Annotated in this window: 51 protein-coding genes and 1 tRNA gene (1 of these 52 only partly in view); 22 read left to right on the forward strand and 30 right to left on the reverse strand. The window is 37.6% G+C overall.

The features are described from left to right. Nucleotides 1-181: 181 nt before the first annotated feature. On the reverse strand, nucleotides 182-1,582 hold the full coding sequence (locus G9H60_RS02880; protein WP_223142604.1) for a S8 family peptidase: 1,401 nt from the start codon (nucleotides 1,580-1,582) through the stop codon (nucleotides 182-184). Nucleotides 1,583-1,973: 391 nt separating this feature from the next. After that, a complete protein-coding gene (locus G9H60_RS02885; RefSeq protein WP_223142605.1) occupies nucleotides 1,974-3,251 on the reverse strand; it encodes an alpha/beta hydrolase-fold protein in 1,278 nt (425 codons plus the stop codon). Nucleotides 3,252-3,443: 192 nt separating this feature from the next. Between G9H60_RS02885 and G9H60_RS02890 the strand changes: the two genes are divergently transcribed. The 4 genes from G9H60_RS02890 (at nucleotide 3,444) to G9H60_RS02905 (ending at nucleotide 5,494) form a co-directional block, all read left to right on the forward strand. After that, the gene (locus G9H60_RS02890; RefSeq protein WP_223142606.1) at nucleotides 3,444-3,890 is read left to right on the forward strand and encodes a nuclear transport factor 2 family protein; all 447 of its coding nucleotides are present in this window, start codon (nucleotides 3,444-3,446) and stop codon (nucleotides 3,888-3,890) included. A 116-nt stretch (nucleotides 3,891-4,006) separates the two neighbouring features. After that, entirely contained in the window at nucleotides 4,007-4,144 is a 138-nt protein-coding gene (locus tag G9H60_RS02895; protein WP_223142754.1) for a DUF2256 domain-containing protein, read from the forward strand. After that, nucleotides 4,119-4,412 carry a TIGR03643 family protein gene (locus G9H60_RS02900; protein ID WP_317197215.1) on the forward strand — a complete coding sequence of 98 codons (294 nt, stop codon included), beginning with the start codon at nucleotides 4,119-4,121 and terminating at the stop codon, nucleotides 4,410-4,412. The genes G9H60_RS02895 and G9H60_RS02900 overlap by 26 nt, the downstream gene beginning before the upstream one ends. Further along, entirely contained in the window at nucleotides 4,412-5,494 is a 1,083-nt protein-coding gene (locus G9H60_RS02905; protein ID WP_223142607.1) for an FAD-binding domain-containing protein, read from the forward strand. Before G9H60_RS02900 ends, G9H60_RS02905 begins: the two co-directional genes overlap by 1 nt. On the opposite strand, the gene G9H60_RS02910 is transcribed toward G9H60_RS02905, so the two are convergent. The 3 genes from G9H60_RS02910 to G9H60_RS02920 form a co-directional block, all read right to left on the reverse strand. Beyond that, nucleotides 5,469-6,938: a cryptochrome/photolyase family protein gene (locus tag G9H60_RS02910; RefSeq protein ID WP_223142608.1), complete on the reverse strand. Its 1,470-nt coding sequence runs from the start codon at nucleotides 6,936-6,938 to the stop codon at nucleotides 5,469-5,471. The genes G9H60_RS02905 and G9H60_RS02910 overlap by 26 nt on opposite strands. A 161-nt stretch (nucleotides 6,939-7,099) precedes the next feature. Beyond that, on the reverse strand, nucleotides 7,100-7,825 hold the full coding sequence (locus G9H60_RS02915; RefSeq protein WP_223142609.1) for a hypothetical protein: 726 nt from the start codon (nucleotides 7,823-7,825) through the stop codon (nucleotides 7,100-7,102). A gap of 19 nt (nucleotides 7,826-7,844) precedes the next feature. After that, on the reverse strand, nucleotides 7,845-8,360 hold the full coding sequence (locus tag G9H60_RS02920) for an ester cyclase (RefSeq protein ID WP_223142610.1): 516 nt from the start codon (nucleotides 8,358-8,360) through the stop codon (nucleotides 7,845-7,847). Nucleotides 8,361-8,500: 140 nt separating this feature from the next. On the opposite strand from G9H60_RS02920, the gene G9H60_RS02925 reads away from it, so the two are divergent. Next, on the forward strand, nucleotides 8,501-9,667 hold the full coding sequence (locus tag G9H60_RS02925) for a helix-turn-helix domain-containing protein (RefSeq protein ID WP_223142611.1): 1,167 nt from the start codon (nucleotides 8,501-8,503) through the stop codon (nucleotides 9,665-9,667). Nucleotides 9,668-9,691: 24 nt separating this feature from the next. Here G9H60_RS02925 and G9H60_RS02930 read toward each other — a convergent pair whose 3' ends face one another. Further along, nucleotides 9,692-9,895, reverse strand: coding sequence for a hypothetical protein (locus G9H60_RS02930; protein ID WP_223142612.1), 204 nt, complete (start codon nucleotides 9,893-9,895; stop codon nucleotides 9,692-9,694). 17 nt (nucleotides 9,896-9,912) lie between these two features. Then, the gene (locus G9H60_RS02935) at nucleotides 9,913-10,950 is read right to left on the reverse strand and encodes an endo-1,4-beta-xylanase (RefSeq protein ID WP_223142613.1); all 1,038 of its coding nucleotides are present in this window, start codon (nucleotides 10,948-10,950) and stop codon (nucleotides 9,913-9,915) included. A gap of 168 nt (nucleotides 10,951-11,118) precedes the next feature. On the opposite strand from G9H60_RS02935, the gene G9H60_RS02940 reads away from it, so the two are divergent. Next, nucleotides 11,119-11,841 (forward strand): DoxX family protein, encoded by a 723-nt coding sequence (locus tag G9H60_RS02940; protein ID WP_223142614.1) that lies wholly within the window; start codon nucleotides 11,119-11,121, stop codon nucleotides 11,839-11,841. Nucleotides 11,842-11,915: 74 nt separating this feature from the next. On the opposite strand, the gene G9H60_RS02945 is transcribed toward G9H60_RS02940, so the two are convergent. Beyond that, the gene (locus G9H60_RS02945; protein WP_223142615.1) at nucleotides 11,916-13,397 is read right to left on the reverse strand and encodes a cryptochrome/deoxyribodipyrimidine photo-lyase family protein; all 1,482 of its coding nucleotides are present in this window, start codon (nucleotides 13,395-13,397) and stop codon (nucleotides 11,916-11,918) included. 217 nt (nucleotides 13,398-13,614) lie between these two features. On the opposite strand from G9H60_RS02945, the gene G9H60_RS02950 reads away from it, so the two are divergent. Both G9H60_RS02950 and G9H60_RS02955 read left to right on the forward strand, forming a co-directional pair. Beyond that, complete coding sequence (locus G9H60_RS02950) at nucleotides 13,615-14,187, forward strand: zeta toxin family protein (protein WP_223142616.1); 573 nt, start codon at nucleotides 13,615-13,617, stop codon at nucleotides 14,185-14,187. A 239-nt stretch (nucleotides 14,188-14,426) separates the two neighbouring features. Next, complete coding sequence (locus tag G9H60_RS02955) at nucleotides 14,427-15,890, forward strand: sulfatase (RefSeq protein ID WP_223142617.1); 1,464 nt, start codon at nucleotides 14,427-14,429, stop codon at nucleotides 15,888-15,890. 77 nt (nucleotides 15,891-15,967) lie between these two features. Here the strand turns inward: G9H60_RS02955 and G9H60_RS02960 are convergent, their stop codons facing one another. From G9H60_RS02960 to G9H60_RS02970, 3 genes are all read right to left on the reverse strand, one after another. Beyond that, complete coding sequence (locus G9H60_RS02960) at nucleotides 15,968-16,861, reverse strand: dioxygenase family protein (protein ID WP_223142618.1); 894 nt, start codon at nucleotides 16,859-16,861, stop codon at nucleotides 15,968-15,970. Between the two features lie 230 nt (nucleotides 16,862-17,091). Beyond that, on the reverse strand, nucleotides 17,092-17,508 hold the full coding sequence (locus G9H60_RS02965) for a hypothetical protein (RefSeq protein ID WP_223142619.1): 417 nt from the start codon (nucleotides 17,506-17,508) through the stop codon (nucleotides 17,092-17,094). A gap of 665 nt (nucleotides 17,509-18,173) precedes the next feature. Next, nucleotides 18,174-19,715 (reverse strand): arylsulfatase, encoded by a 1,542-nt coding sequence (locus tag G9H60_RS02970; RefSeq protein WP_223142620.1) that lies wholly within the window; start codon nucleotides 19,713-19,715, stop codon nucleotides 18,174-18,176. A gap of 391 nt (nucleotides 19,716-20,106) precedes the next feature. Here G9H60_RS02970 and G9H60_RS02975 point away from each other — a divergent pair, with 391 nt between their 5' ends. The 4 genes from G9H60_RS02975 to G9H60_RS02990 all read left to right on the forward strand — a co-directional run bounded on the left by G9H60_RS02975 (nucleotide 20,107) and on the right by G9H60_RS02990 (nucleotide 26,101). Continuing rightward, nucleotides 20,107-22,029: an FAD-dependent oxidoreductase gene (locus tag G9H60_RS02975; protein WP_223142621.1), complete on the forward strand. Its 1,923-nt coding sequence runs from the start codon at nucleotides 20,107-20,109 to the stop codon at nucleotides 22,027-22,029. A 244-nt stretch (nucleotides 22,030-22,273) separates the two neighbouring features. Continuing rightward, complete coding sequence (locus G9H60_RS02980) at nucleotides 22,274-23,803, forward strand: sulfatase family protein (protein ID WP_223142622.1); 1,530 nt, start codon at nucleotides 22,274-22,276, stop codon at nucleotides 23,801-23,803. Nucleotides 23,804-24,254: 451 nt separating this feature from the next. Further along, entirely contained in the window at nucleotides 24,255-25,367 is a 1,113-nt protein-coding gene (locus G9H60_RS02985) for an HNH endonuclease domain-containing protein (RefSeq protein ID WP_223142623.1), read from the forward strand. A gap of 206 nt (nucleotides 25,368-25,573) precedes the next feature. Next, a complete protein-coding gene (locus G9H60_RS02990) occupies nucleotides 25,574-26,101 on the forward strand; it encodes a lipocalin family protein (RefSeq protein ID WP_223142624.1) in 528 nt (175 codons plus the stop codon). A 129-nt stretch (nucleotides 26,102-26,230) separates the two neighbouring features. Here G9H60_RS02990 and G9H60_RS02995 read toward each other — a convergent pair whose 3' ends face one another. Further along, nucleotides 26,231-27,235, reverse strand: coding sequence for a proline iminopeptidase-family hydrolase (locus G9H60_RS02995; RefSeq protein ID WP_223142625.1), 1,005 nt, complete (start codon nucleotides 27,233-27,235; stop codon nucleotides 26,231-26,233). A 214-nt stretch (nucleotides 27,236-27,449) separates the two neighbouring features. Between G9H60_RS02995 and G9H60_RS03000 the strand changes: the two genes are divergently transcribed. Next, the gene (locus G9H60_RS03000; protein ID WP_223142626.1) at nucleotides 27,450-28,151 is read left to right on the forward strand and encodes an SGNH/GDSL hydrolase family protein; all 702 of its coding nucleotides are present in this window, start codon (nucleotides 27,450-27,452) and stop codon (nucleotides 28,149-28,151) included. A gap of 151 nt (nucleotides 28,152-28,302) precedes the next feature. Here the strand turns inward: G9H60_RS03000 and G9H60_RS03005 are convergent. Continuing rightward, a tRNA-Val gene (locus G9H60_RS03005) sits at nucleotides 28,303-28,377 on the reverse strand. 150 nt (nucleotides 28,378-28,527) lie between these two features. Here G9H60_RS03005 and G9H60_RS03010 point away from each other — a divergent pair. After that, a complete protein-coding gene (locus G9H60_RS03010) occupies nucleotides 28,528-29,343 on the forward strand; it encodes a TerC family protein (protein WP_223142627.1) in 816 nt (271 codons plus the stop codon). Between the two features lie 527 nt (nucleotides 29,344-29,870). On the opposite strand, the gene G9H60_RS03015 is transcribed toward G9H60_RS03010, so the two are convergent. The 8 genes from G9H60_RS03015 to G9H60_RS03050 form a co-directional block, all read right to left on the reverse strand. After that, entirely contained in the window at nucleotides 29,871-30,290 is a 420-nt protein-coding gene (locus tag G9H60_RS03015; RefSeq protein ID WP_223142628.1) for a thioredoxin family protein, read from the reverse strand. An 81-nt stretch (nucleotides 30,291-30,371) separates the two neighbouring features. Further along, nucleotides 30,372-31,496: a DNA polymerase III subunit beta gene (gene dnaN, locus G9H60_RS03020; RefSeq protein ID WP_223142629.1), complete on the reverse strand. Its 1,125-nt coding sequence runs from the start codon at nucleotides 31,494-31,496 to the stop codon at nucleotides 30,372-30,374. 94 nt (nucleotides 31,497-31,590) lie between these two features. Next, on the reverse strand, nucleotides 31,591-33,267 hold the full coding sequence (gldG, locus tag G9H60_RS03025) for a gliding motility-associated ABC transporter substrate-binding protein GldG (protein WP_223142630.1): 1,677 nt from the start codon (nucleotides 33,265-33,267) through the stop codon (nucleotides 31,591-31,593). A 73-nt stretch (nucleotides 33,268-33,340) separates the two neighbouring features. Then, on the reverse strand, nucleotides 33,341-35,458 hold the full coding sequence (locus G9H60_RS03030) for a peptidylprolyl isomerase (RefSeq protein WP_223142631.1): 2,118 nt from the start codon (nucleotides 35,456-35,458) through the stop codon (nucleotides 33,341-33,343). Between the two features lie 122 nt (nucleotides 35,459-35,580). Further along, entirely contained in the window at nucleotides 35,581-36,708 is a 1,128-nt protein-coding gene (locus G9H60_RS03035) for an aspartate aminotransferase family protein (protein WP_223142755.1), read from the reverse strand. A 40-nt stretch (nucleotides 36,709-36,748) separates the two neighbouring features. Beyond that, nucleotides 36,749-37,699, reverse strand: coding sequence for an N-acetyl-gamma-glutamyl-phosphate reductase (gene argC, locus G9H60_RS03040; protein ID WP_223142632.1), 951 nt, complete (start codon nucleotides 37,697-37,699; stop codon nucleotides 36,749-36,751). A 1-nt stretch (nucleotide 37,700) separates the two neighbouring features. Beyond that, nucleotides 37,701-38,894 (reverse strand): argininosuccinate synthase, encoded by a 1,194-nt coding sequence (gene argG / locus G9H60_RS03045; protein ID WP_223142633.1) that lies wholly within the window; start codon nucleotides 38,892-38,894, stop codon nucleotides 37,701-37,703. 2 nt (nucleotides 38,895-38,896) lie between these two features. After that, entirely contained in the window at nucleotides 38,897-39,562 is a 666-nt protein-coding gene (locus G9H60_RS03050; protein WP_223142634.1) for a GNAT family N-acetyltransferase, read from the reverse strand. 224 nt (nucleotides 39,563-39,786) lie between these two features. Here G9H60_RS03050 and aat point away from each other — a divergent pair, with 224 nt between their 5' ends. Continuing rightward, a complete protein-coding gene (aat, locus tag G9H60_RS03055; protein WP_223142635.1) occupies nucleotides 39,787-40,398 on the forward strand; it encodes a leucyl/phenylalanyl-tRNA--protein transferase in 612 nt (203 codons plus the stop codon). On the opposite strand, the gene G9H60_RS03060 is transcribed toward aat, so the two are convergent. Next, nucleotides 40,395-40,859 carry a hydrogenase gene (locus G9H60_RS03060; RefSeq protein ID WP_223142636.1) on the reverse strand — a complete coding sequence of 155 codons (465 nt, stop codon included), beginning with the start codon at nucleotides 40,857-40,859 and terminating at the stop codon, nucleotides 40,395-40,397. The genes aat and G9H60_RS03060 overlap by 4 nt on opposite strands. A gap of 202 nt (nucleotides 40,860-41,061) precedes the next feature. Here G9H60_RS03060 and proB point away from each other — a divergent pair, with 202 nt between their 5' ends. Beyond that, nucleotides 41,062-42,090 carry a glutamate 5-kinase gene (gene proB / locus G9H60_RS03065; RefSeq protein ID WP_223142637.1) on the forward strand — a complete coding sequence of 343 codons (1,029 nt, stop codon included), beginning with the start codon at nucleotides 41,062-41,064 and terminating at the stop codon, nucleotides 42,088-42,090. A 5-nt stretch (nucleotides 42,091-42,095) separates the two neighbouring features. Here the strand turns inward: proB and G9H60_RS03070 are convergent, their stop codons facing one another. The 8 genes from G9H60_RS03070 to G9H60_RS03105 form a co-directional block, all read right to left on the reverse strand. Then, nucleotides 42,096-42,713 carry an L-2-amino-thiazoline-4-carboxylic acid hydrolase gene (locus tag G9H60_RS03070; RefSeq protein ID WP_223142638.1) on the reverse strand — a complete coding sequence of 206 codons (618 nt, stop codon included), beginning with the start codon at nucleotides 42,711-42,713 and terminating at the stop codon, nucleotides 42,096-42,098. A 30-nt stretch (nucleotides 42,714-42,743) separates the two neighbouring features. Next, a complete protein-coding gene (locus G9H60_RS03075) occupies nucleotides 42,744-43,043 on the reverse strand; it encodes a PAAR domain-containing protein (protein WP_223142639.1) in 300 nt (99 codons plus the stop codon). Nucleotides 43,044-43,048: 5 nt separating this feature from the next. Further along, nucleotides 43,049-43,444 carry a hypothetical protein gene (locus G9H60_RS03080; protein ID WP_223142640.1) on the reverse strand — a complete coding sequence of 132 codons (396 nt, stop codon included), beginning with the start codon at nucleotides 43,442-43,444 and terminating at the stop codon, nucleotides 43,049-43,051. A 73-nt stretch (nucleotides 43,445-43,517) separates the two neighbouring features. Then, nucleotides 43,518-44,135, reverse strand: a complete 618-nt coding sequence (locus tag G9H60_RS03085) for an HPP family protein (protein ID WP_223142641.1) — start codon at nucleotides 44,133-44,135, stop codon at nucleotides 43,518-43,520. Between the two features lie 90 nt (nucleotides 44,136-44,225). After that, nucleotides 44,226-45,749 (reverse strand): glycosyltransferase family 39 protein, encoded by a 1,524-nt coding sequence (locus tag G9H60_RS03090; RefSeq protein WP_223142642.1) that lies wholly within the window; start codon nucleotides 45,747-45,749, stop codon nucleotides 44,226-44,228. Between the two features lie 239 nt (nucleotides 45,750-45,988). Further along, nucleotides 45,989-46,546, reverse strand: coding sequence for a cupin domain-containing protein (locus G9H60_RS03095; RefSeq protein ID WP_223142643.1), 558 nt, complete (start codon nucleotides 46,544-46,546; stop codon nucleotides 45,989-45,991). 151 nt (nucleotides 46,547-46,697) lie between these two features. Further along, nucleotides 46,698-50,060, reverse strand: a complete 3,363-nt coding sequence (gene secA / locus G9H60_RS03100) for a preprotein translocase subunit SecA (protein ID WP_223142644.1) — start codon at nucleotides 50,058-50,060, stop codon at nucleotides 46,698-46,700. A 132-nt stretch (nucleotides 50,061-50,192) separates the two neighbouring features. Then, nucleotides 50,193-50,672, reverse strand: coding sequence for a hypothetical protein (locus G9H60_RS03105; RefSeq protein WP_223142645.1), 480 nt, complete (start codon nucleotides 50,670-50,672; stop codon nucleotides 50,193-50,195). Between the two features lie 269 nt (nucleotides 50,673-50,941). On the opposite strand from G9H60_RS03105, the gene G9H60_RS03110 reads away from it, so the two are divergent. The 6 genes from G9H60_RS03110 to bamA form a co-directional block, all read left to right on the forward strand. Next, the gene (locus G9H60_RS03110) at nucleotides 50,942-52,321 is read left to right on the forward strand and encodes a DUF1800 domain-containing protein (RefSeq protein WP_262899930.1); all 1,380 of its coding nucleotides are present in this window, start codon (nucleotides 50,942-50,944) and stop codon (nucleotides 52,319-52,321) included. Between the two features lies 1 nt (nucleotide 52,322). Then, nucleotides 52,323-53,852: a DUF1501 domain-containing protein gene (locus tag G9H60_RS03115; protein WP_223142646.1), complete on the forward strand. Its 1,530-nt coding sequence runs from the start codon at nucleotides 52,323-52,325 to the stop codon at nucleotides 53,850-53,852. A 106-nt stretch (nucleotides 53,853-53,958) separates the two neighbouring features. After that, a complete protein-coding gene (locus G9H60_RS03120) occupies nucleotides 53,959-54,918 on the forward strand; it encodes an outer membrane beta-barrel protein (RefSeq protein WP_223142647.1) in 960 nt (319 codons plus the stop codon). A 50-nt stretch (nucleotides 54,919-54,968) separates the two neighbouring features. Then, entirely contained in the window at nucleotides 54,969-55,649 is a 681-nt protein-coding gene (locus G9H60_RS03125) for a DUF6089 family protein (protein ID WP_223142648.1), read from the forward strand. Between the two features lie 80 nt (nucleotides 55,650-55,729). Beyond that, the gene (locus G9H60_RS03130; protein ID WP_223142649.1) at nucleotides 55,730-56,479 is read left to right on the forward strand and encodes an isoprenyl transferase; all 750 of its coding nucleotides are present in this window, start codon (nucleotides 55,730-55,732) and stop codon (nucleotides 56,477-56,479) included. A gap of 26 nt (nucleotides 56,480-56,505) precedes the next feature. After that, nucleotides 56,506-57,671: the start of an outer membrane protein assembly factor BamA gene (gene bamA, locus G9H60_RS03135; RefSeq protein ID WP_262899931.1), read on the forward strand. Its footprint extends 1,495 nt past the window's final position; 1,166 of the gene's 2,661 nt are visible here — the first part of the coding sequence; the start codon lies at nucleotides 56,506-56,508; the stop codon falls past the right edge of the window.

The following is a 57,671-nucleotide window of genomic DNA, read 5'->3' on the forward strand; positions in this document are numbered from 1 at the left end:
TTCGCACTTCGACGATACTCCTAAAGTGGATTTAAGAGGGAATTTAATCAGGGACTTTATACTTTACAAACCACTGGTCATTTTTCCCATGAATATTTTTATGAGTAGTAGATAGAGAAAACAAAAAGCCTCTCTATGAAAAGAGAGGCCTTTAAAACACGGATATGCTTTGTGTAAAATACTAGTAGAAGCCTACAACTCCTACGTTTAATCGGCCACCTGTTATTGTCTTTCCATTCAATGAAGGAGTGGCAATGGTGTTATTGATAATGGCTTTTTTAATGATTTGGGAAGCAGCTTGACTAGTACTAGTTGGATAGTTTTTAGCTGCATAAAGTGCAACTGCTGCAGTAACGTGTGGGGTTGCCATGGATGTACCACTGTAAGCAGCATAGCCTACTCCATTGGGACCTGGAACTGTAGAAATAATGTTGGCACCTGGGGCACCTAATGCTACAGTTTTAACTCCATAGTTTGACCAAGATGTAATTAAACCATTGACATCAATTGCTGAAACAGCAATGATATTGGGTGAAACATAACTTGCAGGATAGGATTTGGTCAAATCAATGTTTGTTCCAGCATTTCCAGCTGCAGCAATGAAAAGTATCCCTGCTTTGTCGGCACGTTGAATAGCAGCCAATAATAATTTAGAATAGCCTCCGCCACCCCATGAGTTATTGCTAGCTACAATATTGATGTTTTTACTTTTCTTCAAATTGGTCAAGTAATCAATTGCTTTGATGGCATTGGCAGTAGAACCACCAGTAGTACCTAAAAATTTAGCGGGGATGATTTTGACATTCCAATTCATTCCGACAATACCGATGGAATTATTTCCTACTCCACCAATTGTTCCTGATACGTGTGTACCATGTGCATCTACGTCATTAGTAGAAACTCCATCATAAACGGAAGCATCGTTGTTGGCAAAATCCCAACCACGAACATCGTCGATGTAGCCGTTTCTATCATTATCCAAACCATCCACTATTTCATTTGGGTTGGTCCACATGTTATTGGCTAAATCTGGGTGGTTAAACATAACGCCCTCATCTAGGATACCTACATATATTGTGGATGAACCCATATTGTTATTGTTCCAAGCCACATTGGCATTACTTCCATAAGTACCATTTAAGCCCCAAAGTTGACCAGTACCATAATATAAATCGTCTGGAGTAACACTTGTTTGTTGATGGGTATATATTTGGTTGGGTTCCGCAACTTCAATTAATGAATTACCAGCAGCACGATTGATGGCTTCGATGGCATTGATATTCGTTTTCACTACATAGAATCCCTCATCGCCACCTTCTTTCATTTCTTGTGTGATGATTTGTTCTTGAATAGTTCCCGAAATAGCCTTAAGCGCATTTAGTTTTCCTGATTCAGAAATTCCACTTTTGAATTTAATTAATACTTCGTTTGAGATAATACTTCCAGAATTTGAATTTTGAGATAAACCTGGAGTAGATGAATTGCCGTTGTTGTTGTTAGGAGATAAGGCTAATTCATCTAGTTGCATCTGGCAAGAAAAGGTAATAGCTGCCAGAAGAACGATTGCAATTTTCGATTTCATTATTCGATTTTTTAAGGTTAGAAAGTTTCATTTTTAATCTAGAACACATCTTAAATAAATTCGAACACGTGGTAAATGTAATAATACATTTGGATTATTTTAAAATACAAATCTATTTTATCTTAATTTTTTACAATTTTTTGACTTAAATGGTGGTAAAATTGACATTTATCATCAAATTAATTCAAACAATCACCTATTTTTTTTCTGTCAGGTACTCGAATTAATTTAGATTTATGCCTAAATATCTAAGCGAATTTGTTCAATGTTTATATGTTTAGCTAAGAATTTATGAGATTTTATTTTGGACTTCGATTCCCAACATGATAATAAAATAAAAGCCCTTCATGATGTTCATGAGGGGCTTCCTTTTTTGGCTTTCGATGATGAATTATTTCCCCTTTTTCTGAGCGGCCATCCACTCCATGATACTCACTGGTTTTCCATTTACTTTTACCAAGGATCCATCAAGGTCTGTTCTTGGTAAATTTTCGTGCAAGTAAACCCATGACCAGTGTCCATTGTATTGAAATCCTTTACCACCATAGAAGTTGGTAATATCATTCACATGCTCATAATAGGTAAAATGAACGTTTTTAGCTCCGGCAGCCACTAATCTTTTGTGAACGGGTACTACCGTTAAGTCAGGGATGGTGGTGGCATCATCTTTGGAATGTACAAACCAAATGGGCACAGCTTTGATTTTTTGAATGTCAGCATCAGCAATGTATTCCGAGCGATAGGCCAAGGCAGAGATGTATCCTGCTGCAAAATAGTCTGGATAAAGTAAAATTAGTTTCAAGGCCATATAGCCTCCATTGGAGCAGCCTCCCACATAGATTCGGTTTGGGTCAATATTGGAGTTAGACTTGACATAATCTTTGATCAAGGCCATTAAACCTTCATTGTAAACATCATTCTCTTTACCTTGAGTACTAACTTTTTGGGCATTGTGCATCCATGCTCCAGGGCACTGTGGAGATAATACATAAGCTCCTTCGAAAATGGATTGAATAGCTTCTGAGGCATAATTGGCTGCTTTATTACCTAACAATGGAATAGTCGGATCAAATCCTCCTTCACCACCTCCATGTAACCAAATGATTAGTGGGGCTTTATCTTTTTTGACAGTCGGACTGAAAGTAGCGTAGGACATGGTTAATTGATCATTGAATTTATATTTTCCCGTCAGGTCAAATTGGTCAATTAAAGGCATGATTTTCCCAGTATTGTTATCCCAAACTTGTTGAGTTTTTGCATGAATGATGGTTAATTGATAGTCGACCCAAACATTTCCTTTGCTTCTAAAATATTGAATGGGTGAACTGATGGCTAATTGGGGCCCAACGGATAATACCAAAGTAATGTTTTTACCCGTTTTCACTCGATTTCCTGTTGCATCGGAGACGTAGGCTCCTACAATTTCTCGTTTACCTGTAGATTGATCATCAGGAATAGGGCCTGCGTAGGATTTCCGAGAGGCAAAAACAGAGAACTCGCTTGCTGAAACAATAGAAGTCGTATCAGATAATGTTAAAATCACCTTATTTACCCCTGCTCCCCAGTCAAATCCTTCCACTACTAGTTTGTAGGATCCAGTGGGTTTAGCATTACTAGTAAATGAAATCATGGCTAATAGGAGCGCAAAAATATACAGGCTTTTCTTCATCTTTTGAGGTGTTTTTTTTGTCAATGTAGCTAATATTTGGAAAAAAATGGGCTTGCAAATCGTATTAAAATATGATTTTATCCATTTTTTTGATTGATTTTGAGGTTCGAAGGGGAGATTACTTAGTCTGTAATCTGATATTCATTTATCTTGAAAACATATTTACATTTGAAATCTTATATTGATTTACATATGAAAAAGCTCATTCAGATTATAGGCTATAGCTTCATTAGTTTACTGCTTGGAAAGTCGGATTTATTGGCACAAGCTCCAGTGGATAGTCTTCATCAACCCATCATTCGGTTTTTTGATGGTTTTTCCCAGTTAAATACTGCTTTATTTCGAGAGAATACAACTCCTGATTTTGTACTCTTAGAAGCGGGTATGATTTGGACGAATGACACCTTGGTTAGTAAGGTTAAACCCAATCCTAATATGCTCTATGAAAGGAAAAATAGCTTTACCTTTTTGACCACAGAACAAAAAGGAGATATGGCATGGGTAAGCTATTGGAACCAAGCAGTAATTCGTCGGGGTGATCAAATCCGCAATGCTCGCTGGCTGGAAAGTGTCGTTTTGGTGAATCAATCCGGTCGTTGGAAAATCCGAATGATGCATTCCACTCCTATGAATAAATGATAAAGGCATTAATCATTGTATTAATGCATTTAATAGATGAAAATTTAAACCTTTTCTCTTGGCTCTAGTTTGGTCTTTGATTCATTTATTATTAGTTCAATTCTCGTGACTAGTTTATGCAAGGAATTAAAAAACAGCATTTACCCTTTAAAACTTGTCCTGTTTGTTCCAGACCATTTTCTTGGCGTAAAAAATGGGAACGAGATTGGGATAAAATCATCTATTGCAGTGAAAAGTGTCGAAGAAATAAATAAGCTAACAGAAGAAGATAAGGACCGAATCATACAAATGGCTTGGGAAGATCGTACGCCATTTGAAGCCATTGAGTTTCAGTTTGGGCTAAAAGAAAAAGCAGTCATTGAATTCATGCGAATGAATAGTAAAAAATCGAGCTTTCAAATGTGGCGCAAAAGAATGTCTGGAAGAAACACCAAACATCTGTTAAAAAGAGTGAGCTTAGATCCTCGTTTTAAGTGTAATCTACAGCGCAGCATCAGCCTGAATAAAATCAGCAAACGTTAATGGAATTCCCAAGAAGTCTAGAAGCTGTATATCAACGAATCGACAGCTTTGATCCACTGCATTATGCTCGCAGCAGGAATTTTGTGGACGGAGGTGTTTCTTACCTCTCTCCTTATTTATCTCGTGGATTTATTACGCTTCCAGATGTCATTGCTCGATTGAAAAACCGAGGCTTTAGCTTTTCTGAAATGGAGAAATTCATTCAAGAATTAGCTTGGCGCGAGTATTATACCAAAACCTGGTTTCGACTCGGTGATGGTATTTTTCAAGATATCCGACAACCTCAACAAGAAGTAGTGCACCATGGAATTCCTGAGGCTATTTTTCATGCCCAAACAGGAATTGATGCCATCGACGAGCATTTGACTTCTTTTTTCTCTTCTGGTTATTTACACAACCACCTTCGGATGTATATCGCTTCTCTTGCTTGCAACGTGGCTCATTATCATTGGTCAGGTCCTGCTGCTTGGCTGTACTATCATTTGTTGGATGGTGATTTGGCTAGTAATGCACTTAGTTGGCAATGGTGCGCAGCTACTTTTAGTAATAAGCCCTATTTTGCTAATCAAGAAAACATCAATCATTATACCCATAGTGAACAAAGAAATACCTTGTTAGATTGTAGTTATGAGGAGCTACCTCATTTATCTGTTCCCGACAGATTTAAAGAGCAGATTGACTTTACCCCACCTGAACCGAATATCCCATTTGAAGTTCCTCGAATACATACAGATCTACCAACATTCGTGTTTTCACATTATACCTTAGATCCACATTTTCATGCAGGGGAGGTGGGAAATCGAATTTTGGTTATGGAGCCTTCTCATTTCAAGCGCTTCCCGATGTCGCCGCATTCTATCCAATTCATACTAGATTTAGCAAGTCAGATTCCTAATTTGCAGGTATTTTATGGTGAATATGCTGATTTAGGCTGTCGAGGTATTTTTCGAGATCATCCTATTCTTTCGCATTGGGAAGGTACTAGAGAAGCTTATCCTTTCCTTGCTCCTGATTTAATAGGTGATTTTCCTAGCTTTTTTTCCTACTGGAATCCTCTCAAGAAACGCTTGGAAAAAGAGTAGCTAGGTAATTCTCTGCATGTAGCAAATGTGATTCTTTCTTGTCGGAAGGCATTTTGTCCCAAGTACTTATAAGCATGGCCCATCTAGGGTTTTTGGAAAAAGTGGCTCGCTGCTTATCTAGAAAACGCCAAAATAATCCATCCCAAACGGCTTGCCAAGGTCCTTTTTTATAATCGCTCATTTTTAAAATATAATTAGAGCCACAGATATAGGGTTTGGTAGTCATTAAGCCCCCATCGCTGAATTGAGACATGCCATAAACATTGGGAACCATGACCCAATCGTAGGCATCTATGTACATTTCCATGAACCATTGATATACAGCATTAGGTTTAATTTCACAAAGCAGCATGAAATTCCCCAGAATCATCAAGCGTTCAATATGGTGTGAATAACCTGTTTTTAGTAGTTTTCGAATGGTCATATCTACGGGTTCAATTCCCGTAGAGGCGGTGTAAAATGCTTCCGGCATCTCCTTGGTAAATTGCCAATAATTCGAAGTTCTCTGTTGTGTACCAATTTTTTGATAAAGCAATTGAACAAATTCTCGCCAACCTATGATTTGTCGGATAAAACCTTCTAAACTATTCAAAGGTGCCTGTGCTTGAGCAATTTTTGAAATGATTTTAGCAGGGTTCAATAACCCTACGTTGATCAATGGACTTAGTACACTGTGAAACAAGGTAGATTCTTGTGCTATGATGGCATCTTCATAAGCACCAAAATGAGTAAGTCGGTCATGTATAAATTGGTCCAAGGCCATTTCAGCATCGGCATGTGTGCATGGATAATAGCTTCCTGGAAAAGGTTTCTCTAAGGTTCCTGGGTTATTAGGATAATGGGTTTGTACATATCGACTAGCCTCTTCCATGTATTGATTTCCTGTAAGATCAGGGAATGGTTGGGGAATGAAGGTGTTTTTGGGTATTTTTTTTCGGTTTTCAGTATCAAATGACCATTGACCACCCAAGGGGTTTTGTTGATCATCTATCAGAATGTGAAGATTTTTTCTTTGTTGAATATAAAAAGCTGTTTGAAAATAGGTTTTTTTGTTGCCCAAAATTTGAATATCGTGATTTAAGAAATTTGGACTTGGAATTTTGTTCTTGGGAACTCGGCAGACACGTTGTATTCTTCTTTCTAGCAAATAATCATGGGTATCAAAATAGCTTAGTTCGCTTAAGCCTTCCTGTTGCAAGGATGATATAAGCTCAATAACATCAGATTTTGGATCTTGAGCTTCAATATAACATACCTGGAAACCTTGTTGAGTTAATACATTAGCAAAATACTGGAGGCTAGCCCGGTGGAATAAAAGCTTTTGTTTATGGAAATTGTATTGTTTAAAATATAAATCTGACTCAATCAGGTAACATGTTTGATCTTTGGGTAGATCCAAAGCTTCTTCAAATAATTGATGGGGAAAAATGAGGAATGCTTTCATGTATATTGATATCTCTTTGGATTAACTACCTGTGAATGTATATGTTTTAGCAAGTCGATAGAAAGGTATATGATTTGGTCTTTTTCAAAACAGTCGTGCTAAATAAAAAACCCCATCAGTAAGATGGGGTTTGGATTAAAAATAGAACAGGGAGTAGAAGATTATTTAGAGGATAGATCAGGTTGTAAAGTCATGAATACCGTTTCATTTTCAACCACATAATTTCGCATGATGGCAATGTCTTTTTCATAGGCACCTTTTCCATAAATCTCATCATAAGCATTTTTTAATTTAGGGGCTTCATCTAATTCCTTCCATCCATTGGGGAATCGGCGGGAGAAAATCAAACGATTAATACCAGAGGTTTGGTAAGTAGCTACTTTGATACCAGCCTTATCCCAGGCTTTAGGTAAGCGCTTAATGACATCCCAAAATTCTTGTGCAGGAGCATATTTTAAAGTCAAGATATTGGATCGGATTTTGGAGGAACGTTCGCTGGGGCTTGAATTACTGTAGTCTGCTTGATAGCTAATGATTTCACCACCTGTTACTCCCACTAAGTAGGGAGAAACATTTAAATAAAAATCATTGGAAGCCTCTGTGTTGCTTGGTAAATTACTCAACTCATCTCGTTGAGCCCAGGATGTTCCAATATTGTACAATGCCATTACTTCATTGTGGTGGCTGCCACCTATCAAATTGAATACCGCCCAAGCATAAGGTGTCCCTAACTTGCGAAATTTGGCTACGTGGTTTTTTAAAGCTTCATTGAATGCAGCTCGTTGTCCAGGCTTAACTTTGTAATACATGATATTGGCAGTGCTGGCTTGCCCTAATAAGCCTGTGTTCATCAAACAAAGGACCAGCAATAGTAGGATCTTCTTCATTTTTTTATTTGTTTTTGTTTTATTTCGCTTTCATTAATTCTTCAAAAGGTTTGGTATCATAGACATCCCATTCCTCCACAATTTTTCCATCCTTGATGGCACAAACTTGTTGTAAAAGCACATCTTTTGATTCCTTTCCATTGTTAAGATTCATGATGATATAAGCAATCACAAAGTTCTTGACCCCTTTCGGATTCGGTTCATCGTTGATGGTTTCCCATAATGCCCCATATTTTTTAATGGTCGGTTTAATGTGAGCAGCATTCAGTTGGGCTAGATTTTGTAAGCTTTGTCCTACCGTTAATTTCATCAAGTTGTCATTAATGGTATCCTTTGGACTGGAATACATGGCTCTCATGGCTGCAGTATCAAAGGCAATGGCTAAATCATTGAATTTCTTTACCATGTCAATGTTTTCTGACGTAATCACCGTGTAGCCATTTTGGTTAGGCATTTTAGGAGAATTTGCTTCTTCTTTTTTAGCGCATGCCAGTAGAATGGATGAAGCCAAGAGGAGATAAATAATTTTATTCATAGGTATATAGTGTTTGGTTGACAGTTGAAAATTAGGATACCGAATTGGGTATTAATAAAAAAACAGCATAGATTTTGTCTTGTTTTATCTATTTTTTGTCCATATTTATACATCAATCGTTTTATTCGAGCCCTAGTGATATGTTTGACTTTGTCCCCTATTTGTCATTTTTGACAAGCGGAATAGGTGTATTATTTTCGGTTTATTTGTTTTTGCGCTTTAGAACTTATCCCAAGGTCTATTGGCTCATTTTGCTTATTTTCTCCTTAGTTTTTTTGGAGTTTTATATTTTCGCTCTGACATCCAAGCAAATTTATCAGATGCTTTTCTTGTTACGTGTACCCAATATCGTTAGGGCATTTGTGCCCACGTTGCTGTACTTTTATGTTTGGACTATGTTACATCCAAAGCAAAAATGGAAGTCCTATCAATACCTACATTTTTTATTTCCTTTGGTTATTTTGATAGGGGTTATGCCAGACATTTTGATGTCGGCTTCCGAGAAAAGGGCTATAATTGATGGGTATTATGAGCACAATAATTTCCTTCTGAAAAAGCCCGCTGGCTGGATTCCTCCAGGGATGGTACAACCAGTTTCCATATTGTTTGGTATCAGTTATGGCATTTACTGTTTGTGGATGATTTATCAATCAAAAAAGAGATATGCATCACCATTTGCGTTCATTAATAAGCAATCCTTGATATGGTTACAATTGCTTTCAGCTGCAGTAATGCTGTATTTTTTACTGCAATTTTATCAATATCTCACGCTAGTATTGGGCTATTCATTTGATCCTCCATCTCAAATTTTCAAATGTACTATTGCCATTTCGCTTTTTACTTATTTCATGAGTTCGCCCAATGTGCAAGAAAACATGGATGGCTGCATCATTCCGAATAAGCATGAAAACGAAACGATAGTCCCTCCAATGGAAAAAATTTGTCCTCAAATTTTGCCCAATTACCAGCAGGATGAAACAATCCAGCAAACGGATCGGCTGATGAAGGAGTCGTATTGTTATTTAAACCCTGAATGTGACTTGACCAAGATGGCAAAAATGGTGGATCAGAATCCACTGAAATTTTCTAAGTACATTAAAACGTATTATGGAATCAGTTTTGTGGAGTTTTTGAATCGACTAAAGATCCATTATTTTTTAACGCATGTTGACCATGTGGATCAGTTTACCTTAGAAACGTATATATACCAGAGTGGTTTTGCGAATCGCTCCACTTTTTATGTTGCCTTTAAAAAATATGTCGGCGTAAATCCCAGCTTTTACTTGAAAGAATTAAAAGGAAAATAAAGGTAAAAAAATTAGAAGTCTGAATCATTTAAAGCGAACAGAGTCAATCATCAAACACAAACCTGCTTGAAATACGACTAAAGCTCCAGTTCCATACCAAAACCATTCACCACCCTGCATTTTACAAATTCCTGCATCAATGGCCATGGACAGTCCCGAACCTGTTAGTAGGAGCCCTGAAACGGATTGTATGAGCCACCTAAATATTGATTTTTTGCTGCTATTCATCTGTTACCTGTAAGTTTTTATTTCTTTGTTAGCCTTTGGTACAATTCCTGATAGGCCGACTTCCTTTGGTAGTTCTCGTCAAAAAGCAAAGGATATTCCTTAGGCCTTTTGAAATAACCTCGTAGCCAAGAATCTTTATCGCCTACATTCCAAAAGGTAATGCCATATTGTTGTTTACGAGGAATAGCTCCAAAAGAAGAAAATAACCATTGGAATTTGTCGAATTGTGTTTGTAAGATTGTATCATCCAAGACAAAATCTGGATTATTTTTCGGATTCACAGCAATGTCAACTTCAGAAAAATGGATACGTAATCCAGTAGCAGTCGACTGCTCGATTATTTGCTTGATTTCTTCGTTTTTAGATTGGATGGAAATGTGCATTTGTAAGCCAAGACCATCAATGGGGATTTGGCGTTTTTTGAAATCTTGAACCATGTTCAAAATAGCCTCCATTTTTTTGGGTTTTCCATCTTGTCCATAGTCATTATAAAAAAGCAAAACTTGAGGGTCCGCTTCATGTGCCCAAACAAAGCATTTGGCAAGGTAATCAGGAATGTGATCTGCCCAAATGCTTGGTCTCAAGCTTCCATCATCTAAAAAGGCTTCATTCACAACATCCCATCCGACTATTTGTCCTTGATAATGTTTAACAATTGTTTGAATATGGTTTTTTAATAGATTTTCCCAAGCTTGTTGATCTCCTTGAAAATCCTTCATCCATTGTGCTGTTTGGTTGTGCCATACCAAGGTATGTCCATGTACTCGACTTTTATTTTTCTTGGCAAAAGCTACGATTTCATCTCCTTTAGTAAAGTCAAAATGATGAGACTCGGGATGAATCAGGGCCATTTTCATGTGATTTTCAGCTGTAAGGCTGGAGAATTCTGATTCGACCACCCCGCGGTAAATTGTATTTTCTCCAAGTAAACGGGGATTTACTGATGCGCCCACAGGAAAGGGGAGAATTTGTTTTAAATATTTACTTGAATCAAATGTCTGTGCTTGAAGTAAAGGAGAAAAGCCTAAAATAAGTAAGGTGAAGATTCTTTTCATGGTCAATAGGTTTTGCACAAGGTAGGAATTTTGGGGAAAATGATTCCATAAGAAGTTTGATAATTTTTCATTCCCAACATATTAATTGATAAAATAATGAAAAAAATAAAGCGTGTTTTTTAGCAGATGCCTATCTTGTTATTCATTATGAAATGAATTGATATAGCCATGTGGAAAAAGCTTGAACAACATATTTCAAACAGTAGATCGAATCGATGGTATCGGTATTTTGCCATTTTTTGTCGAATTAGTTTAGCTGTAGCATTCGCTATTTCAGGTTGGGTGAAAATCAGCGGAGAACGATTTGCCGCTGGCTTGCCTTCAAATCACCCTTTAGGGCATTATTTTGATGCTTTACTGGATACAGGCTTTTATTATACCTTCATTGGAATAGGTCAAGTGGTGGTGGCTATTTTATTAATATTCCCTAGGACCACTTTATTAGGGGCTATAGCTGCTTTTCCAATTATGATCAATATTTTCGTGTTAACTTATTCGGTTCGTTTTGAAGGGACTAGAATAGTGACTTTCATGCTATTAGCTAATTTTTTTCTGCTTGTTTGGGATTTACAACGACTCAAAGCTATCGTATCTAATAAAGAGCTGCATGCTAAACCAGAACATTCCCCTACAAATAAATTTCCCTACATATTCTTTTCATTGGTGCTATTAACCTTAGCCACGGTCATAGGGGTCAATCAAATCATGTATGACATTAGACCGGGTAATTCCATGGAAGAATGTACAAATGGCTGTCTTGACAGTGCTACACCCCAAGCATCCAAGCAATTTTGTGATTGTATTTATAAGCGAGGCTATAATTTGCGGACCTGTTTGGATCAATTTGAAAAAGCAAAAGCAATCGAATTGGGGGTTGAAGGAGTAAAGTAGCTGATGCCGTTCGGGTTAAAATGGAATGAATTTTCTTTCTATCTAATTCATTCGATTTATATTTTACCTGTCGCCTATACTTTTCTATTTTTAGGATTATTGACATGCTTTTGGAGAATTCTGGCACCCTCTTGTCTGGCGACTTTGGTTTTCCTAATCGCCCAAACTTGATCTGAGGCTACTTTACGTGAAATTTCTACATCAACGATGGGTAATGGGTAATCATGCCCTATGCTTACTTGATACATTTTCTGCTCCATTTCACTCATTTTCCAAGGTTCATGAATGATACTTGGAGGAACATGTTGTAATTCAGGTACCCATTTTTTAATGAACACACCATCGGGATCATGTTCCATGGAATTTTTAATGGGATTGTAAATTCGTATGGTATTGACACCTGTGATACCAGCTTGCATTTGAATTTGCGGATAGTGAATCCCTGGTTCATAGTCGAGGAATTGTCGAGCCAGAAAATGAGCCAAGTCCCGCCAATCTTGCCAAAGGTTAAATACAAAAAAGGATACTACCATAGCACGCATCCGGAAATTGATATAGCCCGTTTCTACTAAACAGCGCATACAGGCATCTACCAAAGGAATGCCCGTTTGTCCCCGTTCCCATGTTTTTATTAGTTCATTATCTCGCTTTTTTACTAAGGATTGGTAAGCTAAATTGATGGCTTCAAATTCCATCCGACATTCGTCCTCAAATTTTTGAATAAAATGACAATGCCAATTAAGTCTTGACATGAAATTTTGTAATGACCGGCGATTTGATGATTGGGAATAATGTTGTTTGGTAAAGGTGTACACCATTCGCATACTTAGGTTTCCGTAGCTCAAATAGGGTGAAATACGGCTACATGCCCTACGGCTTGCTTCTGGTTTACTAATGGATTTACTGTAATGTATGTGACGAGTTTGTACAAAACTCTGTAAGTATTTCCAAGCCCAGTATTCACCACCTTCTTGAAATTTGGTATTCCGAATGGTAAATTCATGGGGGATTTCTTCCCCTTTTAATGAATGGTAAAGCTGATTGGGTAATTGCACGAGGTTCCAGTTGTGCTCACGAACTAAATAGGGAGGATGATTCATGATTTGTTCCCATCTTTTCTGCCAATTTTTTCGTGAATCTAGCTTCCGAATAACCCCATTGCTGGGAGTTTCTTTCCATTGAATTTGATGTAAATCACAATAGACCTGAACGTCTTTATCTCGCTGGAAACTTAGGTTATTGCCAATTTCTTCATGAGAAAAAATGCTTTGAATGCTGTAGTGCTCATTTAATGCATTCAATACGGGCAATACCTCTTGATGAAAAATATACAATGTTCCATTTCGATCCTCCAATCGACCTTGCATTTCGGTTAAAGACTCATACACAAAACGCCAATGCCTTACATCGCTATCTGGATATTGGATCAAAGAAGGCTCAAAAAAATAGACCAATAATACAGGAATATCTTGTTCTAGGGCACGGTAAAGGGGCTCATGGTCGGTAAACCGTAGATCGCGTTTAAACCAAACTAAATTTATGGGCGCTTTACTCAAGGGGATTTGTTTACTTGATTAACTAGATGAGGAAAATATTGTTTTTAAGGACTTCGTAATATTCTAGCTAGCACTTGACAAGAAATTTAATTACAAACTGGTATGAATTATATTTTTAAAATTGTTTGAGGCAATATGATTTTTATTATCAATAGTATTAGGAGTAATTATCAGTTTTTTGAGTCGATAGGATACAAAAGGTATGTATTTTGATTCGATGGAAAAGTATTTATATATCATTGCAGGATGTAATGGTGCGGGTAAGACAACAGCTTCCAATACGATATTACCTGAAATTTTAGATTGTAAAGAGTTCGTCAATGCAGATGAAATTGCTAATGCCTTATCTCCATCTAAACCAGAGAAAGTTGCATTTAAGTCGGGAAGAATGATGCTTACAAAAATTGATGAGTTATTGTTGGAAGGAGAGTCATTTTCATTTGAGACTACTTTATCTGCCAAAACGTATCAACATTTGATTATAGAAGCTCAGAATAATGGATTTATTGTGATTCTATTGTTTTTTTGGCTCCGTACAATTGAACTTGCAAAAGAAAGGGTTGTTACTCGAGTAAAAGAAGGAGGTCATCATATACCTGAAAATGTAATAGAAAGACGTTATAAAGCAGGAATTACCAATTTGTTTCATATATATTTGCCATTAGTTGATGCATGGCTAATTTATGATAATTCAGATTCAGAACCTGATTACATGGCATCTAAAGATCAAGACGGAATTTGCAAAATTAAAAATATTGAAAAATGGCAGCAACTAAATCAAGCTCTCTAAAGAATACTTCATTAATAATGGAGAAGATTGAGTTGGGTATGTCCAAAGTCAAAGAGGACTTAATTGCATATAAAAAAGCAAAAAAATCTGATTTAGTTGTTCTTAAGGGAGATAAGGTCGTGCATGTTAAACCATAAGTTATCTTTATTCCATATTAGAAACTTCTAAGGTTATAAGATTGGGAGTTGCGACCTATTCATGGCTGATCAAAGCTTTTTCTGTTGTATTCTATTATCCTGATGAAAAAAATATTACTCTTATTCTATTGCATAATTGGTAATATCGTCCTTTTAGCACAAGCTCCCAAGAAGCCCAATATTATTACCTTTATTGTGGATGATATGGGCTGGACAGATGCCTTTAATCCCAATTACCATACGCCCAATATGGCTAAATTGGCCAAGCAAGGAGTGAAATTCAATCAAGCCTATGCTACGCCAGTTTGTACTCCTACACGAACCAGTTTTATATCGGGGATGAATGCCGCTCATCACGGGGTGACCAATTGGACATCACCCTTGAAGGATAAAAACAGTGATGCAGAAGATCAGCAATTCAGTCCTAGTTCTTGGAAAATCAATGGTTTGAGCCCTCAAATATATACTCCTTATCCACAATTGCTGAAACAAGCTGGTTATTTTACCATACATGTAGGTAAGGCACATTGGGGAGCAGCGGGTACACCGCAAGCCAATCCTTATAATTTAGGTTTTCAGGTGAACATAGCTGGCCACGCGGCCGGTCATCCACAGAGTTATTATGGGAAAGATAATTATGGCAATTTACCTAGCAAGGTGACTTACCAATCTGTTCCTGACCTGGAAGAATACCATGGTTCAGATATTTTTTTGACAGAAGCTTTAACCTTGGAGGCCATGAAAACATTGGAGTCTCCAATACAAAGAAAACAGCCATTTTATTTGAATCTAGCACATTATGGAGTTCACACCCCCATTCAGCCTGATGCTCGTTTCTTTCAGAAGTACTTGTCGGCCGGTCTAGATTCTACAGAGGCAAAATATGCTAGTTTGGTGGAAGGGGTCGACAAGAGTTTAGGAGATATCATGGCTTATTTACAAGAAAAAAAGGTAGCAGAAAATACCATCATTCTTTTCATGAGTGATAATGGAGGCTTGAGTTTAGCTCCGGCAAGAGGAAAGAAAGCACATGTGCAAAACCTACCTTTAAGGGCTGGGAAGGGCTCTGTCTATGAAGGAGGAATTCGAATTCCTATGTTGGTTAAATGGCCAGGTATAGCTCAAGCCAATCAGGTGGCCGAACAATACGTCATGGCGGAGGATTTATTTCCGACAATCTTACAAATGGCAAAGCTGACGGGGACAAAGCCACTTCAGAATATAGATGGCAAAAGTATGGTTCCCTATTTAAAGGACACCAAGTTAAAGGATGCTGAGCGGGTTTTGGTTTGGCATTATCCCAACAAATGGATTGATCAGGATGGGCCAGGTATTAATTATAAATCGGCCATTCGACAAGGCAATTTTAAATTGGTATATGATTTACGTACAGGCCAAAAGGAGTTGTATGATCTTTCCCAAGATATGGAGGAGAAATTTGATTTAGCGGCTAAATTCCCTGGTCAATGTCAACAACTCTCACAATTATTAAAATCTTATTTAATTCAGCATCAAGCCCCTATGCCAGTAGATAAAAAAACAGGGATGGTGGTGGAAATACGGTAATTTGAGATTGATAATTAGCATGGCTACTTTCTGTTATTTGAATATTACCATAGCATGTCATTAGCTTAAAATGGTAGCTATTCTTTGATAGAAACAGAGCTATGTTTCACTAAATCGTCATCTACGTAATTATACGTAAGTTTTATCACTTCATTGGGCATTATTTCAAAGTACAGCGTTGCGTACATTCCTTTTGGCATAGCTGGATATTCAAAAGTATTATTGCCAACGTATTCAAAATTTTCCCCAAATACTTCGTTCTTCATCCAAAGGCATTTGTTCTTTTGAAAGAGTTCAATTTTCTTGGATTTGTCTTTTTCATCGACATAAATACCTGTCAATTTATCTATAGTTGCGGCTTCAGCTGCTAAGGTTTTGGACATACTGACATGATACAACACTTTTTTTGTTCCATCCGATAAGGTTTCAGTGTCCAATATTCTGTTTTTTGCTTCAGATGAAGAGGCGTACATATCTTTAGGGATATGACTATCACCAGAGAAATACAATTGTGTTACTAATGGCTGATAGCCTTCTGCAGTAATCATTAAGTGAAAATGTGCAGGTCTTATATGTCCACCTCCTGCATCATAAGCCACGGGTAAAATAGTCTTAAATGAATATTTTCCATGTTCATCTGAATAGCTTGTTCCTCGATAACGGTACTCATTAGATGAATTGTCATAAACACCCTTGTTGTCACAATGCCACAACTCTATTTTCGCTTTTTTGTAAGGAGTTATACAATCTTTGTGTCGGATAATACCACTTAATTCAATTGGATTTCCAGTTTGACCTTTCACGATTAGGTTATTTCGAAGGGGGCTGTAAGGTCGATAATAGGGTCCCAATATATCGCTTGTAGTTGCACAATCACCTATAAACTGTTTGCCATCAAAGTGGATAAAACCATTGGTACTTACCGCCGCCGCAAATAAAGTGGAGTTTTTAATAAATGTTCTTCTTTGCATGATTTTTCTTTTTTAAAGGATATGAAATAGGCCCATGAATTTCCTTTATTTATTTTGGCTTTTAGCTTAGCTTCTAAACTGCTTTTTGAATATAAAAGCCTCTTATTTTACTTGAGAACTAATTTTAATCGATTTTTTGCGTTTACTGAGTTTTATTTTTTCCATGCATTTGGGGTCTGAAATGTGTTTTTGGATTAATTATTTCATGTACTATTTTCAGGAGAGTTGTCTCAAAGAGCCAAGAACCAGTCACCGAATTTAGCCCAAAATGCAAATTTGTAAAAGTTTAAAACCGAAAGGTGGTATCCCACTAAAAGTAAGAGGACAAAGGGGAAAACGTTCCAGCGCTTATGCGATCTAAAGTCCCAGATACATAAAAAAAGTAACAAAATATCTACGATGGCAAAGCTATATATGGGGACTAATGGGTAACCTTCTAAGGTAGGAAGGTATTTTAACAAATATGGAAAATTAGAGGCAATGATGCGGTCAGTGATGGGTGGAATCATGGGGAAAGCCGTGCAAAGCATGTACCTGGCATGAATGGTTCCTTTATTTTTATGGTAAATGGCTAGGGCATATAGTATGACAAAAACTAGCAGGGCATTCAGTACAAGTGCTGTAGCAAAGTTTAAATAGGGGCTCATCTGTTTTACATCCGATAACCTGAATTTTAACAGGTCGGTGGTTGAAAACAGAAGTATTGGTACGAGCAAATAAGAAAAAAGCCCCACCTTTTTATGGAGGGCAACTTTTTTTGATCGGATCAGCCATGGCTGCACGATCAACATCAAGCACCATAAAATTAAGGTGATACCATGGAAGTGTAAACGATAATTTCCCTGCTCGCCCAATTTGGAAAAATAGGTAAACCAAAAGCCCCAAATCATGAACATAAAAAATACAATAAAGTAGAGGTAACCCTTTTGGTAAAGTGTTTTTTCTAGTTTCAAATTCGTTCCCATAGTTTTAAGTTTTATAGGTTATTAATTCATCCTAAGTCGTTCATTTTGTGGCAATTAATATACGTGTATATACAATAGTATAAAAAGAAGTATATATATCAAATTTTTGATAAAACAGATAAGGCTATCAACTAGATTAAAATAAGTATTTGTGATACTTATTTTACCATAATCATGTAATTCTTGAATTTATTAGGAAGGAATTTTATGACCTCCATGTTTGGATTTTAGCTCATTTTCTTCCCTTATCTTGGTTTTCAACTTTGCCATTTGAGAGAAAATAGGAAGTCTTAATTTTTGAAAAAAACGTGGTGAATAGTCTACATAAATTGCAATATTTTTTAAAGTTATTTAACCTGCATTTTACTAGCCCATTCCTCATATTTAGCCAAGAGATAGTTGAATTTATCTGGGTTTGATTTGGCCAAATTCGTCGTCTCAATTCTGTCTTTTCGGACATTGTACAATTCCCATGCTTTAATTTCATTGTCCCAAACTAGCTTCCAATCACCCTCTCTGATGGCTCTATTTCCCAAATGCTCCCAAGCGATGAAGGGTTGAGTATCCCTTTTACTACGACTAAAAATGGGTACTAAGCTTTTGCCTTCAACGGGTTTGGAAGACTTGCTTTGTGTTAACTCCATGATGGTTGGGAAAATATCCATGATATGTCCCACTTGGTCAGTTTGTATGTGTTGTTTGATTGCCTTAGGGTAAGAAACTAGTAATGGAGTTGAAATTCCGCCTTCATGCATCCAATGTTTATACATGCGGAAAGGAGTATTGCTGGCATAAGCCCATTCTTTTCCATAGGTGGTATAGCTTCCTGGTGCACCTATTTTTGCGCTTAATGAAGCATTGAACTTTTCTTGACCTAGGTCTTTGGAAGAACGATCATCCAAAGTTTCATGGCAGGCCCCATTATCAGAAAGGAAGAAAATGACTGTATTATCAAATGTGCCATTGGCTTTTAATTCCTGGATAATTTTACCTATTCCTTGATCCATTTTATCCATCATGGCGGCGTATGTTGCCATTTTTTCAATCCAAGTATTTTTATCAGTTTCTTTTTCAAATGACGCTAGCTTAGGGTCAGAAGGAGGTAAAGAATTTCCGCTCACCTGTAGCCCTAATCTCTGTTGTTGTTCAAATCGTTGTTTTCGCAAAGCTTCCCAACCTTGGGTGTATTTGGATTTATAGGAATTTATCAAATCTTGTGGTGCATGAATAGGCCAATGAGGTGCCGTATATGCTACATATAGAAAGAAAGGTTTTCCAGCGGATTTGTTTTTTTGTAGGTAGGATACTGATTTATCTGAAATAGCGTCCGTAAAATAGTAATTTCCTTGAGGAGAAAAGGGTTCATTATCTTCTATTAGCTGTCTTTTTGGCAATAATTCATAATAACTATTGGCCCCCGAAATCAAGCCATAAAAATGGTCAAAACCCCTTTGATTTGGCCAATCTGGCTTTTTTTCGCCAACATGCCATTTCCCAGTCATGTAGGTAGCATACCCATTCTTCCTTAATTCTTCGGCAATGGTGGGCGTATTTACATTCAAGAACCCTTGATATGATCCGGTTTTAGTTCGATCGTAATCACCGGTGATGACCATGCCCCCCATCCCAGCTTGGTGTGGATACATTCCCGTTAATAAGGAAGCTCTACTTGGACAGCATCGGCCAGCGTTGTAGAAATGGGTAAATACAGCCCCTTTTTTTCCAAGTAAATCGATGTTCGGTGTCTTGATTTCTGAACCAAATAATCCAATATCGCTGAATCCCATATCATCAACTAAGATAATGATGACATTTGGACGAGTTTTTTGTGCGTATACAATTGGCTGAAATACAAGATATAAAAGGCTAAGAAGGAGGAATTTTTTCATGGTTTTTCATGGATATCAATCCTGAAATTTAAGTAGAAAATATGGATCTATGCGAGTATTGTTTCTGATTTCACCTTCTCTGATTTCGGTATTTTTGACTTTCTATTTAACTCCAATCGCGCGGTGATTGTATTGCTTATTTTATAGTTCAAAAATTTAATACGGAGTAAAGCCTTTTTTCTATGGATCAAAAACAGGTTGAAAAATCATATATTTAATTCGGAAAATTTAACTGAAATCCTAATCCCTTTGTTGGATTCGAATGATTCAAGAAGAATTAGAAAGATTTGTATAACTTAATGCTCAGGGATTTACATAATTTTCTATTATTTTACTTCTTGGCCTAAGGTAGATAGCAAGCAATTATGATTTGTTGATGTAAGTTATAACCATGATGAAAAGAAGAAATTTTATTGGAATACTAGGTAATACAAGCTTGGCTTTGTTAGCTGGAAATTTATCGAAGGCCTTTGGATCAAATTCCAACGAATTTGTATTTGTAGAAGCAGAGCAGTTTGATCATTTTGGAGGATGGAATATTGATCAACAATCCATGGAGCGGATGGGCAGTCCATATTTATTAGCCCATGGCTTAGGTATTCCCGTAGAAGATGCCATTACCCATATTACATTTCCATCAGAGGGGACATACCGTGTTTGGGTACGCACCCGAGATTGGGTGGCTCCATGGAATGCACCAGGGGCACCGGGTAAGTTCCAATTAAAAATTAATGATAAACCTGTTAAAGAAATTTTTGGTACCAAAAGTGCAGATTGGCATTGGCATGATGGGAAAACCGTAAAAGTGGGGAAAAATGCTAAACTAGCTTTACATGATTTGACAGGTTTTGAGGGTAGATGTGAGGCTATATTATTTTGCAAAGACCTTAGTTTTATTCCAACGAATGACATACAGGCATTAACCAAATTTAGAAGGAATTTGAATGGTTTACCTCAAAATCCAGATTTTGGCGGAACCTTTGATTTCATTGTAGTAGGAGGCGGATTAGCCGGAACATGTGCTGCTATTTCGGCAGCAAGAAATGGAGCAAAAGTAGCTTTAGTACAAGATAGGCCCGTATTAGGAGGCAATGGAAGTTCAGAAGTACGCGTATGGCCAGAAGGGCATACCAATAAAGAACCATATCCTCATATTGGTGATATTGTTTCGGAGATATTGCCCCCAATTACCAAAGGTTCAGGTCAGGTTTTGAATGGGGTAAGTGCGGAATACTATGATGATCAATTGAAGTATCAAAAAGTAATCCAAGAACCCAATATCACTTTATTCATTGAAAATAGAGCGGTGGAGGTTATGAAAACAGGAGATAAAATAAGCTCTATTGTGATTCAGCATATTCGGACAGGAAGGCAATTGCAAATAAAAGCTTCCTTTTTTGCGGATTGCACAGGGGATGCCACCTTGGGATTTAAGGCTGGTGCTGATTATGAATATAAAGTGGAGAATCTGATGGGGAGTTCCAACTTATTCAATGTCTTAGATGCGACCAACAAAGAAGAGGTTTTGAAATGTGAATGCAAAGATAAAAGTGCTTTGGCCTTGAAATGCGAAGTGGGAAATTATGCCCAGCCATTTCCAAGGTGTCCCTGGGCTTTGGATTTAAGCGATAAACCATTCCCTGGAAGAAAGGGAGTCAAAACCTTTGGTTCAGAAGGATTACAATCCTTTGCGAACATGTGGTATTGGGAAAGTGGATTTAATAAGGACCAGGTCAATGATATTGAATTGATTCGGGATCATAATTTTAGAGCCATGTATGGGGCATGGGATGCTATAAAAAATGTCGATAAAATGTATCCTAACCATCGACTAGGGTGGTCAGCTTACATTGCTGGGAAAAGAGAATCGCGCAGATTAATGGGAGATGTGGTGCTGGATGCAGTGGATTTTAAATCTCAAAGAAAATTCTCCGATGCCGCATTTCCTTGTTCATGGCATGTAGACTTACATTCTCCTAAAACGGAATTTAAGTCAGGATTTGAGGGGAATGAATTTGTGGCAGACTATACGAGAGGGAAGGAGTATCAATATGGAAACTTGTATTGGGCACCTTATCGAACATTGTACAGTCGGAATATTTCCAATTTATTTATGGCTGGCAGAAATATTAGTGTCACTAAAACCGGTTTAGGACCTGTACGCGTCATGAGAACCTGCGGCATGATGGGAGAAGTGGTCGGTAAAGCAGCTTCCATTTGCGTCAAAAATGCAGCCTCTCCTAGACAAGTTTATGAGCAGTATTTACCTGAGCTAATCAAATTATTAAGTCAACCCGGTAAAAAGGTAGTGTAGTTTTTATGGAAAAATGAGCTTTGACTTAAAAATGAAATGTAAAGCGTTCAAATTAAATCCATCTTCATGTAGTTAATGAAATAACTTCCATGTAAACGGCATTATAAATACCAAAACATACAAATCAAGCTAGTGAACTGATTATTTACCCATAAATTATCTCCTTGAGAGGAAGATATATTCCATGGTAGACCTTTCAGGATTTGAAGAAACCAAGTACTTCAGCGTAACTTAAAAAACAAGAATGATGCGTGTAAGATATTGCTTATTTATTTTAATGAGTCTGCTTTTTGCCTACAAAGGTTATTCACAAAAGAATGCGGACCGACCCAATGTAGTTTTCATTTATGTAGATGATTTGGGATATGGGGATTTAGGTAGCTATGGAGCAACAAAAATTAAAACTCCGCATCTCGACAAACTCGCCAAAAGTGGAATACGTTTTACGAATGCCCATGCCACCTCCGGTACTTGTACGCCCTCAAGATATGCACTCATGACAGGGCAGTATCCTTGGCGTAAATCGGGAACAGGCATTTTGCCTGGAGATGCCGCATTAATTATTCCTACAGATAGATTAACGCTTCCTTCTTTATTTCAACAAAAAGGCTATAAAACGGGATTGGTTGGTAAATGGCATCTTGGTTTGGGTAATACGGTTCAAAAAAATTGGAACCAAAAAATAAGCCCTGGACCCAATGAGGTAGGCTTTAATTATTCCTTTATTTTCCCCGCTACGGCTGACAGGGTCCCTACGGTTTTTGTTGAAAATAATTACGTGGTAGCATTGGATGCAAAAGATCCAATCGAAGTTAATTATAACCATAAAATTGGGAATGATCCTACAGGCTTGGAAAACCCTGAATTATTAAAAATGCAATCTTCTCCCAATCACGGGCATAATAATACCATCGTGAATGGAATTGGCAGAATAGGGTACATGAGTGGAGGGAAACTGGCACGCTGGACAGATGAAGAAATGCCGCTTACTTTTTTAACCAAGGCCAAAGAATTTATTGAAACGAATAAGGCCAATCCTTTCTTTTTATTTTATGCACTAACTGAACCCCATGTGCCGCGTATGCCTTCAACCATGTTTAAAGGTAAAAGTGGGCTGGGATTAAGAGGAGATGCTATTTTGCAGTTAGATTGGACTGTTGGAGAAATAATGAGTCAATTACAGAATTTGGGGATTGAAAAAAACACCATGATTGTATTTTCGAGCGATAATGGCCCAGTACTGGATGATGGTTATGAAGATGGTGCTGTTACTCAGTTAAATGGACATACACCTTGGGGCGGACTTCGAGGAGGCAAATATAGTACCTATGAAGCAGGGACGCGTGTTCCTATGCTCATTAGCTGGCCAGGAAAAATCAAAGCACAAGTATCCGATGCTATGGTTTCCCAGATTGATTTCATTGCTTCTTTTGCCCATTTTTTTAATCAAAAATTAAAAACAAATGAGGCGCCCGATAGTGAGAATATGTTGAATGTATTGCTTGGGAAAAGTCCTGAAGGCAGAAAAGTACTTGTGAAGCAGGGAATAAATTCGGTGGCTATTGTTAAGGGGGAGTGGAAATACATTGAACCCAATGCGGGGCCATCCATCAATAAACTGGTTAATATTGAATTAGCCAATAGTACCTTGCCACAGCTATATAACCTCAATGCAGATAAAGGAGAACAGAACAATCTAGCCACTCAGCACCCTGAATTAGTCAAAGAATTATCAGGAATATTACAAGGGATAAAGGACAAGAAAAGTTTCTGAACAAAAACTTTATTTTAAAATCAAAAACATGTCATATCTATGGTTTATGGTACTCTAGATACTTTTGAAATATTTTTCACTATTTGACTCGAATATCTCAAGTATTTTATAAATCGTAAAATTTCATGAAACCAAAATAATAGATAAACCGCATTTAAGGAGGTTCAATTATTAGTTGATCTTGATTATTTCTACATTTACTAACACTTGATAAGTGTATTATTTGAGCAATAAAATTAATCTTAATTTGTATATGACTCTGATATTATAATTTATCTAGCAAAATAATAAATTAGATTTCTTCGCTATTTTAAAAATAACTGTTACTAGGTTTTAACTAAAAATTGCAACAGTTTGAAATTAAAAGCATTTTTGAGTAAATCTTAAAATTTTAGAGGCCATTAGCCTTTCCTTGTATATTTTAATTCCTTGTAAAATTTAAATAGCGATAATGAATCAGCAGGTATTTTACAACATAAGTAAAATAATTGAACGAGATAGTAAGACTTCGACTTATAAATTTGCATTGTTGAGGGGAGTAATTGATATAATTCTTGAAAACTCACCTTACATTCATCAGAAAGAAACTCATGTTCATATTCCAATGGGTTTAATGATTGAAAAGTGGCTTTTATATTATTACCCAATTTTAGAGTCAAATATTTACATTCCACAAATTAATGGAAATGCTAATTTGGCTTTCCATAAACAGTTTGAAGAACTAATTCAATTTTATCATCTAAGAGGTGGATTTTCGTCATTTTACAACGATTTTAAAAGTAAAGGTATCCCAATCAACGCACAAGAAAAATTTGGAAAATTAGTTCGAAAGTTAGGCGAAACAATCACAAAAATGCCCATGTATTATCTGGGTAGATCTTTAAGTAAAGAATATTATTCCATTTTTAGAGTCGAACAGGCTAGGCGTCGAAATTATCCTTGTATTGATTTAGAGAGTATAATTGAAGGGGAGGGGACATTTTCAATTTCTATTGAATATTTTGAAGCATTTAAAATATTAGGCAGTTTTATAAATGGACAAGATTCTTTACTTTTTAAATGGGCAGAGTTTTCAGTCAATGCTTCAGGAAGGAGAATTTCTATGAGTCATGTACTTGAAGATGTATTAAAAGGCCCGATCACCGAAAGAAATATTACAGAATCCAAAAGAATCCATAAAAATTCCCTAGAACATGTTGGTAGCGTTTACTGCGTTTGGACTGGAAAGAAGATTTATTCCTATGACATAGACCATTTAATTCCTTTCTCTATTTGGAAAAATAATGATCTCTGGAATTTACTTCCTTCGGATGCCAAAATTAATAAGCAAAAAAGGGATAAAATACCATCTCCTGAATTAATAGAAAAACAAAGGAATATGATTCTTGACTATTGGGAAATTATTCGGAAAAATCAGGAGATAAGATTTCAAAAAGAAATGCAGGTAAGTTTGCTGGGCAATCATTCATTTTCTGAATGGAAAACAGTTGGGATTTCTCAGCTTCAAAATTGTTGTAATTATTTAATTGAAAACAGGGGATTTGAGGCTTGGAATGGTAGATGAGTTGACCTATTCCCTCATTGATACCTACTTTTGAGAGGTTTTTTTGATTTTCAAATGGAGAATTTACTAGGCTTTTTAAAGCTTTAAACAGAGTGATAATTAAGAAAATATCCTTACTTGGAAATTGGATAGTAAAATCGTTTTTAACTTTATCAGCATTTGTATGTTTACTTATTTGGTTCAATCAAACAGTCATATATATTAAAATGAAGCTATACCATTTGTTATTATGCATTACTTTTTCGGTCCTCTTTGGGGCATGTTCTGCCTCTACTATTCCGGAGGGAGCCAAAGCCGTAGTGAATTTTGACAAGTCTAAATACCTAGGCACTTGGTATGAGGTAGCTCGATTGGATTTTTATTTTGAAAAAAATCTTATCAATACCACTGCCAATTATTCTTTGAATGAAGATGGAAGTATTAAGGTGGTCAATAGAGGTTATGAACCCTTTAAAAAAATATGGAAGGAGTCAGTTGGAAAAGCTAAGTTCGTTGGCAAGGAAAACGTTGGGATGTTGAAAGTCTCCTTTTTTGGTCCATTTTATGGAGGATACAATGTAGTAGCCCTCGACTCCAATTATCAATATGCCCTAGTAGCTGGAGAGAAGCTGTCCTATTTATGGATTTTATCCAGGAAAAAAACAATCCCGGAACATATCAAAAAGGAGTACCTCGGAATAGCTGAGAAGATTGGCTATAAAACCAGTGATTTAATTTGGTTAGATAAGCTTTAGTGTTTGTCGAAATCTCCTGTTGAATACCATTTTTGATGGGAAGCAAAATCTGACTATCAGAATTTTTACTGTTGAATAAAATAAAAAACCACCTCGTTGGAGGTGGTTTACTCTGAAAATTCAATAGAATCATTTTTCGTTCACCTTTTTGATGAATGAAATCACTCCATTCATATAGATTTTTTGGTCATCCCACATTGCTAGGTGGCTGCCGTTTGGACAATAGAGGTATTCTCCTTGTTGAACCATTTTGCTTTGTTCTTCCATGGCTTTAGGATCCATGGTGTCGTATTTGGCACCTATCATTAAGGTTGGGATAGCTATTTCTTTCAAACGATTTTTGATATCCCATTTAGCTAATAATCCACTAATGCCAAATTCGCTGGGTCCTTGCATTTGCACGTAAATAGAGCCATTGGCATGTTTTAATGATCTGTTCAAGGCATCTGGCCACTCTTTAAGTCGGCAAATGTGCTCATGGTAAAAGTTTGGAATGAGTAATTCCATATAGCGAGGATTATTAAAGTCCTTCTTTGCCTCAATCGCCCTTATTTCAGCCAAAACTTTTGGATCCATTTGCTTGGCCAAAACGGTCTCTGCATATTTTCCATATTCAGGAGCACTGGCTACCATGTTGGATACCAATAATGCTTTCATATTCTTTTGGTATTTCAGTGCATATTCCATCCCTAAAATACCACCCCAGGAATTACCAATAATATAGAAGTTCGACTCATCAGCACCAATTGCTTTTCGAACTTGTTCCACCTCTTCTACGAAACGCTCTGTATTCCAAAGTGTCGAATCCGCTGGTTGATCACTATAATATGAGCCTAATTGATCGTATTCGTAAAATTCAAATCCTTCTCTTTGAAAAAAGGTCTCAAAACATTCCATGTATTCATGAGTCATGGCTGGTCCTCCGTGTAATAATAAGATTTTGATTTTTGGATTGTTGCCAAATCGTTTTGTCCAAACCTTAAATGTGCCTTTGGGGGTTGTAATAGGAATCATTTTTACTCCCGCTGCTTCTAAACTATCAGGATAGCTAAAGTAATTGGAAAGATTTTCGGATGATTGGGAACAAGAAATGAGGGCCCAAAATGACAAACTAAATAGTAGATATTTTATCATGATATGATAGATTTAGAATATTCAATTTTTAATTTGATTTTGTAAACATAAACTTAGTTTGATTGGAAAATCATTTTTAAGGTAAAAATTATTGGTGATCTTTTTTAATCTGAATTCGCCAAGTCAATTTTCTAGGATAAGCATTCTTTTCATTGACCAATCACTCAATGTACTTGAGGTGTAAACAATTAACCTTTGCGATGGTTCTTACCGAATGAAGTTTTGCGTCTTTCTTTTCTTGGTCGTTCTTAGCTTTTCTTGTCAGAAAGCCATTGAATCTGAAATTGTTTTGCCTCAGCGCATGATTGTTCAAAAAGATTCAGTGGGCATTTCATGGTTAGCCTTGGGAGATTCCTATACCATAGGACAAGGGGTTAATCCATCTGAACGATTTCCAAAGCAAGCCCTTGAATTATTGAAAATGAAATTTATTCAAACCAAGCGATTGACTTACTTGGCAAAAACGGGTTGGACAAGTGCTGATTTGCTTTCATCCATGGGGGAGCAAAATGTAGAAGGGCATAATTTTGTTTCTTTATTGATAGGTGTGAATGATCAATATCAAGGGATAGACACGAGTGCCTATCGGAAAAATTTTACTAACATCTTAAATCGTTCCATTGAATTGGCCGGCGGAGATCAAGGGAGGGTTTTTGTCCTTTCCATACCAGATTATAGTTTAACACCTATTGGTAGGCAATTGGACACCTTGAAGATTAGGAGAGAACTTGATTGGTTCAATGGTATTAATAAACAAATCGCACTTCAAAATAAATGTATTTATTTAGATATCACCGAATTAGGTAGGGCAGCCAAGAATTATCCTGATTGGGTAGCTCAGGATGGGTTACATCCCTCAGGTTTGGCTTATAGTAAATGGGCAGAATTAATTTATGCCAATTATTTGATTTATTGATTAGATAGGTCTTACTTAAATACGGAGATATGGCAATTGATTGATTTGAAGCAGATTATTATTTGATTGAAAACTACTCTCATTCTACCCAATTGCTACTACTGCCCTAAAACACAAAAACCCCATCTTTCGATGAGGTTTTTGAAGGGTGTGGTCCCACTAGGATTCGAACCTAGGACCCCCTGCTTGTAAGGCAGGTGCTCTGAACCAGCTGAGCTATAAGACCCTTTCCGTTGAATTGGTTTGCAAATATCCGTGTTTTTTTGGCTTTTTGCAAGTGCTGTCTAGAAAAAAATGTAGAAATTTTTCAGCTATTTTATTAATTGTTGGCTATCTCGCAGAAAGCCAGCATCTTTACATTCATAAAAATATTTATATGGATCACCTTTTTTCTATCAACGGACTACTTAGCTTATTAACCCTAACTTTTTTGGAAGTTGTATTGGGTATTGATAATATCATCTTCATCTCCCTAACCGCCCATAAATTACCCGAAGACCAACAAGCCAAAGCTCGGAACCTTGGTCTAATCCTAGCCATGGCTTTCCGCGTTATGCTCTTGCTCGGTCTCTCTTATTTAATATCTCTGCAAAAACCTTTCTGGCATTTTAGTTCCGACTGGCTCTCTGTAGCTCCAACCGGACAAGCCATCATTCTATTTGTGGGTGGTCTGTTCCTTTTGTATAAAGCCACCAATGAAATCTTTCAAAAGCTCGAAGGGGAGGAACATCATGCCGATGGAAAACCGAAAAGCGTCAAAGCAAAATTTGCTCAAGTCGTTACTCAAATAGCACTGATAGATTTGGTCTTTTCCATTGACTCCGTTCTAACAGCCATCGGTCTTACCAACGAAATCGTAATCATGATAACCGCAGTCATTATTTCCATCTTCATCATGATGGGATTCTCAGGCCCTGTCGGTCGTTTCGTGAACCAACACCCTTCCTTACAAGTCTTAGGCCTTTCCTTCCTCATCATGATCGGTTTTATGCTCATCGCTGAAGCTAGTCATGACTCCGAATTCGTCATACTAGGAAATAGCATCGGTCAAATCCCTAAAGGTTATTTGTACTTCGCAATTGCATTCTCCCTATTTGTGGAATTCATCAACATCAAAATGCGTAAGAAATCCACCAAAGCCGTAGAAATTCGTGATGTGAAAAATGAAGCGGAAGAGAAGGGAATAATTTAATTAATTGTAAATGATAAATGATGAATTATAAATGGTGGAAGCCTTTTATTCTAATAATTAATCCCTAATTTCTAACAACTAAAAAGGTTAATCCCAACGAAAGATGGAAACAGAGCATGAGCGAAGCGGAAGGCGCATCTTTGACCCCGTGCGTTAGTAAGTGCTAAGCGTCAAAGATTAAAGCCGTATGCGGAGTGGACATCGGTTCTGCGCAGCAGAATTCGTCTCAGGATTAACCGTATTGATTCCGTTTTTTTGTTTCTTTTTTTATAAAAAAAAGAAATACCTTAGCATTATATGCTTAACAAAGTGCTTATTTGGTGATTGTGATGACAGACTAATAACCTTAGAATCTATCAAACTTTAATTTCAGCAAGTACCTTCGGTTTTCTTTTTTATGAAAAAAAAGAAAGACCAAAGAATGTTAAAGTGAGAAAATGTGATTGTAAAATATAAAAGGCCGGAATTCAATGAAGAATTTGGCCTTTTATAATTTAAATATCAATTAATAAATCTTGTTGAGTTAACTATTTAACCGTCTTAGCCACAGTCAATAATTCCTTAGCACCGCCTCTGGGTAAACCTAAAACTTTCTTTTTTACTTTACCCGCAGCATCCATGAACATCAAAGTAGGATATCCTTCCACTGGATACATATTGGCCAATTGTGGGCCTTCACCCGCCTCCATATCCACACCAATGGAAATGAATTTGGCATTCATGTATTCTCCCAATTCCTTGTCAGGAAATACTTTGGTTTTCAATACCTTGCATGGGCCACACCAAGAAGTATAGGCATCAAAAAAGATTAATTTATTCTCTTTCTTAGCCTTCGCTAATGCTTGCTTGAAGGACCCATGAAAAAACTCAATACCTTCTCCTTCACCAGTTTTTGCAAAGGAAGCGAGAGAAATAAATAATAGACCTGTTAAAAATATAGATTTCATTGTTTTTGATTAAAATGTTGATTTCTAAACGAAATAGTATTGTTTAAATTATCTAATCACTAATCCCTAAACACGTATAACTTAGTTATACGAGTTCAACATCACTGGCATCACCAACAACAACACATCTTCGTTCTCATCTTGATCCGATGGAATAATTAAACCAGCTTTATTTGGCTCACTCAATTTAATGTCCACATACTTGGCACTTAAATTGCTCAATAACTCAGATATCAATTTGGCGTTGAATCCAATCTCCATATCTTTTCCTGCGTACTCACAAGCTAAGACCTCATTGGCTTCATTCGAATAATCTAAATCTTCTGCCGAAAGGGTTAATTTATTAGCACTCAGTTTCAAACGTATCTGGTGTGTTGTCTTGTTGGAATAAATCGAAATACGTTTTACCGAACTCAAAAACTCCATTCTATTAATGGTCAAAATCTCATTGTTTTCCTTAGGAATAGCATTCTCATATTCTGGGAAACGCTCGTCGATAATTCGACAAATCAATGAGAAGCTTTGGAAGGTAAAGAAAGCATTCGACTGGCTAAATTCTACTTTTACCGTGGTATCGTCCATCGGTAGAGTAGATTTCAACAAAGACAAGGCTTTTTTAGGTAGAATTAAGCTGCTTTGTGCTTCTGGACGAATGTCCGTTCTACGGTAACGTACCAAACGGTGTCCATCTGTTGCTACAAAATTGGTATGATCTCCCATCATTTGAATCAAAACTCCCGTCATAGCTGGACGCATATCGTCGTTGGAAACAGCTAAAAGCGTATTTGCAATGGCTTCTCCCAAAACAGAAGATGATAAGCTAATGGATTGATTTTTAGCTACTTCTGGAATACGAGGGAAGTCGATTGGGTTTTCTCCGCTCAACTTAAAGCGACCATTCTGTGTCGAAATTTCAGCACCAAAAGTACCTTGATCTGCTGAAATAGTCACCGGTTGCTCAGGTAAGCTACGTAGGGTTTCCAACAATAATCGAGCAGGAAGTGCAATAGATCCATTTTCTGCGCCTTCTACTTCCAAAGTGGTGGTCATCACCGTTTGCAAATCTGAAGCTGTCAAGGTCAATTGATTGCCCTCCAATTCTACTAAAATATTCTCTAAAATAGGAATGATTGGATTGCTCGCAACAACCCCATTGATGGCTGAGATTTGTTTGAGAAGAACACTAGAAGCTACAAGAAATTTCATGTATATGATGGTTTTAAGAGTATTTGAGATAAAGGCACCTGCAGGTGCATTCAAACCTTGAAGTTAAAATAATTTAGGTATTCTACCAAAGGTTTCAAGCATTGTATTTTTTCTTTCGGTACAGTACGACCAAAAGACTGATAATTCCCGCAAAAGCAATCGGAATAGCTAAATTTATACCCTGCCAAAAGCTTTTTTCTTCCTTGACTTTCACTTTATCCAAAGGCCTTAATCGAACATGTTTATTTCTTGCCAATAAAGCTTGTTGATCATCCAACAAGTAATGAAAAGCATTCAAAACAAAGTCCTTATTTGCAAAAGTATGTTTGGCAAAAGTATCAAATCCCAAAGGTAAAGGAGCCTTGGTGCTAGGGTCAATACCATTCAATGGGATATCGCCATCTGCCACGATGATTAAGGCACCCGCTTGATCGCTTTTGGCTAGAAATGGTTTCGCTAATTTTTCAGTGGGTAATATTCGATTGGTGAAAGCAGATTGGAATTTACCTTCCAGCATGTACGATATGACCTGCGATCCTCCTTGGTATTTGGCAGGATCAAATTCTTTACCCGATGCCGAAAAGGGGAGGGTAGCAGGTGTCTTTTGCACTTGCGTATACGGACTTGTTTTCAATAAAGCAGTTCTCTTTAAGCTTTGTCCACTTTGAATCGTATCTAAACTTGAAACAAAACGCCCATAGATGGCATCTAAGTTTTTCGTAATCACTGAATTCGGATTTCCATTCAATAGGGGGAAAGCAGGCCAAGGCATTAGTTCTAAATTGGCCTGATTACCAAAATTACCTACAGCCAATGGGATAGCTCCACACAATTGCGCATCTTTAACCAAATTGGCATTCAATCTTATCCCATATTGAAATAGTAGATTCTGTAAGCCCAGGTCTTGGGACGTCACAATCAAGCCCTGTTTATCTAAGGTATCAATTCTAACCCCATCCAGGAAGAATAGGCCTTTCCCTCCCTGCACCAAAAATTGATCTATTTTATATTGATCTTCCGTGGAGAATTTGATGGAAGGCTGTATCACACAAATGGCATCCAAGCCATCCAAAGTAAGTGATTGGGATAGGTCAACTGGATATAAATCGTATGATTTTTTCAATTGCGCAATTAAATCCAGTTGCTTAATTGCCGGTACTTGACTATGGTCTAAAAAGAAACCAATTTTCTTCCTTTCTTGATTATCCTGAACTTGCCTAATCCCCTGCATTAATTCATATTCCAATCCTTCAATGGATTGGTTCAATACTTCTTGAGGACTCGTCAGTTTATTTCCTTTCAATAGGAGAATGGCTGCTTGACGGTCCGACTTCTCAATAACAATTCCTGGGAATATCAATTGCTGAACTTGTTGCCCATCTTCCTGATTCACCACATTAGTAGGAGGAATGCCCAAGGAATCCAAATAAAAGATCAACGCTTGTCGATCTTTCTCCTTGGGATAGGTTTTATATACATCTATTTGCTCAATATCGATGCGCTGTGGGCTTTGTGCTCGTACATCATCCAACAGTTCCAATAAAGCTTTTTCAAGTCTTTTAAAGCCTCCAGGAAGATTTCTTCCTCCTAAATAGACTTTAATCGAAATAGGGCCATCCAATGACTGCAATACTGTTACAGAAGATTCACTCAAGGTAAACTTCTTCTCTTCACTTAAATCCCAACGTAAATGCAAGGTAGGACTTATCACGATGAGTAAAATACCCAAGCCAATCAAGATTACCCACAAGCCGTTTTTTGTCAGTTTCATTTAGGATCGTATTCGTTTCAAACAAGAAAAGCATTCCTTGCAGAATGCTTTTCAAAGATAAAGGATATTTTGATTAATAGAATTTGTAGCGTTTGTCTACAATTTTCGCATTGTCTTTAATGGCTTCATTGATGTAATAAGAAGCACGTTGAATACCCATGGATTGGATTTGCGTTTTGTACGTGGTATAATCTGCTAAAGCTGGAGCTGCTACTGCGGCCGTTTTTTCAGCAATAAACACACCATTATCTCCAATGAATACTTGACTTCTCTTACCTGTTTTCAAACCAGCGATTTTACCTAAAGCAACGGCATCTGGACCTGCTGTATTTAACATACCAGTAGATAAAGTTACATCAGCTACATTTTCAACCAAGGCTCCAGCACCATATTTCTGAGCGATTTGCTCTAAACTTCCTTTGATACCGCTCAATTTAGCTGAGATTTTCTCTCCTTTCAATTCCGCACGTACCAAATTGGTGATGCCTTCACGGTAGTCATCCACTTTCACGTTGTCTTTATCAGTCTTTCCTGTTAAGTAGGCTACTATGTACTGGTTATCTTGCTCAAATACTTTCTTAGATCCATCACCTACCGATGTTCCTTCATCAAATGCCCAACGAACAATTTCACGTGCATTGGTCAAGTTATTGATGCTAGTGGCATTTTCTAACAAACGCTCAGCACGCATCATGATGATGTTTTTATCTTTTTTCAAAGCAGCTTCAAAAGCGCCTAAAGTACCATTGGCATTAGCAAAAGCATCAGCTTGCGTATAAACACGATCCAATGTAGCCTGTGAAGGAGCAATGGTTTTATTAATTGCCGCTAAACGGTAAGCTGTATTGGTTTTAGCATCGGTGATTTTAACGATATGATAACCAAATTCCGTTTCAACTACGCCTGGCATCAATCCTGCACCATTGAATCCGAAAATCGCTTTTTCAAAAGCCTTAGTCATGGAACCATTGTTTTTGAAATAGCCTAAATCACCACCATTTTGCGCAGTACCGTCCATTCCATTCAATTGAGCCAATGTTTCAAAGCTAGCACCACCTTTGATTTGTGTCAAAATGCTTTCAGCTCTTTGTTTCGCTTGTGCTTTAGCCGAATCTGATTTATTAGCAGGAGCAATTAAGATGTGGCTAGCACGAACTGTAAATAAGCTATCTTTTTTAACTCCACCATACTTATAGATGGAATAAGTTAAACCGTTTTTGAAAGGTCCATAGATACCGCCCACTTGGAAAGTACCTAATTGAGATTTAACAACCTCAGGAATTTCTGAATAAGCCAATAAATATGGAGTGCGTACATCTGAATTCAACATAGCGAATGCTGAATCGTTGGGTGCTACGGCTAAATCCTTCGCCAATTTCTTAATTTGATTGTAAAACTCTACAGTATCTTGAGCCGTTGGAACGACTGGGAAAGTAGCATATTGAATCGAACGAGAATTAACCCCTTTGAAACGATCTTTGTGTTTCGCTAAATATTCTTCCAATTGTGCATCAGTCACTTTAACCGTAGAATCAGGAATGGAGAAGAAAGGCACGTATAAGAAACGAGCAGAAAACTTAGCATTTTGTGCTTGGTATTCTTTTTGTGCTTCAGCTGTATTAACGTAAGTTGATAAACGAATTAAGTTTTCATACTTAGAACGAATGCGATCTTGAGCAATTGATTTCTCGAAATTAGCCCAGCCTTGTTGCTGCTGCGCTGGCATAGTTTTTAAGTTTTTCAAAAACTGAATCACAAAAGTCTTATCAAATTGACCCGTTTGAGGATTGGTAAATTGCTGACGAACAGATGGGTGGATGTTATTTCCTTGCACCATGTCAATCAATTCTTCCGAAGAAACTTTCAATCCTAAAGCGTCGAATTCTTTTTTATAGGCAATATCCAAGATGTATTGGTTCCAAACTTGATCACGGATCATAGTAGCTTCTTGCTCACCTGGACCTTTACCTGTTTGTGCTGTATAATTGGCTGTAGCCTCTTCTACTTTCTTTTGGAATTCAGGTAATAAAATACTTTCACCTGCTATAACACCTACTTCTTGGTTATTAGAGCCAAATAAAGACGATCTTCCTTGGAAAATATCACTACCGATGAGAAATAAAATTAAACTGATGGCGATTGCTGCTGCCGCGATTCCCGATTTCTCTCTAATTTTTGTAATTAATGCCATTGATAATGTATAATAAGTTGTTTAATGTCTTTTTTAATAGCCTTAGCTGTTCACAAAAGAAACGCAAAATAATCACATTTCTAATCAAAAAGCAAGCCTTTATCAGAATGAGCTTCCGAAATTTAAGCTTTCAGGACTTGGGTCAAACTTTCTAAAAACTGATCAGCCACCTTTTGGTCAATACCTAAACTAGGTAATAAACGCAATGTGTGCTTTCCTGCGTATCCACAGAAGATATGGTGATCAAATAATAAGGCATCCCGAATAGGCCCAACCGCCTGTTCGAATTCAATACCAATCATCAAACCTTTTCCTCTAACTTCTTTCACTGCTGAAAATTGACTCAATTGATCCATAAGATATTGACCAATTTTAGCGGCATTTTCAATTAAGTTTTCATCTTGAATGACATCCAAAACGGCGTTTCCTGCTGCACATGCCATGTGGTTTCCTCCAAAAGTCGTGCCTAATAAACCGTAACTCGCTTTGATATGTGGAGCAATTAATACGCCACCCATGGGGAAACCATTTCCCATACCCTTAGCGGTAGTCATCAAATCAGGCTGTATACCTGCATATTGGTGCGAGAAGAATTTTCCAGAACGGCCATAGCCACATTGCACAGAATCCAAAATTAATTGAGCTCCTGTTTCATCACAACGTTTTCTAAGGGCTTGTAAAAATTCCGTTCCTGCCACTTGAATGCCTCCAACACCTTGAATTCCTTCTACAATGACTGCTGCAGTTTCTTCAGTAATACCAGAGGCTAAACCCTCAATTTGATTGAAGGGCAAAAAGCTAACATGTGACGTGTCATTGATCGGTGCTACAATGCTAGGATTGTCTGTAACAGCTACAGCACCTGCAGTACGGCCGTGGAAAGCATTTTTAAAAGCCACCACTTTTTTACGACCTGTATGAAAGGAAGCTAATTTCAGGGCATTTTCATTGGATTCAGCTCCTGAATTGGTTAAGAATAATTGATAATCTGGGTAACCTGATAATTTTCCCAACTTTTCAGCTAATTCTTCTTGGCCAGGAATGATGACAGAATTGGAATAAAACCCAATATTCTGTAACTGCTCTGTCAATTTAGCTACATAATAGGGATGGGAATGTCCAATGGAAATCACCGCGTGACCTCCATATAAATCGGTATATGTTTGACCCTTTTTATCCCATAAAGTAACACCTTGCGCTTTGACAAGTTCAATAGGATATAGTGGGTATACGTCAAATAATTTCATGATAATGCGTGTTTTTTTGAATGAAAATCTAGGTAAGTGCCAACTAAAAACCAATGGCTTTTAATCGTAGACCTTCATCTTCTTTCCAGCCCAACATGATATTCATGTTTTGCACAGCTTGTCCTGAGGCTCCCTTGATCAGGTTGTCAATGATGGAAGTAATCAACAATTGCCCTTGGTGGATTTCTAAGTGCAACAAGCATTTATTGGTATTGACCACTTGCTTTAAATCAATGCTGGCTTTAGAGACGAAGACAAAGGGGGAGGACTCATAGTAGTCATTATACATTTCCAAGGCCTCTTCCAGAGTACCCGTATATGGAGTGTATACATTGGCCATGATTCCCCGAGAGAAATTACCTCGATAAGGGACGAAATGGATCAAAGGGGCCTTTTTTCCAAAGGCTAAGGTTTGACCAATTTCTGCCAGGTGTTGATGTGTGAAAGCTTTATAAATACTGATATTATTATTTCTCCAAGAAAAATGGCTAGTGGTCGACAAAGACTGTCCAGCTCCAGTGCTACCTGTAATCGCAGAAACATGCACATCTCCCGTAATTTTTCCGGCTGCGGCTAATGGCAATAAGGCCAATTCAATGGAAGTGGCAAAACAACCTGGATTGGCTATTTTTTGAGCAGCTTGTATTTTGGCTTTTTGAAATTCTGGAAGGCCATAGACAAATCCATCGGATTCGTCTCGGTAGTCGGTACTCAAATCTATGATTTTAGTATGCCAAGGAATGTCATTGGCTTCCAAGAATTTCTTAGATTCACCATGGCCAGAGCATAAAAATAACACATCCAAAGGCTTTAACGTATCTGTGAATTTGGCAAATGTACTTCCTAATAAATCGGTATGCACATCCGAAACCAATTTGCCAGCCTGGGAATTAGATAGTATGCAAGTCAATTCCACATCCGGGTGATTGACCAAAATCCGCAATAATTCTCCTCCCGTATAACCTGCCGCTCCAACAATTCCTATCTTAGCCATACTATTTTTCGTTTACCTTTCGGTGTATCATCGTTTGGTTTGAGACGATTTTCGAGAATCCTCTTACATCATCTCCAGTCCAAGCTTTATTCATTTCGCCATAAGCTCCAAAAACAGATGACATTAAATCGTATTTAGACTCGATGCCCAGGATATGGAATTGATATGGATTTAATTGTACATGAACTGTACCAGTAACATTACTTTGGGTATCGGCCAAGAATGTTTCAAAGTTGCGCATCACAGGTTCCAAGAATTGGCCTTCGTGCAACAAGGTTCCGTACATATCACCGATGTTTTGTTTCCAATACAACTGGTGTTTGGTCAATATATGCTTTTCTAAACTATGGTGAGCCTTAATGATGATTAAAGGAGCAGGAGCTTCAAATCCTACACGGCCTTTGATTCCAATGATGGTATCACCAACATGTATATCTCTTCCAATGGCAAATGCACCTGCTAATTCAGTTAATTCACGAATAGCAGCTACTTTTGAACTCGATTTTTTACCGTTGATTCCTACTAATTCTCCTTGTTCAAATTCCAAGGTGATTTTCTCAGGAGTAGTTTTGGTCAATTGGGTAGGCCATGCATCCTCAGGTAAATAACCATCAGAGGTTAATGTCTCTTTCCCACCTACTGAAGTACCCCAAAGACCTTTGTTGATGGAATAAGCAGCTTTATGCCATTCTTGAACTACACCTTTTGATTTTAAAAAGTCGATTTCTGCCTCACGTGAAAGTTGTAAATCTCGAATAGGAGTAATGACCTCACATTCAGGAGCTAAAATGCGGAACACCACATCGAAACGTACTTGATCATTTCCTGCACCCGTACTTCCGTGAGCAATGGCTTTTGCTCCTAATTTTTCTGCATATTTGGCTACAGCTGTTGCTTGAAACACTCGCTCAGCAGATACAGAAAGAGGATAGGTATTGTTTTTTAATACATTACCATAAACCAAATAGCGTAAACAATCTTGGTAATAAGAGTCTACTACATCCAAAGTCACGTGTGAACTTACCCCTAAGGCATAGGCTTTGGCTTCAATGGCCTTTAATTCTTCAGGAGAAAAACCACCTGTATCCACTAAGGCCGAGTGCACTTCCATGCCACGCTCTTCGGTTAAATATTTGACACAAAATGAGGTATCTAATCCTCCACTAAAGGCTAAAATTACTTTCGGCTTGCTCATGTTTATTTGGATTTCCCCTTTTTCTTAAAGGGCATTAATAATTTTTCTTTAATCTTCTTCAATTTGCTGAAATCAGCAATGTTCTTTAGGAATAACCACTTTTCTTCGGAATCTCCTACCGACTTCTTGGATGCATTGGGGTCGTAAATCATCCCGGTGCACAAACAAATTTTGCGTTCTGTTCTTGTTAAAATATCATAATTAACGCAGGATTCACAGCCTTTCCAGAAATTATCATCTACTGGTAATTCGGAAAAGGTCGTCGGTTCATATCCCAAATCTGAGTTAATTTTCATCACCGCAAGGGAAGTGGTGATACCAATGATTTTGGCATCAGGATACCGAGTTCTGGATAATTCAAAGGCTTTCGCTTTTACAGCTTTCGCTACACCATACTGACGGTAAGAAGGATTGACAATCAATCCCGAGTTAGCAACAAATTTACCATGCTGCCAAGTTTCTATATAACAAAAGCCGACAAATGCCCCAGTGATGTCATCGGTGGCAATGATGGCTTTTCCTTCTGACATTTTTTCTTGAAGGTATTCGGGTGTTCTTTTGGCAATACCCGTTCCACGAGCTTTTGCCGATTCTGCCATTTCGTGGCAAATAGACTCTGCTAGGCCAAAATGGGCTTGACTAGCAACTTGAACAGTATAAGGATTCATTCTTAACGACGATAAAAATTAAACAATAGCATTCTTCGGGTCCCTAGGGGATCATACCCTAAAGATGAATCGTCGCCTTCGTCGGATAGGAGATACAAGATGTACGAATAATAATTTTATCTGCATTCTTTTTGTAAACCAGGATGCTCGTCCTAAGTTTGTCCTAATTAGCTCGCAATTTCAGAAATTCAGCGGGGAAATGCGAATAATCTCCTAATTATTTCATGGAAGAGGATAAACTATTATCAGTTGAACAATTAATTTACGCGTATGCCAAAGGTGTTTTTCCTATGGCAGATGAGGGTGAAATTCATTGGTATAGTCCAGATCCTAGGGCCATAATTCCTATTGATACCTACAAACCTGCCCAATCCTTGCGGTCTGTTATCAACAAACATCTTTTTGAAATTCGTATTGATACCCAATTTGAGGCAGTGATGCGTTATTGTGCAGGTCCTAGGTCGACAGATTCTGAAACTTGGATATCAGAAGAAATAATTCAAGCATATACGGATCTTTACCGCATGGGTTTTGCCCATTCGGTGGAAGCCTATGTAGATGGTAAATTAGTGGGTGGTCTATATGGAGTTGCCTTGGGTGGTGCCTATTTTGGGGAATCTATGTTCAGTTTGGTGTCCAATGCATCTAAAGTGGCTTTTCATTATTTGATGATTCTACTTCGTGAACAAGGCTATTCCTTATTGGATACCCAATTCATGAATGATAATGTACTCCGATATGGAGCTATTGAAATCAGTAGGAAAGATTATAAAAGCCGATTAGCCAAGGCTCTCAAAAAAACATGTCACTTTGAATTAGCAGGAAAAGATTATTAAGAATTGTTTTCCGATAAGTCACTTTGCTTACTTTGGTTGACCAAACCTTTCATTACCAACATGCAAACAAAAAGCATGGATAAAGTGACGGCAACCAATCCTAAGGTAATGATTGATTCAATCAAAGGACCTTGTTCTGTTCCCCCAGCGATAGGTAATAATTTTCCCGCACCAGTAGCTGCTGCCAAGCCTATCGTTAAAAAATTAAAATAGGTACCTAAGACGGCCAACCGAAATGTTGTTTTAAGCCAAAAATGGGACAGAGATAATCTGTTCCAAATAAGACCCAAAATAACTAGGAACATACCATTCATAACTCCCTCTAAATGAGAGGATAGTCCAATTCGAGGTTTCGCTAAAATAGGGATTAATAGTCCGATGACCAATCCTAAAAAGAACAAGAAAATGCCTAAGAAAATCAACTTGTCGGCCTGCTGTTTACTAGTTGCGTTAGTTTCCATTTGATTGATAATGAGAAGGTTGAATCTAATATTGGTAATTTAATGGGCGACTTTAAAATATCAAAATTTCAGAAAGAGTTTCTTTACTAGCCACAATCCAACCTGCTTCATTCTTCATTCTACATTCTTCATTCTCCATTTTCCATACTACATTCCCATGAATCGATTCAATTGCTTAAATTGCAAGAATATTTCGTTCCATATGTCAAAGCCAATTCTTGTAATTAAATTCGGATCATCTTCCATCACACATGCCAATGGGGATGTTAATGAGCAAACTTTGGAGAAAATTGCTTCACAAGTAGCTCAATTACAGCCTAATTTCCACATTGTATTAGTTTCCAGTGGGGCAGTAGCAGCAGGTAAATCCGTATTTAAAAATTATAAAGGAAGCTTGTCGGAACGCAAAGCCGCAGCAGCAGTCGGGAATCCCATTTTGATTGCTAAATACAATGATTATTTCCAGAAATATGGTATTTCCATCGCCCAAAGCTTATGTGAGCGTCATCATTTTTCACAAAGAGGTCAGTTTTTGCAATTAAAAGAGACCTATCAAGAACTTTGGAAAAATGGAGTTATTCCCATTGCCAATGAAAATGACGTGGTGAGTAATGTAGAGTTGAAATTTTCGGATAATGATGAGTTAGCGACCTTGATAGCTACGGGATTTGGAGCCTCTAAATTATTGATTTCAACCTCGGTGGGTGGACTTTTAGATGGAGAGGGAAAGATTATCCGACATGTCAAGGAAATTAATTCGGAGGTATTAAGTGTGGTGAGTACCGATAAATCCAGTTCAGGATTAGGTGGGATGATTTCCAAATTAACCTTTACTCGCATGGCCACTCGATTAGGAATCAAAGTGGTGATATTCGGTTTAGATCAAGGCGAAGGGATAGTAGATGCCTTGAATGAAAAGATTGGTACGGTTTTTGAGGCTCAAGAAGCAACACTTAATTCTCGGCAAAAATGGTTAGCCACTGGTTCATTGATTCGAGGAAAAGCAGTTTTGGATAAAGGTGCGGTAAAGGCCATCTCACAGCGTAAAAGTTTACTTTCAGTGGGCGTGCTTGAGTTTCTCGGCGATTTTGAAAAAGGGGAAGTGATCGAATTGCTGGATATGAATAAAACTCCAGTGGCTATTGCACGTGCCCGTAGTTCTAAATCAGAATTGATATCAGCACCTACAAGTTTAGAAGTAGCGCATGCCGACGATATTGTTCTGTGGTAAGAGAGCTAATTTTTTATTTTATACTTAAAATCACATTTGTCAGCACCAAGGGCTATCGTGCCAAGTCGGATCATATCTAATCCTGCCAAACTAGTGGTCATATGGTCCACTTCACATAATATGGAAGTAAATCGCTGGTAATTTCTTTTTTGAAATTGCTTACAGATGCCACATTCTAGGATATCAATACCATATCCTAAACCATGAGTGGTGTTTTTGTCGGTGATGATTCTTGCCACAAATCCATCTGGGTGACCAGGTTTTTCTGCTACTTTTTTTAAGTTTTGAATCAATAATTTCCCTAGCCAAGTTTGAATGAAATAAGATGGCCATTTTTTAATGAGACGTTGGAAGCCGTTTTTGGGTTGAACGAAATCAAAGGCCACTTGTAGACATACCTGTCGAATCTGTTCATAACTTTCTCCTTTTTCATCCAAGCATTGAATCATGGCTAAAAAATAGGCACTAAATGACAATCGTTTATCGATGGGATTTTTTGAGCTCGCTAAGCTTGAATCATATATTTCTGGATACAATCGGTCCATTTTAGCCAGTATTTCATCCGCATCTTTTTGGTAATGAGAGATCAGTATGGGCAAAAAATAAGGATGAAATGCTTTCATGGATATAAGTTTTTTTGATACGACGCTTTTTCAATCTCCAATGATTACGGTTGGTAACCCCAGTATAATTTCACCACCGTGACTTGTTTTATCCCCCATTCTTGCGGCAGGACGGCCACCAATAGAGACGGTTTGACTTCCACTAATGATGGTATCAGGTTCTCCAACGCATAGAGCCATATCTCCTACACATGCCGCGGGAAGGCTTCCGATTAAAACCGTTGGACAGCCTGGTCCAAGGATGGGCCCACCTACATGTGGAATAGGAGTAATTTCCTGCGATGTCATAGGACATGTGTGAAAGTCGGTAATTCTAGCAGCTATTGACATATCAATTAATTTATATTGACAATGGCTCCTTTCACCACCGTATTTCCAGATGCAGACAGTTCTGCACTGGCATTACCCGAAGCAATGAATCTTGAATCTGCTTTTTGTTCGATATCCATAGCTCTTGATTTTATACCCAATGCAGCATTTAAATCAATCGTTGTTTGAGCTTTCAAATTAATATTCATGCCAGAAATGGTAATGTCACCATAGCTATCGAGTTGAATCCCTTGTTTGTTCAAGGTAATACTGTTTTGGAATTGATCACTTAGCTTCAAAATATTTAATTCGTCATTTAATTCAATGAGGTTGCCTTTAGGAGTTGAGATTAAAATACTCCCAGTTTCATCGTCAAAGGAAACTTTTAATTGATGATCGGTAACAATATTATGCGGGTTCATGTAGGATATTTTAAAATTTGTAAATACTTGATTTCTGACAAGTTTAAATAGTATGATGATTAAGTCTTTGGTATTAATTCGTTTTTTTGAAAGTTATGTAATTGAAAATCTTTTGAATTATATTTCTTACTCGACGACTACTTGGATAATGTCTATTGGGGCTTAGGTTATTGAAAATTAGTGCAATTATCAATAAAGTAATGGCTCCAGTTAATGCAGGGAATAATACATAATAATAACCCAATGCCTTGATTTTGGCGGAACCAGTAACTGCAATGAGGGCGGTAGCTCCCCCAGGAGGATGTAATGTTTTGGTTATTTGCATGGCTACTATGGAGAGCCCAACGGCCAATGGGCCTGTTAACCAAATAATATCAGGGAATAGTTGATAGATACTCACTCCTAAAATGGCTGAAATAAAATGGCCACCCACAAGGTTTCTTGGTTGTGCCAATGGGCTTTGTATGGCTCCAAAAATTAATACACTTGATGCCGCAAAAGAACCAATCAAGAAGATGTTTTCATTTTCATTGAGTATTTGTTTTTGGCAAAAAGCAATGATTCCAATGCCAATAAATGCTCCTAAAAAAGAAAGAAAATTTTCCTTTTGGTCGATGACCGTTTCCTTGTAAATCACATATTTCGAAATACGGATCCCCCTTTTGATTTTTCGTTTTACTAGTTTAGGCATATGGTAATATAAGTTTTGTTTCAATGGTTTTATTTCATTCTATCCCGAATGAGTTGGGGAACCATGACTCTATGATGAACAAGAATATATTTATTCTAAGTTTAAAGCTTCCCTTACTTCATCCTGCACTCGACGATTAATATTGATTTTGGCATTCTTTAATACGTAAATGGAAATTTTAAATTCTCTAGCTAAGGGATTGGTCCGAATTCCTGCTAAATATAAGGTGTCAAAAAAAGGTCTTTCTGTTGTTCGAAGTGGATCTTCATCGTCAAATTCTTTAACAAGAATCACATGCTTCATGGGTTTATTCAAAGGAATCCATCTGGCATAATCGGCGTTCATAGAATAGGCATCTACCGAATTGTTTTTAGTATAATAATTAATGGCACCAGCTTGTCCATAATTATCACATAAAATAATGGTGCTATCTAGACTTGATGGAGGGAGAGTTGCTACGATTGAATCTAATTTATGAGCTAATGTTTTCCAACCCAGCATATCCGCAAAATCTTGAGGAATGTGATGGTCCTTACCATCTTCCCAATGAAGTAGCCCCAATTTTTGATAAGGAGCTTGATTTTCAAGGATATCATTGGGTTTATTATTTGGAAAAAGATATAAGTACATAGGAATAAAAGCTAGACAAGGTATTGCCAAAGCAAGGATTTGCAAGTACTTTTTCCAGCCATGTTGCAAGACCAATTCCAAATAGACCGCTCCAAAAGATAAGTAGATGGGGTAAAGTCCCATGGCATAGTAATCTTTGGCTTTAAAATAAGTGAAGATGGCCAAAGTGATAACTAGATTCCAAAAGAAAAAACGATACTTCTTAAATGGAGGATAAAAAAGTAGAGCCCCTAACGAAGCGATTAGCACAAAAAAAGCGCCAAGAAAAAACATGATTTGGTTACGAAGGAAATCTAGCCGATTAACATGGATTAATTGAATCTTTGATAATAATTTCATGTGATGAATCACAGGAAATTGATGTTCATATTGCCAAATTAGGTTGGGCAAAATGAGCAAACTAGCTATGCAAATCGCTATATAGAATCGTTTTTGGAAAAAGATGTTACGATGTTCGGACAATAGGATTGCGGGGAAAAGTCCCAATACCAGAAAAAGGATGTTGTATTTGTTTAGAAATCCAATGGCCCACATGATGGAAAAATAATATAGCCATTTGGTCTGATCTGTTTGAATGAATCGAATGAATAGATAAAAGCAGGTAGTCCAAGCCAATACATCAAAAGAATTAGGTTGAAATAGCGTATTTAGGCGCATGACAGCTGAAAGTAGGACGGATATTGCTCCCAAATACAAGGCAAAATACTTGCCCCCCAGAGATTCTATCGTTTTCCATACAACGACAATGGTTAATGCCCCAAACAATGCAGGAAAGAAATGTACCCAAAAAACTTGATTGCCCAACTGCCCTATGATCCATGAAATCCAAGAAGTGAATGGTGGCACTGACATATACCCCCAAGCTAAATGCTGAGCTTGGTCTAAATGCAAATACTCATCTCTTTGTAAATCATAGCTAGCGTCTATGAGTGAATATTGGAGAATGAATTTAATTAATACAAATAGGTAGAGGCTATATTTCATGTTATTGGATGATCCACATGACTGCAAGATACTATTCTTGTTAGGATTGTTTTCACATAACTAGAATCTATTATACCTTTTCCTTGAATCGGAAATAAAACACTGATTGTCAAATCGTTAGTTGGATATTGTAGGTATTTTTGATTATCAATTTATTGGACAATAAATGTGAAAAATAAATCGTTAACGCAACGCTGGCAAGGTTCCAAACCTTGACAGCGTTAAAAATGCGTTAATTTTTATTTATTAATCCCGCAATATTCCGCATACAAAGCCTTGATTCCAAATAACTTAGCAATTGGCCCAACTACATTCATTAATAAGTTTTGAACGGGGATAGGAATACCTGCCACATAGCTTTTACTATCGATGTATTTGGAAGTTACCAATTGTTGGATTAAGCCAAATTTACCTCCCTTAACTTGGTGATCTATTGTATAGTTAATCAGGTTTTCTATGAAATAATCGAAATCCAATGCCGGACTTACGGTTTGAATGAATTCTACAGGAGCGTCATGATTATTGAAATGGTTATGTACCTCGCCTTTGGGTAAAACAATACTATCCCCAGCTTGTAAAATCTGGGTTTTACCTTCATGAATTACTGTAAGTTGTCCACTCAAAACCTTGAAATGCTCTTCCTGAAGCATGTGCAAATGCATAGGAACTAATTGTCCTTTGGTCTTGACAGTCATTTTGATGCTCACTCGTTCACCATGACTATCTTGAGCTGTTTCTAAAAACTCATATACATCGCCTTTAATGGGATCTGTTAAAATTTGATTTTTGAATGGCATAGCTTCGTTTTGGTTTAGTAAATTAATTAGATAATTATTTAAATATTAAATTAATTTAATAGGGTGATTCAATTTTGTATAAAAAAAGTGGTTAGTCATTCAGCTCAAATTGTGCTAATAACTAACCACCACTTCAAAGAATATTTTTTACTTATGCTATTACCACAGCCTCTCCGCTTTCCACATCTTGTTCTACCGTCTTATATTTGACATTTTCCTTGGTAGAACCATCTCGGTATTGTACGGTAACGCGCTGATTACGATCTGCAATTTTAATGGCATGTCGAGGCGCAATGCGCTCTTCACTGCGAGAACTTGGATCATGGTATTCTTGCTGCTCGTCACCTTGTCCTCCAGCTAAACCACCCAAAAGGGACGAAATAGCCTCATCTTTACTCAATTGTAATTTTGGTGCTTTTTCTTTTGGTGCTTGTTGCGCTTGGTTCGTTTGTTGAATTTCTGGAATTTCCGCTTTTAAAACAAAGCTAATGGTATCTACATTCACACGTGATACAAAGCGTTGGAATAAATTAACCGCTTCAAACTTATAAATTAACAATGGGTCTTTTTGTTCAAATACCGCATTCTGAACAGATTGTTTCAAATCGTCCATTTCACGTAAATGCTCCTTCCATTCTTGGTCAATCAAGGTCAAAGTGATGAATTTTTCCATCTCTTTAACGACCTCTTTACCTTGAGAATCGATGGTTTTTTGTGCATCCACTACCACGCCAGTTACCCAATTTCCGTTCGTGATTGGAACCTGAATACCAGAATATCCTTGGCGTAAAGCTTCTTGAGCAACTTGAATGACTTGTTTTGCAATGCCCTCATTTTTGCTCTTATAATGATCTTCTGCTGCCAAGAACAAACGCTCAATCTTAACTTCTGGAGATAATCGATTGAAATCTTCTTCTGCAAATGGAGGCTCAATGCCTAACAATTCAATAACCTTTAATTCTAATTCGCCATAAGTAGGATATTGACCTACCAAATCTTGGCAAACATCAAACATAGTATTGATGATATCCAACGATAAACGCTCTCCTAAAAGGGCGTTTTGACGGCGCTTATAAATCGCATTTCTTTGGTAGTTCATCACATCATCGTATTCCAATAATCGCTTACGAATACCAAAGTTGTTTTCTTCTACTTTCTTTTGTGCCCTTTCAATGGATGAGGTAATCATAGAATGTTGAATCACTTCCCCTTCTTCCATACCCAAACGGTCCATGACTTTCGCAATACGGTCAGAACCAAATAGACGCATTAAATTATCTTCAAGAGATACAAAGAACTGAGAAGAACCCACATCACCTTGGCGACCTGCACGACCACGCAACTGTCTGTCGACACGTCTAGACTCATGTCTTTCCGTACCTATGATGGCCAATCCACCAGCAGCTTTGGATTCTGGACTTAACTTGATATCCGTTCCACGACCTGCCATGTTAGTGGCAATAGTCACCTTGCCTGATTGTCCTGCTTCAGCCACAATTTCTGCCTCACGTGCGTGTTGTTTCGCATTTAATACATTGTGTGGAATCTTACGAATCGTTAACAATCGGCTAATCAATTCTGAGTTTTCTACCGAGGTTGTACCTACTAAAACCGGGCGGCCTTGATTGACTAATTCTTGAATTTCTTCCGCAACGGCATTGTATTTTTCTCGAACAGTGCGGTATACTTTATCTTCCGCATCTTTTCTTTGAATTACGCGGTTAGTTGGAATGGAAACCACATCCAATTTATATATAGTCCAAAACTCACCAGCTTCCGTTTCTGCCGTACCCGTCATACCACCTAATTTATGGTACATACGGAAGTAATTTTGTAAAGTGATTGTAGCATAGGTTTGTGACGCATCTTCTACATTCACGCCTTCTTTTGCTTCAATCGCTTGGTGTAAACCATCAGAATAACGGCGACCTTCCATGACACGGCCCGTCTGCTCATCCACGATTTTTACTTTACCATCTACAATGATGTATTCCGTATCTTTTTCAAAGAGGGCATAAGCTTTTAACAATTGGTTAACCGTATGAATACGACTAGCTTTGTCATTGTATTCTCTGATTAATTGTTCTTTTTGTGATAAACGATCCGCATCAGATAGCTCTTTGTTTTTCTCAATTTTATTTAAGTCAATCGACAAATCAGGTAATACGAAAAAGTTAGGATCTTCGGTGTTTCCACTCATGAATTCCAAACCTTTTTCGGTTAATTCCACTTGATTGTTTTTCTCTTCGATAGTAAACAATAATGGGGAATCTGCTTGTGGCATCAATTTTTGATTCTCTGCCAAATAAATGGATTCAGTTTCGTGCAATAATTGCTTGTTACCTGATTCTGATAAAAATTTAATCAATGGTTTCGACTTAGGCAAACCACGAAAAGCTCTGAATAAAGCTAATCCTCCTTCTTTTTTATCTCCAGATGCAATTTGTTTTTTTGCATCTACTAGGAAGTTTTGAACTAATTGTTTCTGAGCTTCTACCAATTTTTGAACACGGGGATTGAAAGCATCAAACTCCTGCTCATCACCACGGGGTATTGGACCAGATATAATTAAAGGCGTTCTGGCATCATCAATTAACACCGAGTCAACCTCATCCACCATCGCAAAATGATGTGGCCTTTGAACTTGATCTTCTAGGCTACGCGCCATGTTATCACGCAAATAATCAAATCCAAACTCATTGTTGGTACCATACGTGATATCCGCAGCATAGGCGTGTCTACGCTCTTCCGTATTAGGCTCGTGCTTGTCGATACAATCCACACGTAAACCATGGAATTCAAATAAAGGGGCATTCCATTCTGAGTCACGTTTGGCCAAATAATCATTGACTGTAACAATGTGAACGCCACGACCTGCCAATGCATTTAAGTAAGTAGGAAGTGTAGAAACCAATGTTTTACCTTCTCCTGTACCCATTTCAGAGATTTTACCTTGATGTAATACAATACCTCCAATTAACTGTACGTCGTAGTGTATCATATCCCAAGTAATGGTATTGCCTGCAGCATCCCATGTATTGGCCCAAATAGCTTTATCTCCTTCTATTTTAACATTGGCTTTTTTAGAAGCAATGAATTTATCTTCAACTGTGGCTTGAACAACCAATTGTTTATTCTCGGTAAATCGACGAGCCGTTTCTTTTACTACCGCAAATGCTTCAGGTAGGATTTCATTTAAAACAACTTCTAATTGTTTATTGCGCTCAAGGTTCAATTTATCAATTTCTAAGAAAAACTTTTCCTTGGCATCAATGTCTTCAGTCGCCTGTCCTTGCGCATGTAATTCACTTATCTGTGCATCTATATCGGCTAAAAATGCTTGTATACGAGCCTTGAAATCTGCTGATTTTTGACGTAACTCATCGTCCGAGATTTGGCTCAAGCGCGCGTACTCTTCTTTTATTTTATCGACAATCGGCATCAAGGCTTTGATGTCTCTTTCCGACTTGGTTCCAAATATTTTGGTTACTGTTTTGCTGAAGATGGATAACATTGTATAGAATGTGTGCCTACCTAGGCCATTTTAAAATTGAATATGCAATTTACCAATTAATCTCTAAAAAACCCTAAAATATACGCAAGCGATAGTTTGACGCATGAATGAGCATGTTAATTAAAAGGGAAATCAGGGGAGAAATCTTATTTTGATGGTAGTATCGGGCTTTGAAAAGCGAGTAATTAAAACATCTAATGAACCAGCTGTTTTTTTGAGCCTTTGTGGCACAGCTACTTGATCAAAAAATACGGGATCTGCGATATGTAAATCCAATTTACGGCGAGTCCCATCTTTTTGCTTCACTACCAAAATATAATGTATTTCATTAGGGTTAGTGGCATCCGTATATTTTTTACGAATGGATCCGTCTAGATCAAGATCCAAAATCTCACTTTGAGAATCATACATTTTTTCTGCCCAAAGATTCGGCAAAAAGAGTTGAGCCATTAAACCCAACGTACCCACAATGAACACAAGTTTAGTGAAGTTTTTTCCACCCCAATCTACTTTTTCTCCTGAACCAGAATTTCCTCCTACCATATTGCCAAACAAAGGCATTTTTAATTTCTTACGGGGAGGTCTTCTAGGTGGGGTATACGCTTGTGACATAAATAAAATGATTAATCTCGCAAATCAAGTGATTTTTTTTCGTTTCTAAGTGATAAATTTTATACCGAGCAGTCAAAATTTTCACGAATGAATGTAGCCTAAACTTCACTCAATCGTTTTTAGTTCCTTTATCTGTCTTGAAATAGAAAAATGACAAGTTTATTTATCAATTAATTGATAATTAAATCTGTTTGCCTTATTATTACGTGCTACTTTAAGCTTATTAACTCTCTAGTATTTCATGGTCAACGTGAATTACTTGTAAACTCATGGATACCATGTTAACCTGGAACACCACCCATGTTTCTCATTTGCTATCTCGCGTTTTATTCGGTTATTCCAAATCGGATTTGGAGCGAGCCATGGGATATGGAAATTTCCAAGACTTATTGGATCTAGCTATTTTAAAGGATATACCCAATCCTTCGCCGCCTGATACTTGGGTTGACTTGACACCCGAGCAGGCACAATTGGACAGAAATTTGGCCGGGCCTTGGTTTGTTCAGTTGACCAAATGGTGGTACGGTCGCATGTTCAATGAATCGCTGAGTATGCAAGAAAAAATGGTTTTATTCTTGCACAACCACTTTTCTAATGAAAGGCAAAAAGTAAACTACCCTCAATATGTGTACAAACAGAATCAACTATTCCGAACTTATGCATTTGGGGACTTTAAGCAATTAGTTAAAGATATCAGCATTGATCCTTCCATGTTAATTTATCTGGATGGAAATAATAGTCGTGGTACCTCACCCAATGAAAATTATGCTCGGGAAGTGATGGAATTATTCACTTTAGGCATAGGCAATTACACCGAGAATGATATTAAACAAGCCGCGCGCGTATTTTCTGGTTGGCAAGTGAAAGGTTTAGTTGCTGTTTTTGATGCTACACGCTGGTACCGAGAAGCGACAGTAACTGTTTTGGGTAAATCGGCCAAATTTGACAATAATAGTTTAATCGATCATATTTTTACCCAAACTGCCGCAGCAGAATTCATTTGCCGTAAGATTTACAAAGAATTCGTCTATTACAAAGCGGATGAAGTTTTTGTAAAAAAGATGGCTGTTGTTCTACGTCAAAATAACTTTGTTTTAAAGCCTCTATTGAAATTCTTATTTACTTCAGAGGAGTTTTATAAGCCTGAAATCATGGCGGCCAAGATTAAAAGTCCTACCGAGTTAATCGTTGGATCAGCCAAGCAATTGGAATTGAAAAATCCGGATTTGCAAAATTGGTATGATATGGCTATCATTCTTCAAATGCAATTATTTCAACCTCCCAATGTGGCAGGTTGGGAAGGTCAACGAGATTGGATTAGTTCCACCACCTATTCCTACCGATCTGGTTTTACGGATTCACTTTTAAGTGGAAAGAGATACAATGGGGCCACTGTTACAGGTAAATTAGATCCTATCGCTTTTGCTCGTCTCTCTTCTAATGCCGAAAAACCTAAGGAGTTTGTGGAAGAGATGGTCAAACTTTTCATTCGCTTTCCTTTAACGGAGTCGCGGAAAGCTTTTTTATTGGAAGTGCTTTTGGATGGAACGATTGCCGCCAATTGGTCCACTTATACGCCCAATGCCGACGCTAGAATTAATAAATTTTTAAAAGCAATGATGCGCTTACCAGAATATCAATTGGCATAAAATGAAAAAAGAACTAAGCCGTCAGCAGTTTTTACGTCAAATGGCCCTACTTAGTGGTGGGGTTACTTGGGGATTGGGCTCTTTTACAGGAAAGGCATTTGGAGCTGTACCTTATGCCAATGCTGTTAAAGGGAAGGTTTTGGTTATTATCCAATTGAACGGAGGGAATGATGGATTGAATACGATTATTCCGGCGGAGGACGATAATTATTTTTCAAAAAGGCCTGATATATCCATCAAAAAAGCAGATGCTTTGCCGCTTTCTAATGGCATGTACATGAATCCTGCTATGACAAGTATGAAGTCATTGTACGACAAAGGTCTAGTTGCCATTACGCAAAGTGTGGGTTATGCCAATCCCAACCGTTCTCATTTTAGAGCTACTGATATTTGGAATACTGGATCAGATGCCGCAACTGTTTGGAATGAAGGATGGGCTGGTCGTTTTTTAGAGATGCAATATCCAGATTACCCCATTCAATTGCCCAAAGATCCCATGGCAATTCAGTTGGGTTCAGTAGAATCCCTCTTATTTCAAACCGATGTGGGTAGGGTAGGTACCGTCTTTGAAGATCCTAATTTGTTTTATCAATTGGTTTCCGGGACTTTAGCAGATTCGGAATTACCTCCTGCGACTTTGGCAGGGGATGAATTGGCTTTTTTGAAACAAATAGCCAGTTCTTCTGTACAATATTCCACGGTTATCCGAGATGCTGCCAATAAAGCTAAAAATGCATATACCTATCCCAATACAAATTTAGCCAAGCAATTGAGTATTGTAGCTCGATTAGTTGCTGGAGGATTAGAGACACCTGTTTACTTGGCAAATATTGGAGGTTTTGATACACATGCCAACCAAAAAACACAGCATGCTAATTTATGGAAGACTATTTCTGAAGCGGTTTCAGCCTTTCAAAATGACATGAGCAATCAGGGTTTAGCTGATTCCATTACGGTAATGACTTTTTCAGAATTTGGTCGGCGAGTGAATCAAAATGGAACCCAAGGTACAGACCATGGCACGGCGGCTCCCATGTTATTCATTGGAAATACTGTTAGAGGAGGCTTGATTGGATCCAACCCTAGCTTGACGAATTTAGATAGTAATGGAGATTTAAGGTACAATTTCGACTACCGCCAAATTTACAGTACAGTATTGCGGGATCATTTAGGGTTAAATGCGATTAAAACCCAAGAATTATTTAAGCAGACATTTGAACGAGTTCCTATTTTCAAAAACTCACCTGATGCTTTGCCTGATACGCTTGGAATGGAAGTTAATTCACCTATGCCAAATCCTGTTTTTGATCTTACAGTGATACAATATGCCGTATATAAATCGGTATTAGATATAAAAATTACCTTGTTTGATTTGCAAGGACAAGAGATTAGAACTTTGTTTAAAGGGACCCGTACTCAAGGAACTTATCAGTTGACTTTGAATGTATTAGGCTTAGCGCCAGGGATTTATTTGATACATATGGCAAGTATATCTGGACTTTCCATGCACAAAAGGATGGTTGTCCAATAAAGGGCCAAATTTTAATACAAGCCATAAATTTGTATATTCGTATCACCTTTTACTACAACATTTGAGGAAGTATCAACGTTTTATGATCTAACCAGCAGAAACATCCATGAACAGACTCTTCAGCTTATGTATTTTGATTACACTTTTTGCCAGTTTTCCTTCTCATGCCCAATTTTGGTTTTTGGGACAAAATGGCAAGAACGCAGCTCCCAAAAATCCATTTAAGGCTCATTCCTCTTTCAGCTTTGGAGCAGGTTCATCTACGTATTTAGGGGATATTTCTCCTGCCATGACCTTGATGGATGTAGGAGGGAAGACCTTACGCTGGAATGCTGGTGTTCAATATACGCGTCATTTCAAAAAGCATTTCAGTATACAAGGATCATTTACCTACATACGCATCGCAGCGGATGATAATTATTTTGATCCAGCAGGTAGATTCGAGCCAAGTTATGGTAGAAACTTGCATTTTAGAACGGATATGCAAGAGTTGTCATTGATTGGAATCTATGAAATTCTAGGCAATGAAGAGAATCTGCCTAAGCGTAGAACCTTGTCTCCCTATGTGTATTTAGGGCTTTCAGGGCTTTACTTTAATCCGACCGCGAGAGCGAAAGCCATTTACGATATTGATCCTTTAAGTACTGTTCCACCAATTCAACAAGGTTGGATTAATTTGAAAGATAAACAAACTGAAGCAGTAGATTATTCTAAAATTACAGGGGCAGTACCTTTTGGTTTTGGATTACGTTACAAATTGAATCAGTCCTTTGATATCGGCTTTGATTTTGGTTATCGAATAGCCTTCTCCGATTACTTGGATGATGTTTCGGATAACCGAGTAAATGTTCCCGCTGTTACATCATTGATTACGGATCGATCTTCAGAATGGTATGCAGCTAACACATTAGTCGATAGAAGACCCTATTTGTTGCAGGCTGCTCAAGGAAATACCTCTGGCAACCCACCCCTTATAGCCAAAGGATCCGATCAGTATTTTACAACCCAAATTCGCTTGATTTACCACTTAAAAAATAAGATTGATTGTCCTCCACTACCACGATAATATCCCCTAAATCATTTAAGACCGCATTGCTGTGTCTTCTTGTATTCTTTTTGGCCTCATCTTCGAATATATTGGCTCAAAGATGGGCATGGGGCGCAGGATTTGGCGCAACGGCCTATAAGGGAGAATTGGCAGATTGGGGATATAGGCCAAGTACAGCCGAATTAAAAGAAACTTTGCCTGCTATTCATTTATTTGTTTCGTATCAAGAACGACATGCTTTTAGCTACCGCTTTCAAATGTTAGTAAGCCGGATTCAAGGTAATATCGCCAATCGTCCGAGTACCTTGTTTCCTACAGGTAAACCTGTTACTGTCATTACGCCCAACGGTAAAGTGGCAGATGCTTCCATTTTTGCTACATCCATCACGGAGTTCTCAGGAATTGTGGATTATAATTTCTTAGACTATGAGATAGACCCGAGGCATTTCAATTGGACTCCTTACTTTTATGGAGGACTTGCGGCGGTTTTTGCTAGTCCAGATAAAATTGATGCTTTTCTTACGCCGGGTATTCCTTATGGTATCGGTGTAAAGTTTCAGATCAATAAGAGTTGGGGAATACGTGGAGAATTGGGAAGTAGAAAAGTGTTTTCTGACAAAATTGACCAAGTAGCTTCTTACGATGGCAATATGAATAGCTTTACTTTGAATGGAGGAGATCAGTATCTTCATCTTGGTTTTTCAGTCACTTATACCATACAATCCATCTTTTGTCCCAAAGTTTACTGATTGGTTTTAGTATTTTGAATAGGTGTTCAAATTAGCTATCTTTACCACTTTGTTTTATCCGATTAATTATTACCCTATTTGTGAAAGAATCTATTGACCTTAACAATCTTCCTGCCCATATTTCCGTTATCATGGACGGTAATGGTCGTTGGGCGAAACAGAAGGGATTCACAGATCGAATTTTTGGACACAGAAATGCGATTCAAGCAGTTAGGGAAACTATTGAAGGATGTGGAGAATTAGGAGTTAAATACCTGACTTTGTATGCTTTTTCCACGGAAAATTGGAATAGACCAAAAGCAGAAGTAATGGCTTTAATGAGCTTGTTGGTGAGTACCATTAACGAGGAATTGCCAACCATGATGAAGAATCAGGTACGATTAAAGGCCATTGGAAATATTGAATCATTGCCTGAAAAATCGCAGAAAGAATTAAAGGCTGCGATGGATAAAACTGCCAATAACTCTGGTTTAACCTTGGTTTTGGCGCTTTCTTATTCTGGAAAGTGGGATTTAGTGCAAGCCACCAAAAAGTTGGCACAGAAAGTAGAAAAAGGAGAGTTGAAGGCAAGTGAAATTGATGATACAGTGCTTAATAATCATTTGTCAACGGCAGGAATACCTGATCCTGATTTAATGATTCGAACAGGTGGTGATCATCGAATAAGTAATTTTATGTTGTGGCAATTGGCATATGCCGAATTGTATATTTTTGAAGATTTATTTTGGCCTGATTTTAGAAAAGAGCATTTGCATCAGGCTATCGTTGATTTCCAAATGCGAGAAAGAAGATTTGGGAAAACGAGTGAACAAGTTAAAAGTGAAGGCTAAGGCTTCGTATGAAAAAAAGATATTTAATGAATCGAGTTAACGCGTGCCAATTACAATGGAAATCATTGGGCTTGTTTTTCAGTTTGATGGTTTTTATGAGTCAGGGCTTATTAGCTCAAGGCTTGGGTGGACGCTTATTCTCCACTACGCCTTCTAGCTCTGAACCTACTTTTTCTTATTCCCTTCCTCAAGAATACACGATCGGTGGTATAACTATTTCGGGGTCTCAATTTTACGATGGTAATTCCATGGTGAATATTTCAGGATTGCAGGTAGGAGATAAAATTAAAGTACCTGGCGATGCCATTGCGTCTGCCATCAAGAAAATCATGGACCAAGGGATTTTGGAAGATGTTGAGATTTTTGCTGAAAAAGTAGAAGGAGAAAAAATTTGGTTAAGGATTCAATTGAAAGAAAGACCACGCTTATTTGCTATTACTTATGACGGTATTAGAAAGGGCGAAAGAGAAACCTTGAATGAAAAAGTAAAGGCTTACAAAGGGAAAATTATTACAGAAACGCTTCGTAAAAATCTTGAATTGGTTATTCGTAAATACTACCAAGAAAAAGGTCGTTTGAATATCACCACCAAATCTGTGGTGAAAACAGATACTACGAAAGGTAATAATGCAACCTTAATCGTTACGGTGAATAAAGGGGACAAGGTGAAGGTGAATAAAATCATTCTTGATGGAATTGAGCCAGCTCAGCGTTCACTTATTTTGAGAAAAATTAAAAATACCAAGCAAGTACGTTTTGGCCGTATTTTCAAGCCATCCAAATTTGTGCCTAAGAAATGGGATGAAGATAAGGAGAAGCTTTTAGCTGCGATGAATAAATTAGGTTTCCGTGATTTCCAATTGATTGCAGATTCCGTGTATCGCCATGATAATTCTTCTGTCAACTTAAAAGTTAAATTAGTTCAAGGGCGCAAATACTATTATCGAAATATCTTTTTTGATGGTAATTACATCTATCCAGATTCAGTATTGAAAGATGTTTTAGGAGTCAAGAAAGGTGATGTGTACAATACCGAAGAACTTGATAAAAAAATGGGCGGAAATCCAGGTGAGGATTTAAGTTCTGTTTACATGGACAATGGTTATTTGTATTATAATGCGGAGCCAGTTGAAACAGCTATTGTTGGTGATTCCATTGATTTAACTATCCGAATTTCAGAAGGTAAGCAAGC

Origin of the sequence: Aquirufa aurantiipilula, from assembly GCF_019923745.1 — a bacterium.
Classification (GTDB): Bacteria; Bacteroidota; Bacteroidia; order Cytophagales; family Spirosomataceae; genus Aquirufa; species Aquirufa aurantiipilula.

Excerpts from the sequence above, each read along its gene's own strand:
- G9H60_RS03030 (WP_223142631.1), bottom strand. The coding sequence starts at position 35,458 with ATGGCATTAATTACAAAAATTAGAGAGAAATCGGGAATCGCGGCAGCA.
- G9H60_RS02940 (WP_223142614.1), top strand. The coding sequence starts at position 11,119 with ATGTGGAAAAAGCTTGAACAACATATTTCAAACAGTAGATCGAATCGA.
- G9H60_RS03095 (WP_223142643.1), bottom strand. The coding sequence starts at position 46,546 with ATGCCATTCAAAAATCAAATTTTAACAGATCCCATTAAAGGCGATGTA.
- G9H60_RS03010 (WP_223142627.1), top strand. The coding sequence starts at position 28,528 with ATGGATCACCTTTTTTCTATCAACGGACTACTTAGCTTATTAACCCTA.
- G9H60_RS02885 (WP_223142605.1), bottom strand. The coding sequence starts at position 3,251 with ATGAAGAAAAGCCTGTATATTTTTGCGCTCCTATTAGCCATGATTTCA.
- G9H60_RS03000 (WP_223142626.1), top strand. The coding sequence starts at position 27,450 with ATGAAGTTTTGCGTCTTTCTTTTCTTGGTCGTTCTTAGCTTTTCTTGT.
- aat (WP_223142635.1), top strand. The coding sequence starts at position 39,787 with ATGGAAGAGGATAAACTATTATCAGTTGAACAATTAATTTACGCGTAT.
- G9H60_RS02925 (WP_223142611.1), top strand. The coding sequence starts at position 8,501 with ATGTTTGACTTTGTCCCCTATTTGTCATTTTTGACAAGCGGAATAGGT.
- G9H60_RS02985 (WP_223142623.1), top strand. The coding sequence starts at position 24,255 with ATGAATCAGCAGGTATTTTACAACATAAGTAAAATAATTGAACGAGAT.
- G9H60_RS02960 (WP_223142618.1), bottom strand. The coding sequence starts at position 16,861 with ATGCAAAGAAGAACATTTATTAAAAACTCCACTTTATTTGCGGCGGCG.
- proB (WP_223142637.1), top strand. The coding sequence starts at position 41,062 with ATGTCAAAGCCAATTCTTGTAATTAAATTCGGATCATCTTCCATCACA.
- G9H60_RS03070 (WP_223142638.1), bottom strand. The coding sequence starts at position 42,713 with ATGAAAGCATTTCATCCTTATTTTTTGCCCATACTGATCTCTCATTAC.
- G9H60_RS02935 (WP_223142613.1), bottom strand. The coding sequence starts at position 10,950 with ATGAAAAGAATCTTCACCTTACTTATTTTAGGCTTTTCTCCTTTACTT.
- G9H60_RS02880 (WP_223142604.1), bottom strand. The coding sequence starts at position 1,582 with ATGAAATCGAAAATTGCAATCGTTCTTCTGGCAGCTATTACCTTTTCT.
- G9H60_RS03090 (WP_223142642.1), bottom strand. The coding sequence starts at position 45,749 with ATGAAATATAGCCTCTACCTATTTGTATTAATTAAATTCATTCTCCAA.
- G9H60_RS03080 (WP_223142640.1), bottom strand. The coding sequence starts at position 43,444 with ATGAACCCGCATAATATTGTTACCGATCATCAATTAAAAGTTTCCTTT.
- G9H60_RS02980 (WP_223142622.1), top strand. The coding sequence starts at position 22,274 with ATGATGCGTGTAAGATATTGCTTATTTATTTTAATGAGTCTGCTTTTT.
- G9H60_RS02955 (WP_223142617.1), top strand. The coding sequence starts at position 14,427 with ATGAAAAAAATATTACTCTTATTCTATTGCATAATTGGTAATATCGTC.
- G9H60_RS02995 (WP_223142625.1), bottom strand. The coding sequence starts at position 27,235 with ATGATAAAATATCTACTATTTAGTTTGTCATTTTGGGCCCTCATTTCT.
- G9H60_RS02910 (WP_223142608.1), bottom strand. The coding sequence starts at position 6,938 with ATGAAAGCATTCCTCATTTTTCCCCATCAATTATTTGAAGAAGCTTTG.
- G9H60_RS02920 (WP_223142610.1), bottom strand. The coding sequence starts at position 8,360 with ATGAATAAAATTATTTATCTCCTCTTGGCTTCATCCATTCTACTGGCA.
- G9H60_RS03115 (WP_223142646.1), top strand. The coding sequence starts at position 52,323 with ATGAAAAAAGAACTAAGCCGTCAGCAGTTTTTACGTCAAATGGCCCTA.
- G9H60_RS02905 (WP_223142607.1), top strand. The coding sequence starts at position 4,412 with ATGGAATTCCCAAGAAGTCTAGAAGCTGTATATCAACGAATCGACAGC.
- G9H60_RS03120 (WP_223142647.1), top strand. The coding sequence starts at position 53,959 with ATGAACAGACTCTTCAGCTTATGTATTTTGATTACACTTTTTGCCAGT.
- G9H60_RS03015 (WP_223142628.1), bottom strand. The coding sequence starts at position 30,290 with ATGAAATCTATATTTTTAACAGGTCTATTATTTATTTCTCTCGCTTCC.
- G9H60_RS03075 (WP_223142639.1), bottom strand. The coding sequence starts at position 43,043 with ATGTCAATAGCTGCTAGAATTACCGACTTTCACACATGTCCTATGACA.
- argC (WP_223142632.1), bottom strand. The coding sequence starts at position 37,699 with ATGGCTAAGATAGGAATTGTTGGAGCGGCAGGTTATACGGGAGGAGAA.
- G9H60_RS03060 (WP_223142636.1), bottom strand. The coding sequence starts at position 40,859 with ATGGAAACTAACGCAACTAGTAAACAGCAGGCCGACAAGTTGATTTTC.
- G9H60_RS02915 (WP_223142609.1), bottom strand. The coding sequence starts at position 7,825 with ATGAAGAAGATCCTACTATTGCTGGTCCTTTGTTTGATGAACACAGGC.
- G9H60_RS02970 (WP_223142620.1), bottom strand. The coding sequence starts at position 19,715 with ATGAAAAAATTCCTCCTTCTTAGCCTTTTATATCTTGTATTTCAGCCA.
- argG (WP_223142633.1), bottom strand. The coding sequence starts at position 38,894 with ATGAGCAAGCCGAAAGTAATTTTAGCCTTTAGTGGAGGATTAGATACC.
- G9H60_RS02930 (WP_223142612.1), bottom strand. The coding sequence starts at position 9,895 with ATGAATAGCAGCAAAAAATCAATATTTAGGTGGCTCATACAATCCGTT.
- G9H60_RS02950 (WP_223142616.1), top strand. The coding sequence starts at position 13,615 with ATGGAAAAGTATTTATATATCATTGCAGGATGTAATGGTGCGGGTAAG.
- G9H60_RS03105 (WP_223142645.1), bottom strand. The coding sequence starts at position 50,672 with ATGTCACAAGCGTATACCCCACCTAGAAGACCTCCCCGTAAGAAATTA.
- G9H60_RS02965 (WP_223142619.1), bottom strand. The coding sequence starts at position 17,508 with ATGAGCCCCTATTTAAACTTTGCTACAGCACTTGTACTGAATGCCCTG.
- G9H60_RS02890 (WP_223142606.1), top strand. The coding sequence starts at position 3,444 with ATGAAAAAGCTCATTCAGATTATAGGCTATAGCTTCATTAGTTTACTG.
- G9H60_RS02975 (WP_223142621.1), top strand. The coding sequence starts at position 20,107 with ATGATGAAAAGAAGAAATTTTATTGGAATACTAGGTAATACAAGCTTG.
- G9H60_RS02990 (WP_223142624.1), top strand. The coding sequence starts at position 25,574 with ATGAAGCTATACCATTTGTTATTATGCATTACTTTTTCGGTCCTCTTT.
- dnaN (WP_223142629.1), bottom strand. The coding sequence starts at position 31,496 with ATGAAATTTCTTGTAGCTTCTAGTGTTCTTCTCAAACAAATCTCAGCC.
- G9H60_RS03110 (WP_262899930.1), top strand. The coding sequence starts at position 50,942 with ATGGATACCATGTTAACCTGGAACACCACCCATGTTTCTCATTTGCTA.
- gldG (WP_223142630.1), bottom strand. The coding sequence starts at position 33,267 with ATGAAACTGACAAAAAACGGCTTGTGGGTAATCTTGATTGGCTTGGGT.
- G9H60_RS03085 (WP_223142641.1), bottom strand. The coding sequence starts at position 44,135 with ATGCCTAAACTAGTAAAACGAAAAATCAAAAGGGGGATCCGTATTTCG.
- G9H60_RS02895 (WP_223142754.1), top strand. The coding sequence starts at position 4,007 with ATGCAAGGAATTAAAAAACAGCATTTACCCTTTAAAACTTGTCCTGTT.
- G9H60_RS03050 (WP_223142634.1), bottom strand. The coding sequence starts at position 39,562 with ATGAATCCTTATACTGTTCAAGTTGCTAGTCAAGCCCATTTTGGCCTA.
- secA (WP_223142644.1), bottom strand. The coding sequence starts at position 50,060 with ATGTTATCCATCTTCAGCAAAACAGTAACCAAAATATTTGGAACCAAG.